General features: G+C 62.0%; 46 protein-coding genes (1 of these 46 cut by a window edge). 27 read left to right on the top strand and 19 right to left on the bottom strand.

Translation table 11 applies throughout. The features are described 5' to 3' along the window. Nucleotides 1–13: 13 nt before the first annotated feature. Nucleotides 14–1,075: a porin gene (locus ACTJKM_RS07470; protein WP_440659799.1), complete on the top strand. Its 1,062-nt coding sequence runs from the start codon at nucleotides 14–16 to the stop codon at nucleotides 1,073–1,075. Nucleotides 1,076–1,246: 171 nt separating this feature from the next. Here ACTJKM_RS07470 and ACTJKM_RS07465 read toward each other — a convergent pair whose 3' ends face one another. From ACTJKM_RS07465 to ACTJKM_RS07455, 3 genes are all read right to left on the bottom strand, one after another. After that, on the bottom strand, nucleotides 1,247–2,146 hold the full coding sequence (locus ACTJKM_RS07465; protein ID WP_440660096.1) for an alpha/beta fold hydrolase: 900 nt from the start codon (nucleotides 2,144–2,146) through the stop codon (nucleotides 1,247–1,249). A gap of 157 nt (nucleotides 2,147–2,303) precedes the next feature. Beyond that, nucleotides 2,304–2,807: a BA14K family protein gene (locus ACTJKM_RS07460; RefSeq protein WP_440660095.1), complete on the bottom strand. Its 504-nt coding sequence runs from the start codon at nucleotides 2,805–2,807 to the stop codon at nucleotides 2,304–2,306. A 115-nt stretch (nucleotides 2,808–2,922) separates the two neighbouring features. Beyond that, nucleotides 2,923–4,989, bottom strand: a complete 2,067-nt coding sequence (locus ACTJKM_RS07455; protein ID WP_440660094.1) for a lytic transglycosylase domain-containing protein — start codon at nucleotides 4,987–4,989, stop codon at nucleotides 2,923–2,925. A gap of 291 nt (nucleotides 4,990–5,280) precedes the next feature. Between ACTJKM_RS07455 and dapA the strand changes: the two genes are divergently transcribed. Further along, a complete protein-coding gene (gene dapA, locus ACTJKM_RS07450; protein WP_440660093.1) occupies nucleotides 5,281–6,165 on the top strand; it encodes a 4-hydroxy-tetrahydrodipicolinate synthase in 885 nt (294 codons plus the stop codon). Further along, nucleotides 6,165–6,644, top strand: coding sequence for an SsrA-binding protein SmpB (gene smpB / locus ACTJKM_RS07445; protein WP_057252818.1), 480 nt, complete (start codon nucleotides 6,165–6,167; stop codon nucleotides 6,642–6,644). Before dapA ends, smpB begins: the two co-directional genes overlap by 1 nt. A gap of 130 nt (nucleotides 6,645–6,774) precedes the next feature. Here smpB and ACTJKM_RS07440 read toward each other — a convergent pair whose 3' ends face one another. Next, complete coding sequence (locus ACTJKM_RS07440; protein ID WP_057252816.1) at nucleotides 6,775–7,356, bottom strand: LabA-like NYN domain-containing protein; 582 nt, start codon at nucleotides 7,354–7,356, stop codon at nucleotides 6,775–6,777. A gap of 467 nt (nucleotides 7,357–7,823) precedes the next feature. Here ACTJKM_RS07440 and rpoZ point away from each other — a divergent pair, with 467 nt between their 5' ends. The 8 genes from rpoZ to era all read left to right on the top strand — a co-directional run bounded on the left by rpoZ (nucleotide 7,824) and on the right by era (nucleotide 14,734). Beyond that, nucleotides 7,824–8,231 carry a DNA-directed RNA polymerase subunit omega gene (rpoZ, locus tag ACTJKM_RS07435; protein ID WP_057252814.1) on the top strand — a complete coding sequence of 136 codons (408 nt, stop codon included), beginning with the start codon at nucleotides 7,824–7,826 and terminating at the stop codon, nucleotides 8,229–8,231. Between the two features lie 214 nt (nucleotides 8,232–8,445). Beyond that, nucleotides 8,446–10,671 (top strand): RelA/SpoT family protein, encoded by a 2,226-nt coding sequence (locus tag ACTJKM_RS07430; protein ID WP_057252812.1) that lies wholly within the window; start codon nucleotides 8,446–8,448, stop codon nucleotides 10,669–10,671. A gap of 194 nt (nucleotides 10,672–10,865) precedes the next feature. Beyond that, on the top strand, nucleotides 10,866–11,015 hold the full coding sequence (locus ACTJKM_RS07425) for a DUF3563 family protein (RefSeq protein WP_065377015.1): 150 nt from the start codon (nucleotides 10,866–10,868) through the stop codon (nucleotides 11,013–11,015). 288 nt (nucleotides 11,016–11,303) lie between these two features. Further along, complete coding sequence (locus ACTJKM_RS07420; protein WP_245296263.1) at nucleotides 11,304–11,759, top strand: DUF2062 domain-containing protein; 456 nt, start codon at nucleotides 11,304–11,306, stop codon at nucleotides 11,757–11,759. Further along, nucleotides 11,756–12,175, top strand: a complete 420-nt coding sequence (acpS, locus tag ACTJKM_RS07415) for a holo-ACP synthase (protein ID WP_058320270.1) — start codon at nucleotides 11,756–11,758, stop codon at nucleotides 12,173–12,175. Before ACTJKM_RS07420 ends, acpS begins: the two co-directional genes overlap by 4 nt. 161 nt (nucleotides 12,176–12,336) lie before the next feature. Beyond that, complete coding sequence (lepB, locus tag ACTJKM_RS07410) at nucleotides 12,337–13,080, top strand: signal peptidase I (protein WP_058320269.1); 744 nt, start codon at nucleotides 12,337–12,339, stop codon at nucleotides 13,078–13,080. After that, nucleotides 13,080–13,796, top strand: a complete 717-nt coding sequence (rnc, locus tag ACTJKM_RS07405; protein WP_113513882.1) for a ribonuclease III — start codon at nucleotides 13,080–13,082, stop codon at nucleotides 13,794–13,796. Before lepB ends, rnc begins: the two co-directional genes overlap by 1 nt. An 8-nt stretch (nucleotides 13,797–13,804) precedes the next feature. Beyond that, nucleotides 13,805–14,734 carry a GTPase Era gene (gene era / locus ACTJKM_RS07400; protein ID WP_057252807.1) on the top strand — a complete coding sequence of 310 codons (930 nt, stop codon included), beginning with the start codon at nucleotides 13,805–13,807 and terminating at the stop codon, nucleotides 14,732–14,734. 52 nt (nucleotides 14,735–14,786) lie between these two features. Here era and ACTJKM_RS07395 read toward each other — a convergent pair whose 3' ends face one another. After that, entirely contained in the window at nucleotides 14,787–15,776 is a 990-nt protein-coding gene (locus tag ACTJKM_RS07395; RefSeq protein ID WP_058329456.1) for a glycerophosphodiester phosphodiesterase family protein, read from the bottom strand. A 174-nt stretch (nucleotides 15,777–15,950) separates the two neighbouring features. Here ACTJKM_RS07395 and ACTJKM_RS07390 point away from each other — a divergent pair, with 174 nt between their 5' ends. The 4 genes from ACTJKM_RS07390 (at nucleotide 15,951) to ACTJKM_RS07375 (ending at nucleotide 21,646) form a co-directional block, all read left to right on the top strand. Then, nucleotides 15,951–16,949, top strand: a complete 999-nt coding sequence (locus tag ACTJKM_RS07390) for a glutathione S-transferase family protein (protein WP_058329455.1) — start codon at nucleotides 15,951–15,953, stop codon at nucleotides 16,947–16,949. Between the two features lie 335 nt (nucleotides 16,950–17,284). Continuing rightward, a complete protein-coding gene (locus ACTJKM_RS07385; protein ID WP_058329454.1) occupies nucleotides 17,285–18,592 on the top strand; it encodes an SAM-dependent methyltransferase in 1,308 nt (435 codons plus the stop codon). Nucleotides 18,593–18,806: 214 nt separating this feature from the next. Next, on the top strand, nucleotides 18,807–21,113 hold the full coding sequence (locus ACTJKM_RS07380; RefSeq protein WP_440660091.1) for a Tex family protein: 2,307 nt from the start codon (nucleotides 18,807–18,809) through the stop codon (nucleotides 21,111–21,113). A gap of 215 nt (nucleotides 21,114–21,328) precedes the next feature. Beyond that, a complete protein-coding gene (locus ACTJKM_RS07375) occupies nucleotides 21,329–21,646 on the top strand; it encodes a hypothetical protein (protein ID WP_058329453.1) in 318 nt (105 codons plus the stop codon). A 25-nt stretch (nucleotides 21,647–21,671) separates the two neighbouring features. On the opposite strand, the gene rkpK is transcribed toward ACTJKM_RS07375, so the two are convergent. The 3 genes from rkpK to ACTJKM_RS07360 all read right to left on the bottom strand — a co-directional run bounded on the left by rkpK (nucleotide 21,672) and on the right by ACTJKM_RS07360 (nucleotide 24,501). Beyond that, entirely contained in the window at nucleotides 21,672–22,985 is a 1,314-nt protein-coding gene (rkpK, locus tag ACTJKM_RS07370; RefSeq protein ID WP_058329452.1) for a UDP-glucose 6-dehydrogenase, read from the bottom strand. Nucleotides 22,986–23,054: 69 nt separating this feature from the next. Beyond that, nucleotides 23,055–24,098 carry an NAD-dependent epimerase gene (locus tag ACTJKM_RS07365; protein ID WP_058329477.1) on the bottom strand — a complete coding sequence of 348 codons (1,044 nt, stop codon included), beginning with the start codon at nucleotides 24,096–24,098 and terminating at the stop codon, nucleotides 23,055–23,057. 70 nt (nucleotides 24,099–24,168) lie between these two features. Next, a complete protein-coding gene (locus ACTJKM_RS07360) occupies nucleotides 24,169–24,501 on the bottom strand; it encodes an ArsR/SmtB family transcription factor (protein WP_058329451.1) in 333 nt (110 codons plus the stop codon). A 50-nt stretch (nucleotides 24,502–24,551) separates the two neighbouring features. Here ACTJKM_RS07360 and ACTJKM_RS07355 point away from each other — a divergent pair, with 50 nt between their 5' ends. Both ACTJKM_RS07355 and ACTJKM_RS07350 read left to right on the top strand, forming a co-directional pair. Beyond that, nucleotides 24,552–25,034: an SRPBCC domain-containing protein gene (locus tag ACTJKM_RS07355; protein WP_058329450.1), complete on the top strand. Its 483-nt coding sequence runs from the start codon at nucleotides 24,552–24,554 to the stop codon at nucleotides 25,032–25,034. Between the two features lie 112 nt (nucleotides 25,035–25,146). Beyond that, on the top strand, nucleotides 25,147–25,506 hold the full coding sequence (locus ACTJKM_RS07350) for a hypothetical protein (RefSeq protein WP_057252792.1): 360 nt from the start codon (nucleotides 25,147–25,149) through the stop codon (nucleotides 25,504–25,506). A 22-nt stretch (nucleotides 25,507–25,528) separates the two neighbouring features. On the opposite strand, the gene ACTJKM_RS07345 is transcribed toward ACTJKM_RS07350, so the two are convergent. Further along, nucleotides 25,529–26,272 carry a L,D-transpeptidase gene (locus ACTJKM_RS07345; protein WP_058329449.1) on the bottom strand — a complete coding sequence of 248 codons (744 nt, stop codon included), beginning with the start codon at nucleotides 26,270–26,272 and terminating at the stop codon, nucleotides 25,529–25,531. A 215-nt stretch (nucleotides 26,273–26,487) separates the two neighbouring features. Between ACTJKM_RS07345 and recO the strand changes: the two genes are divergently transcribed. Continuing rightward, complete coding sequence (gene recO, locus ACTJKM_RS07340) at nucleotides 26,488–27,234, top strand: DNA repair protein RecO (RefSeq protein WP_058329448.1); 747 nt, start codon at nucleotides 26,488–26,490, stop codon at nucleotides 27,232–27,234. A 16-nt stretch (nucleotides 27,235–27,250) separates the two neighbouring features. Further along, entirely contained in the window at nucleotides 27,251–27,760 is a 510-nt protein-coding gene (locus tag ACTJKM_RS07335; protein ID WP_058320258.1) for a PaaI family thioesterase, read from the top strand. Between the two features lie 174 nt (nucleotides 27,761–27,934). On the opposite strand, the gene ACTJKM_RS07330 is transcribed toward ACTJKM_RS07335, so the two are convergent. Next, nucleotides 27,935–29,947 (bottom strand): PhoX family protein, encoded by a 2,013-nt coding sequence (locus tag ACTJKM_RS07330; protein ID WP_058329447.1) that lies wholly within the window; start codon nucleotides 29,945–29,947, stop codon nucleotides 27,935–27,937. Between the two features lie 296 nt (nucleotides 29,948–30,243). Between ACTJKM_RS07330 and ACTJKM_RS07325 the strand changes: the two genes are divergently transcribed. From ACTJKM_RS07325 to ACTJKM_RS07315, 3 genes are all read left to right on the top strand, one after another. Continuing rightward, nucleotides 30,244–33,063 (top strand): DUF2339 domain-containing protein, encoded by a 2,820-nt coding sequence (locus ACTJKM_RS07325; protein ID WP_058329446.1) that lies wholly within the window; start codon nucleotides 30,244–30,246, stop codon nucleotides 33,061–33,063. A gap of 6 nt (nucleotides 33,064–33,069) precedes the next feature. After that, nucleotides 33,070–33,726, top strand: a complete 657-nt coding sequence (locus tag ACTJKM_RS07320) for an HD domain-containing protein (RefSeq protein ID WP_057252781.1) — start codon at nucleotides 33,070–33,072, stop codon at nucleotides 33,724–33,726. Between the two features lie 80 nt (nucleotides 33,727–33,806). Beyond that, nucleotides 33,807–34,658, top strand: coding sequence for an MOSC domain-containing protein (locus ACTJKM_RS07315; protein WP_058329445.1), 852 nt, complete (start codon nucleotides 33,807–33,809; stop codon nucleotides 34,656–34,658). Nucleotides 34,659–34,720: 62 nt separating this feature from the next. Here the strand turns inward: ACTJKM_RS07315 and ACTJKM_RS07310 are convergent, their stop codons facing one another. Beyond that, nucleotides 34,721–35,653, bottom strand: a complete 933-nt coding sequence (locus ACTJKM_RS07310) for a phytanoyl-CoA dioxygenase family protein (protein WP_058329444.1) — start codon at nucleotides 35,651–35,653, stop codon at nucleotides 34,721–34,723. Nucleotides 35,654–35,780: 127 nt separating this feature from the next. On the opposite strand from ACTJKM_RS07310, the gene ACTJKM_RS07305 reads away from it, so the two are divergent. From ACTJKM_RS07305 to nadC, 5 genes are all read left to right on the top strand, one after another. Beyond that, the gene (locus tag ACTJKM_RS07305) at nucleotides 35,781–36,647 is read left to right on the top strand and encodes a helix-turn-helix domain-containing protein (protein WP_440635490.1); all 867 of its coding nucleotides are present in this window, start codon (nucleotides 35,781–35,783) and stop codon (nucleotides 36,645–36,647) included. A gap of 109 nt (nucleotides 36,648–36,756) precedes the next feature. Next, nucleotides 36,757–37,995, top strand: coding sequence for an MFS transporter (locus tag ACTJKM_RS07300; protein WP_058329442.1), 1,239 nt, complete (start codon nucleotides 36,757–36,759; stop codon nucleotides 37,993–37,995). A gap of 171 nt (nucleotides 37,996–38,166) precedes the next feature. Beyond that, nucleotides 38,167–39,246 carry a quinolinate synthase NadA gene (gene nadA / locus ACTJKM_RS07295; RefSeq protein WP_058329441.1) on the top strand — a complete coding sequence of 360 codons (1,080 nt, stop codon included), beginning with the start codon at nucleotides 38,167–38,169 and terminating at the stop codon, nucleotides 39,244–39,246. A gap of 110 nt (nucleotides 39,247–39,356) precedes the next feature. Continuing rightward, a complete protein-coding gene (locus tag ACTJKM_RS07290) occupies nucleotides 39,357–40,955 on the top strand; it encodes an L-aspartate oxidase (RefSeq protein ID WP_058329440.1) in 1,599 nt (532 codons plus the stop codon). Between the two features lie 53 nt (nucleotides 40,956–41,008). Beyond that, the gene (nadC, locus tag ACTJKM_RS07285) at nucleotides 41,009–41,914 is read left to right on the top strand and encodes a carboxylating nicotinate-nucleotide diphosphorylase (protein WP_440660101.1); all 906 of its coding nucleotides are present in this window, start codon (nucleotides 41,009–41,011) and stop codon (nucleotides 41,912–41,914) included. A gap of 18 nt (nucleotides 41,915–41,932) precedes the next feature. Here the strand turns inward: nadC and ACTJKM_RS07280 are convergent, their stop codons facing one another. From ACTJKM_RS07280 to ACTJKM_RS07245, 8 genes are all read right to left on the bottom strand, one after another. Further along, complete coding sequence (locus ACTJKM_RS07280) at nucleotides 41,933–42,178, bottom strand: hypothetical protein (RefSeq protein ID WP_058320251.1); 246 nt, start codon at nucleotides 42,176–42,178, stop codon at nucleotides 41,933–41,935. Nucleotides 42,179–42,328: 150 nt separating this feature from the next. Beyond that, entirely contained in the window at nucleotides 42,329–43,309 is a 981-nt protein-coding gene (locus ACTJKM_RS07275) for an NUDIX hydrolase (protein ID WP_058329439.1), read from the bottom strand. Further along, the gene (locus tag ACTJKM_RS07270; protein WP_057252763.1) at nucleotides 43,299–43,838 is read right to left on the bottom strand and encodes a tyrosine phosphatase family protein; all 540 of its coding nucleotides are present in this window, start codon (nucleotides 43,836–43,838) and stop codon (nucleotides 43,299–43,301) included. Before ACTJKM_RS07270 ends, ACTJKM_RS07275 begins: the two co-directional genes overlap by 11 nt. 1 nt (nucleotide 43,839) lies before the next feature. Continuing rightward, nucleotides 43,840–44,448 carry a YfbR-like 5'-deoxynucleotidase gene (locus tag ACTJKM_RS07265; protein ID WP_057252762.1) on the bottom strand — a complete coding sequence of 203 codons (609 nt, stop codon included), beginning with the start codon at nucleotides 44,446–44,448 and terminating at the stop codon, nucleotides 43,840–43,842. Then, entirely contained in the window at nucleotides 44,445–45,293 is an 849-nt protein-coding gene (gene ygfZ / locus ACTJKM_RS07260) for a CAF17-like 4Fe-4S cluster assembly/insertion protein YgfZ (RefSeq protein ID WP_058329438.1), read from the bottom strand. Before ygfZ ends, ACTJKM_RS07265 begins: the two co-directional genes overlap by 4 nt. 202 nt (nucleotides 45,294–45,495) lie before the next feature. Beyond that, entirely contained in the window at nucleotides 45,496–46,287 is a 792-nt protein-coding gene (locus tag ACTJKM_RS07255) for a hypothetical protein (RefSeq protein WP_058329437.1), read from the bottom strand. A gap of 15 nt (nucleotides 46,288–46,302) precedes the next feature. Then, entirely contained in the window at nucleotides 46,303–46,572 is a 270-nt protein-coding gene (locus tag ACTJKM_RS07250; RefSeq protein ID WP_093232155.1) for a hypothetical protein, read from the bottom strand. Nucleotides 46,573–46,730: 158 nt separating this feature from the next. Then, nucleotides 46,731–46,939: the 3' end of a TIGR02301 family protein gene (locus ACTJKM_RS07245; protein ID WP_058329436.1), read on the bottom strand. Its footprint extends 238 nt past the window's final position; only the last 209 of its 447 coding nucleotides appear in the window; its start codon lies beyond the right edge, outside the window — the gene reads right to left on this strand; its stop codon occupies nucleotides 46,731–46,733.

Here is a 46,939-nt window from a genome sequence, read left to right as displayed (position 1 = left end):
CTGGAGGTCAGAAATGAACATCAAGAGCCTTCTTCTCGGCTCCGCTGCTGCTCTCGCAGCAGTATCCGGCGCACAGGCAGCCGACGCAATCGTCGCAGCCGAGCCGGAGCCCATGGAATACGTTCGCGTTTGCGACGCTTTCGGCACTGGCTACTTCTACATCCCGGGCACCGAAACCTGCCTCAAGATTGGCGGCTTCATCCGTTTCCAGACCTCGTTTGGTGACGACGCTTCGACCAGCCGTTATGACCAGCGTGACCACGACTTCGACGGCAACGGTGTACTCGATCAGTCCACGTCTGACTGGGATGCCTTCTCGCGCGCTTACATCTCGTTCGACGCCAAAAGCGACACCGAGTACGGCACGCTCACCGGCTTCTTCGCCGCTGAGTTCAACGCCGACAACGACACCGACTCTGGCGATAGCGACTTCATCGACGTTGATGAAGCCTACATCCAGCTCGGTGGCCTCAAGGCTGGTTTCTTCTACAACTGGTGGGATAAGGGCCTGAACGGCGAAACCGACACGCTCGGCAACGTCACCGAGTTCAACTCGATCGCCTACCTCTACGACGGTGGTTCGTTCCAGGCTGGTATCTCGGTTGACGAGCTCGAAGGCTGGTCCACCAAGGCTAACGGCATCGGCATCTCCGGTATCGTTTCGGCTTCGGTCGGCGGCGTTTCCTTCGACTTGCTCGGCGGCTACGACACCGAATGGGAAGAAGGCGCGATCCGCGGCTTGCTCTCGGCTGACCTCGGTCCGGGCGTCTTCCAGCTTGCTGGTATCTGGGCTTCCAACCCGAACACCTACTGGAACGCTTCCGAGTGGTCCGTTGCAGCTTCGTACCGCTGGAACGCCACCGACAAGCTCGCCGTCACCCCCGGCGTTCAGTACTTCGGCAGCCTGCAGGACTCGGTCACCGACTTTGGCAGCGACGATATGTGGCGCGCTGGCGTAACGTTGGACTACAAGATCACCGAAGGCCTCGCGACCCGCGTTTCGGTTCAGTATGAAGATGCTGACAACAGCGACGACCAGGTATTCGGCTTCGTCCGTCTGCAGCGCGACTTCTAATATCGTCTGACTTCGGTCAGGAGAGAGAAACCCGGCTTTCGAGCCGGGTTTTTTCGTTTCTGAATTGTGCAACGCTCAGCCACGCGCCGGCGACGCGACCCGGTTAAGCCGGGTGCATGCGCCCGTCGAGGTCAATGGTCCAGATGGCCCTCTGAGTGCAGCCGATCGGTGCTAGCTTGGCGCCGCAGCTGTGATGGCGGTGACAAAGGCGCTCACTGCCTGGCGAGGGCCGTCGAGGTGCAGAAGCGGTGCATGGCCTTGACCTCGTGCGGTGAATGCTACCGCCCCGGAATGCCGCTTGTACATCTCTCTTGCCGTCCCTTCCGAGAGAAGCCGGGAGTGCTCACCTCTGATAACCAAAAGCGGCATCCGGGAAAGGGCCTCATACTGCGGCCAGAGATCTGGCAACGCTGTCTCAGCGGTCAGGCCAAGCAGTTGCTGCGCGATGGCTACATCAAAATCTGGCACCGGTGTGCCGTCCTCGTCGCGGTAGACCGCCTTTGCCATTTGTAGCCAATCGCGTTCGCCAAGGATCGGGAAATCGGCTCCGTGGAGTTCTTTCAGATAGCCAGGCGCCATGGACCAGCTTGTCGGCTCGCCTGGCTCCTTGTTGAGATAGTCCCGGATGGCCAGCAGGCCCTCGATTTCGATGGCGGGCCCAATGTCATTGAGCACCGCGCCTGCAATGAGGCCGGGTGCAACCCCGATGAGGTGGTGCAGGATCAGCCCCCCGCGGGAAGTGCCGATAAAAACTGCGCGATCAACCCCCAGATGCGTGCAGGCCGTAATGACGTCGGTTGTTTCGATTGCGATTGAGTAGTGGCTCTTGTCGTCGTCACGCTGCGAATTGCCTCGGCCGCGATAATCGAGTGAGAAGACGGTGTGTCCGCCACCGGACGGTGACGAAAGAAAGATTGCGAGCTCGTGAAAATCGCGGCTGTTGCGGGTGAGGCCCGGCAGGCAGATGATCGGAACTGCAGGTGCGGGGAGTACAGGGCAGTAGCTTCGCGCGTAGAGTTGCAAATCATCAGCCGCGAGGAACCGATGTTCCCGAAACCCGCCTTGATTCATCGTCTGCCTGCCTCCAACCGCTAACGCAGGATCGTAGCGGCTCGAGGTGAAAGAGCAAGGCGTGCGCATAGCGCGCATTCGCTGCGAATGGCTCGCTAGCAGCGCGCCACTTCAAGCGGCGAAGTTGGCATCACTGTGAACGTGGTCATCTGCCTTGTCAGTAGGGCGAATTGCATTGTCGCCGTGGACCGCCATAGGGCTGATACGAGTTGTCCCAGGCGCGATAGGACCGATAGCGGGCGTAGCACCAGCGCGTATGCCCATTGCCGCTGACTGCGCGCGGCCCATTGTATCGCGGCTGGCTCAACAAACCACCGACGATTGCGCCTGCCGCAAGCCCACCAATGAAAGCGCCGACATCATTGTCGTTGTGGTAGTGGCGGCGATAACGGTCGCGATAGTAGCCATCCCGGTAATAGCCGTCCCGATAGTATCCGCGTCTATCGCCATCCCGGTAATAGCCGCGCCGGCCGCCGCGCTCGCAATAAGGAACGACACAACTGGGGCGGTTCTTTCGGGCTTCGCCGCGCTCGTATGGGAACTGAGCCTTTTGAATGTCAGTCGTTCGAGATACCTGCGGAGCGATCGGGAATGCATTGGCAGGCGGAACACTGCTCATTGCCGTCGCCAGAGACAGGGCGATAATGGATAAGGTCTTCATTGTGTTCACCATTTCCTTCAGGAAAGATCGAACCTTCAGAAGGGAAATGGCTTAAGCCGCCTTTTGTGCCGCCGGCGATCATCACGATTACTTGAACGGCGGGTGGCGCGTTCGGTTATTGCCGCCCCACCCTCAGATCTTCGACGATGTCGGCGTTCTGCCCGAGCCTCGACTTGTAAACCTGATAGTTTTCCATGACCCGCTGTACATAATTGCGGGTCTCCTGGAATGGAATGCGCTCGATCCAGTCGACGACTTCGTCGATCGGCTTGCCGCGCGGATCGCCATAGCGGCCAAGCCATTCCGGAACACGGCGCGGTCCGGCGTTGTAGGCAATGAAGGTCAGGATATAGGACCCGCCAAAACTGCTGATCTGTTCGCCGAGATAGTGAGCGCCAAGCGTGGCGTTGTAGCCGGCATCGCTGGTCAGCCGGTCCTGCGAATAGGCAAGGCCATAGCGGCTGGCGACGCCCTTGGCGGTACCCGGCATCAGTTGCAGCAGGCCGCGGGCATTGGCGGTGGAGATGGCTGCGGGATTGAAGGCACTCTCCTGCCGCGCGATCGCATACGCGAGCGCCTTGCCGGAACCGTCGATATTGGCGCTCGAAGGAATCACGCCGACGGGGAAGGCGAGGGCCGCGACATCGATGCCGCGTCCGAATGCAATCTTGCCGATCTGGAGCGAAAGCTGGTGGTTTCCGGCCTTCTCGGCGCGCGCCGAAAGCAGGGCGAGTTCGCCGGGACTGTTCAGTTCTTCGGCAAGCGCACGGTAGATACTGTCGGCGCGCCAGGCATGGCCGGCGCTTTCAAGGCGGGAGATCGCCCGCACCGCCTCGCGATTTTCGAATTGTGTCCGATCGCCCGCCGACGGGGCAGGGTAGGCGACATTTAGCGCCTTGCGGCCGAGCCGGGCGGCTGCGAGTTGCCCATAGAAGGTGCCGGGGTAGCGCGCCGCATTGGCGAAATACTCGCTGGCATTGCCCGGTCCGCCGGCCTCGACCGACCGGCCCAGCCAGTACCAGGCGCGGGAGGCGGAAAGCGGGCGGTTTGACGCATCGAGGATGCGGCGGAAATGGCGAGCTGCGATCGCCGGATCTTCCATGCCGCGTAGTGCATACCAGCCGGCGTGGAATTCGGCATCGACGATATCGGTCGCCTCCGTGGCCATATGACCGGCGGCGATCCGGTAGGCGCCCTTGAAGTCGCCGGCGTCGAGCAGGCCTCGGCTGACAACGCGTTGCTCGACCCACCACTCGCCAGGATTGACGAGCACCCCTCTGTCCTTTGGCATACGGGCAAGCAACTTGGCCGCTTCCTCGTACTTCTTCTGTTTGCGCAAGGACTCGATCTGAATGAAGAGATAGGCGGGATCCTTGCGCCAGGAAGGATCGACCGCCGCGATCAGCGCATCTGCCTTGTCGTTGCCGCGGCTGACTGCTGCCCAGGCACGATAGAGCGACTGCGCCTTGCCGAGATCGCCAAAGCGTTCGGCCTGTTCGACGCGATTGCGGTAGAGGAGCATGGCCATGCGCCGCTGCTGATCGACGGGTGTTAGTAGACTGGAGAACTCCGCGAGAATCCGGGTCTCGATATCCTTGTCGAGCGCGTCCCGTTGCCAAATTCCGCGCAACCGTTTCGCCGCTGCTTCCGTTTGTCCCTGGGCGACAAGGGCACGAGCCAGGATCAGGGTTCCCTCGGTTGTCTCGGGCTGCGTGTTGCCAAAGGCGGCAAGGACGTCAGGCGCCGGCGGGTTTTCGCGATAGAGCGCCCGCTCCGAATTGGCGCGCAGGGATTTCAGGCCGGGCCATCCCTGAAGTTCGCGCTGGGCATCGGCGATCTCAAAGGAAGGAATGCCGCGCTGGCCGGAAACGGCAATCGCCCAGGTCAGGATGTGACGGTCGAGTGCATCGCGGCTCATGGCATTGCGCACGGAAATCGCGGTCGCCGGCTCCCGGCTGGAGAGGGCGTCAAGCCCTGTCTTCAGATCGCTGTTGACCGGGGTGACGATCGCCGGAATGGCATTGGTGGTTTCGTCGGCGGCAACCTGCGCAGCCTTGTTCGATATGTCGGGTTTATGCGCCGGAACCGGTATCCGCTCCGGCGTTTCGGAACTGAAGGCCGGCGATGTGAGCAACGCAGCGCCGACGATGGCGGCGACAGGCAGAAAATTTGATCCGCGCATCAAGAGGCCGTGTTCCCCGTGTCTCACATTCAGCTGCCGCCGGATTGTCTGAGGCAAGACTAGCGGCCAATATTGATCATGGCAATCGCACCATGCCGCCCCAGGCCTATGGCGGAGCGGGACCATTATGCGGGCCGAACGTCAAGCTTTTGCATGAAAACCGGCGTGAAATGCCGTGTCACGACGCTTGCCGCAGCCCCCTCACATGATTATGGTGCGGCAGTTTTTTAACCGTCGATTACGGCCAAAGCATGAGTGCATTTTGCGTCTTTGCGCCGTCAGGAGTTGTGCATGTTCAAGGGTTCCATTCCCGCTCTCGTAACACCGTTCACCGCCACCGGCGCGGTGGATGCGGATGGTTTCGTCGCGCATGTGGAATGGCAGATAAAAGAAGGCAGCCATGGTCTCGTGCCGGTCGGCACCACCGGCGAGTCTCCGACCCTTTCCCATGACGAGCACAAGAAAGTCGTCGAGCTCTGCATCGAGGCGGCGGCCAAGCGGGTGCCGGTGATCGCCGGCGCCGGCTCCAACAACACGACGGAAGCAGTCGAGCTCGCGCAGCATGCCGAAAAGGCTGGTGCCGATGCGATCCTCGTTGTCACGCCCTATTACAACAAGCCGACGCAGAAGGGCCTCTTCGCGCATTATGCCGCGATCGCCGAAAGCGTGAAGCTGCCGATCGTCATCTACAACATCCCCGGCCGCTCGGTCGTGGATATGAGTGTCGAGACCATGGCGGCGCTTAGCAAGGCCTATGCGAATATCATCGGCGTCAAGGATGCGACCGGCAAGATCGAGCGCGTTTCCGAACAGCGCATGGCCTGCGGTCTGGATTTCGTTCAGCTTTCCGGTGAGGACGCAACCGCGCTCGGTTTCAACGCCCATGGTGGCGTCGGCTGCATTTCCGTCACGGCCAATGTCGCTCCGCGCCTCTGCGCCGAGTTCCAGGAGGCGACGCTTGCCGGTGAATTCGCCAAGGCGCTCGCCTATCAAGACAAGCTGATGCCGCTGCACAAGGCGATCTTCATGGAGCCCGGCCTTTGCGGCGCGAAATATGCGCTGAACCGCCTCGGCCGGATGAGCCGCACCGTGCGCTCGCCGCTGCTGTCGACGCTGGAGCCGGCAACCGAGGTGGCGATCGACGCGGCGCTGAGGCATGCAGGATTGATGAACTGATGGCACCCAAAGGAAGCCAGCGCACGGTCAACAAGGTTGTGGCGGAAAACCGAAAGGCCCGCTTCAACTACGAGATCGTCGACACCTACGAGGCCGGTCTGGTTCTGACCGGCACCGAGGTCAAGTCGTTGCGCGAAGGCAAGGCCAACATTGCTGAATCCTATGCGACGGACGAAGGTGGAGAGATCTGGCTGATCAACTCCTATCTGCCGGAATATCTGCAGGCGAACCGCTTCAACCATGAAACCCGGCGGCGGCGGAAGCTGCTTCTGTCGAAGCGCGAGGTCAATCGTCTGCAGGGCGCGGTCAATCGCGAAGGAATGTCGCTGATCCCGCTGCGCATCTACTTCAACGAGCGCGGTCGGGCCAAGCTCGAACTGGCGCTCGGCAAGGGCAAGAAGCTCCACGACAAGCGCGAGACCTCGAAAGAGCGCGATTGGAACCGGCAGAAAAACCGCCTGCTGAAGGATCGTGGCTAGAGCAATTCCAGGAAAAGTGCTAAACGGTTTTCCGTCCGGGATTGCGTAATTTCAAAGACTTAGATCACTTCAGTGTTTCGATGAGACAATGAAATGATCTAAGCGATCCTTGGTCCGCTAGATCGCCGCTTTAGATTTCGACGGGGTCCGCCACCGGTTCGGCCGTATGCCGTGGCGTGCGTTCGGAAGGCTCGCGGCCGATTTCGGCCCGCAGCGTTGCGAGGTCGATGAAGTGATCGGCCTGGCGACGAAGGTCGTCGGCAATCATCGGTGGCTGGGTGGACATTGTCGACACGACCGAGACCTTGCGGCCCTTGCGCTGCAGCGCTTCGACGAGTGTGGTGAAGTCGCCGTCACCGGAGAAGATGACGAGGTGATCGACGGTCTCGGACTGTTCCATCGCATCGATCGCCAGTTCGATGTCCATGTTGCCCTTGATCTTGCGGCGGCCAAGTGAGTCGGTGAATTCTTTGGCCGGCTTCGTCACGACCTTGTAACCATTGTAGTCTAGCCAGTCGATCAGCGGGCGGATCGAAGAATATTCCTGATCTTCAATGAGGGCGGTGTAGTAGTAGGCGCGCAGCAGGTAACCGCGTTTTTGAAAGGCTTTCAGGAGTTTGCGATAGTCAATGTCAAAGCCGAGGCTCTTCGATGCCGCGTAGAGATTGGCGCCGTCGATAAAAAGTGCGATCTTTTCGCGGGGATCAAACATCGTCTTTCCTTTTCAATGCCGGCGCATCAAATGCCCGCTGCCGGCCGATACGCAAAAATAAGTCGGTTACATTAATAATTGCTGATATTGCAAATAATGTAGGCTAGGCATTGCATTATTCCAGCAGGGCGCTCGCGAATATAGCTAGTTTTAGCAGTTGCTATAGATAGTCCACATCCCTGGAGTGCCTTTTCTACCAGGCGTTTTGGCGTCGAGGCCAATGATGCAACCAGATGTTTGCGGCTAAGGTTTTCCAGCCCATTATGATCGCATTTTATCACGAAGTGTGACGTTACGTGAGCGGCACTTGCAGGAAAAACTTGAACTTGTCTTGTTTTGATTGTATCCGGGCGGCTAATTCCAGAAATCGGAGCCGACGAGGCCGTCGCTAGACGGCCGTTCCGGTTTCGTGTCGTCAATCCGTGCAGCGGCGATGCCGCCGCGCTTCGAGCCCAAAAGGACAGGCAATGGCCCGCGTCACCGTCGAAGATTGCATCGACAAGGTCGATAACCGTTTCGAACTCGTTCTGCTTGCCAGCCACCGCGCGCGCCTGATTTCCCAGGGTGCCGCCATCACCATCGACCGCGACAACGACAAGAACCCGGTCGTTGCGCTGCGCGAGATCGCCGATGAGACGCTTTCTCCCGGCGACCTCAAGGAAGATCTGATCCATTCGCTGCAGAAGCATGTTGAAGTGGACGAGCCCGAGCCCGATCCGGCTTCGCTGCTTCAATCGGAAGCGGAAACCACCTTCACCGAAGTTGCCGAAGACGAAGATCAGCCGGAAGCGATCACGTTCGACCGCATGTCGGAAGAAGAACTGTTGGCCGGCATCGAAGGTCTTGTGCCGCCGGAAAAGAGCGACGACTACTGAGATCCTTCGCGGAACGACCGTTCCTGCGTGTTTTCAAAGCAGTGCGCCACTCGTATGATTGGCGCACTTTTTTATTGATTTCTTCTGGAGCGGGATGAGGAAAAGTGGATGCGGTTGTCCGCCCGCATCCCGCTCTACCTTATGAGAAACGATTACGTTTATGATTTAGGTCGTTTCGACCTAAAATCACCCTGATCCAGAGGACCGCTAGCGAATGATGCGCCAATACGAGCTCGTTGAGCGCGTGCAAAAATACAAGCCCGACGTCAATGAAGCCTTGCTGAACAAGGCCTACGTCTATGCGATGCAGAAGCATGGCCAGCAGAAGCGGGCAAGCGGCGATCCCTATATCTCTCATCCCCTGGAAGTGGCTGCGATCCTGACGGAAATGCGGCTCGACGAGTCGACCATTGCGGTCGCGCTGCTGCACGACACGATCGAAGACACGACCGCGACCCGCCAGGAGATTGATGATCTCTTCGGCGAAGACATCGGTGCGCTCGTCGAGGGGCTGACGAAGATCAAGAAGCTCGATCTCGTCACCAAGAAGGCCAAGCAGGCTGAGAACCTGCGCAAACTGCTGCTGGCGATCTCGGACGACGTGCGTGTGCTTTTGGTCAAGCTTGCCGACCGGCTGCACAACATGCGCACGCTCGACCACATGTCGGCGGAAAAGCGGGCCCGCATCTCCGAAGAAACGATGGATATCTATGCGCCGCTCGCCGGCCGCATGGGTATGCAGGATATGCGCGAAGAGCTCGAAAATCTCTCGTTCCGCCACATCAACCCGGAAGCTTTCGAGACGGTCACTAGGCGACTGGAAGAGCTTTCCCAGCGCAACGAAGGTCTGATCAAGAAGATCGAGGACGAGTTGCGCGAACTGCTTCAGGCCGAAGGCCTGAAGGCTGCGCAGGTCAAGGGCCGCCAGAAGAAGCCCTATTCGGTCTTCCGCAAGATGCAGTCGAAGTCGCTGTCCTTCGAACAGCTTTCCGACGTCTGGGGTTTCCGCATCATCGTCGATGACATCCCGTCCTGCTACCGGGCGCTCGGCATCGTGCACACCCGCTGGCGCGTTGTTCCAGGTCGCTTCAAGGACTACATCTCGACGCCGAAGCAGAACGACTATCAGTCGATCCACACCACGATCGTCGGCCCTTCGCGCCAGCGCATCGAGCTGCAGATCCGCACGCGGCGCATGAACGATATCGCCGAATACGGTATCGCGGCCCACTCGCTCTACAAGGACGGGGAGGGGAACTCGGCGGATCAGGCCCTTTCGCCGACGTCGAACGCCTATTCCTGGCTCAGGCGCACGATCGAATCCCTCGCGGAGGGCGACAACCCCGAAGAATTCCTCGAGCACACCAAGCTCGAGCTGTTCCAGGATCAGGTGTTCTGCTTCACGCCCAAGGGGCAGCTCATCGCGCTGCCGCGTGGCGCGACGCCGATCGACTTCGCCTACGCCGTACACACCAACATCGGCGACACCTGCGTCGGCGCCAAGATCAACGGCCGCATCATGCCGCTGGTCACACGCCTCAACAATGGTGACGAGGTGGAGATCATTCGCTCGGGCATTCAGGTGCCGCCGCCGGCCTGGGAAGAGATCGTCGTCACCGGCAAGGCGCGCTCGGCGATCCGCCGCGCGACGCGCGCCGCGGTTCGCAAGCAATATGCCGGCCTCGGCTATCGCATTCTGGAGCGCACCTTCGAGCGCGCCAGCAAGACGTTTTCGCGCGAGGCGCTGAAGCCGGCGCTGCATCGTCTCGGTCAGAAGGAAGTCGAAGACGCGATCGCTGCGGTCGGTCGCGGCGAGCTCTCTTCGCTCGATGTCCTGCGCGCGGTCTTCCCGGATCACCAGGATGAGCGCGTGACGGTGAAGCCGAGCGCCGACGATGGCTGGTTCAACATGCGCAGCGCCGCCGGCATGGTGTTCAAACTGCCGGGGCTTGGTAAGGATGCGAACGGCGCAGTACAGGTCGAAGGGCCGGAAGCGCTTCCAATCCGCGGTCTCTCCGGCAATGCCGAGGTGCATTTCAGCCCCGCCGGTGCCATTCCCGGCGATCGTATCGTCGGCATCATGGAAAAGGACAAGGGCATCACCATCTATCCGATCCAGTCGCCCATCCTGCAGAAATTCGACGACGAACCGGAGCGCTGGATCGATGTGCGCTGGGATCTGGACGAAGCCAACAGCAGCCGCTTCATGGCTCGGATTGCAATCAGCGCCCTGAATGAGCCGGGAACGCTGGCCGAAGTGGCTCAGGCGATCGCGACCAGCGACGTCAATATCCGCTCACTCTCGATGGGCCGCGTGGCGGCGGACTTCAGCGAGCTGCAGTTCGATCTTGAAGTCTGGGATCTGCGCCAGCTCAACCATCTGATCACGCAGCTCAAGGAGCTTCCGAGCGTGTCCACGGTGAAGCGCCTCTTTGAATGAGCCAACCGGCGCGGCGCCTGCAGGGCCGCCGTGGCCGTTGGTTCTACATGTCGCTGCCTCAAAAACAGGCACGAGGTGCATGGCAAAGCGGCAAGGCATGCTGTGACTGCATGGCTGCCGCCTTTTCCTGGAACTGGTGGAAAAGGGACTTCTAAACTATCTTCAGTATCGGGAGGTAAACAAAGAGGTTTGCCATGTTCAATCAGTTGAAGAAGATCACCCGCGCACTGCGCGTCCCCACTCAGGAAGAGCGCGAGCTCGCCTATCTCAATAGTTCGGTCGATCGCATCGATCTCGAGTACCGTCAGCGCCAGATCGATCGCGGCCTGTTCCGCAACTACTAAGTCGATCGCGTCCCGTCTGGTGGCGGGATGCTGAAGCCATGCGTTCCGTGAATGGCTTGCCTGCGACATATGCGCGGCGCGCCGGCGGGTTGCAAGCCGCAGCCATGACGCCTATCTTGCGGCCAGCAAACAGGCGGACGCGCCGTCTTGTGCCGGTCGACGGCTCCAAGATGCGGTCATGACGGCAGAATGTTATTTAGACGCAGAAACCCGGTCACGATTTCCGAAAGGCTCCGCGCACTCCTTTGGCCGCGCAAGGGCTTTCGGCGTGGTCCGCGCTACATTACCTTGCGGATCCTGCGCCTCTCCTCGACGCCGCACTCGATTGCTGTCGGGGTGGCTGCGGGCGTAGCGTCGTCGTTTACGCCGTTCTTCGGCCTGCACATCGTCATAGCCGTCGCCCTGGCCTTCGTGTTCTCCGGCAATCTGGTTGCCGCCGCGATCACCACCGCGCTTGCCAATCCGGTGACGATCCCGATGATCCTGACCGCGTCCTATGAGTTGGGCATCGCCATCTTGGGTGTGGAAAGCGCGCACGCCGCCAGCAGCGCCGACGTGATGCGCATGGTCGAGCACCTTGACCTCTCTGCCCTTTGGGGACCGGTCTTCAAGCCGATGCTCATCGGTTCCCTGCCGCTGGCCGCCGCCGGCGCGCTGATTTCCTATCTTGCGGCCTACCACGCTGCTCGCATCTTTCAAAAGCGACGCCGGGCGCGCACCAAAGACTTCGGATCTTCCTCATGATCATTGGCATAGGCAGCGACCTGATCGATATCAGGCGGATCGAAAACTCGCTTTCTCGCTTCGGCGAGCGCTTCGTGCAGCGCTGTTTCACGGAAATCGAGATCGCCAAGTCCGAAGGCCGGAAGAATAGGGCTGCGTCCTACGCCAAGCGCTTCGCCGCCAAGGAAGCCTGTTCGAAGGCGCTGGGGACGGGTCTTGCGCAGGGCGTCTTCTGGAAGGACATGGGCGTTATCAATTTGCCCGGCGGCAAACCGACAATGAACCTCACCGGCGGTGCGGCGGAGCGTCTGGCGCAGATGCTGCCGCCCCATCACCGGGCGGCCATTCACCTAACGATCACCGACGATTTTCCTCTGGCGCAGGCCTTCGTGATTATCGAAGCGCTGCCCGTTGCCCCGGTTGAGGGAACGGTTTAGAGCATTCCGCTGGAAAACCCGGTCCGAGGCGATTGAAGGGCAGGCAGTCTGCAGCATATGAGACCGGATTGTACGCAGTTTGAAGGTGGGATCAGAACTGCGGAAGAAAGTTAAGAGCAAGCCCCGGTGAGGGCGTTGCCATGATAAAGGAAGACACTAGCGTGGCAGAAAAGACAGAAGCGAAGCAGAGCGGTCTCTGGGAAAACGTGAAGGTCGTTATCCAGGCGCTCCTCCTGGCCGTAGTCATCCGTACCGTTCTCTTTCAGCCCTTCACCATTCCCTCGGGCTCGATGATGCCGACGCTGCTCGTCGGCGACTACATCTTCGTCAACAAGTTCGCCTACGGTTTTTCCAAGTATTCGCTGCCGCTTTCTCCCGATCTGTTCTCCGGCCGCATTTTCGCCAGCGAGCCGAAGCGTGGCGATATCGTCGTCTTCCGCTTCCCGCCGAACCCCGATATCGACTATATCAAGCGCCTCGTCGGCCTGCCGGGGGATCGCGTCCAGGTTCGCAACAGCATCCTCTACATCAACGACAAGCCGGTCGACCGCGTGCCGGACGGTGCTTTCCGCGCCGACGATCAGTACGACACCGGCGGAGACGTCCCGGTCTATCGTGAGACGATGGACAACGGCGTGTCCTACGACACGCTCGACCAGTTCCCGGATTCGCGCGGCGACAACACCCGCGAATTCATCGTGCCCGAAGGTCACTACTTCATGATGGGCGACAACCGCGACAACTCGGCCGACAGCCGCTTCGACGTCGGCTTCGTCCCGGCCGAGAACCTGGTTGGCCGCGCCAGCATGATCTTCTTCTCGCTCGGCAACGACACCTCGTTCCGCGAAGTCTGGAAGTGGCCGGCGAACCTGCGTTACGATCGTCTGTTCAAGGCGGTCGAATAATGAAGTCGCGGTCGCTGAGCGCGGAGGATCGGGCAAAACTCGAGACCGTGATTGGCTATCAGTTTGCTGAGAAGGAGCGCCTGGATCGGGCGCTCACCCATTCCAGCGCTCGTAGCGCCAAAGGCTCCAATTATCAGCGCCTGGAGTTCCTGGGCGACCGGGTACTTGGGCTCTGTATTGCCGAACTTCTGTTCCAGACGTTTCGCGATGCAAATGAAGGCGAGCTGTCGGTACGGCTGAACCAGCTCGTCAGCGCCGAAAGCTGCGCCATGGTCGCCGACGATCTCGAACTGCACCAGTTCATCCGCACCGGTTCCGACGTCAAGAAGATTACCGGCAAGGCGATGATGAATGTGCGCGCCGATGTGGTAGAGTCGCTCATTGCCGCCATCTATCTCGATGGGGGCCTTGAGGCCGCCCGCGGCTTCGTGCTGCGCCATTGGAAGGATCGGGCGGTCCGCGCCGACGGTGCCCGCCGCGATGCGAAGACCGAATTGCAGGAATGGGCGCATGCCAAGTTTGGCATCGCGCCGACTTACAGGACGGACGATCGTTCCGGCCCGGATCATGATCCCCGCTTCACGGTAACCGTGGAGATCGAGGGGGTCGCGCCGGAGACCGGGATCGACAGGTCCAAGCGTGGCGCCGAACAGGTCGCCGCAATGAAATTGCTGGAACGCGAAGGCGTGTGGCGGAAAAACTCCGCCGGAAATTGACGGAAAAAATGACGGACATGGAAAAAGATACGGCCGCTGAAGGCGCGCCGACCCACTCGGGTTTCGTGGCGCTGATCGGCGCGACCAACGCAGGCAAGTCGACTTTGGTCAACCGCCTCGTCGGCGCCAAGGTTTCGATCGTCAGCCACAAGGTGCAGACGACGCGCGCGATCGTGCGTGGCATCGCCATCCACGACAACGCTCAGATCGTCTTCATGGACACGCCCGGCATCTTCAAGCCGCGGCGGCGGCTCGACCGCGCCATGGTCACGACCGCCTGGGGCGGCGCCAAGGACGCCGACGTGATCATGCTCCTGATCGATAGCGAGCGTGGCCTGAAGGGCGATGCGGAAGCGATCCTCGAGGGGCTGAAAGAAGTGCACCAGCCGAAGATTCTTGTGTTGAACAAGATCGACCAGGTGCGGCCGGAGGATCTTTTGAAGCTCGCGGCTGCGGCCAACGAGACGATCAAGTTCGAACGCACCTTCATGATTTCGGCGCTGAACGGTTCGGGCTGCAAGGACCTCATGGACTATCTCGCCGAGACGTTGCCGGAAGGTCCCTGGTACTATCCGGAGGATCAGATTTCCGATTTGCCGATGCGCCAGCTCGCGGCCGAAATCACCCGCGAGAAGTTGTTTCTGCGCCTGCATCAAGAGCTTCCCTATGCCTCGCATGTCGAAACCGAGAAGTGGGAAGAGCGCAAGGACGGATCGGTCCGCATCGAACAGGTGATCTACGTCGAGCGCGAAAGCCAGAAGAAGATCGCGCTCGGCAAGAACGGCGACGCGATCAAGGCGATTTCGACGGCGTCGCGCAAGGAGATCTCCGAGATCCTCGAGCAGCCGGTGCATCTCTTCCTGTTCGTCAAGGTGCGCGAAAATTGGGGCGACGACCCCGAGCGCTTCCGCGAAATGGGCCTCGAATTCCCGCGATAGGCTTGGGCACATAGGATGCCGGCAAGGGGCAAGCCGTGCGGTGGATGCCGCCTCAGTTTGCCCTGGCCTCAGCGATCTGCCGCTTTCCCAGGGCCGGGCCGATCATCTCGATACGGTTGGTCCAGATGTAGCCGGAAAACCCCGGCGGGACCAATTCCAGATCCTGCATCGTATCGATCCCGGTGGTGAAGTCGCCGCCGTGATAAGGGCCGAGCAGGATGATATCGCTTCCGGCCGCTTTCATGCGGGCGGAGAAACGGTCGGGCCAACCCCAGAGAAAATGCGCGTAATTGCCGGGCACGATGACGAGAGTGTTCCGGCAAGCCTCCGGCATCAGACCGGTCCAGCCATAGCCGAGATAGCGCGTTAGGCACGCCATCGTCGACGTCCGGTCATAGCCGCGCATCCCTTCCACGCGCTTCAGAGTCTCGCGAGTCGGTTCCTCGCCGCCATAGACCCCGAACATAGCCTGCCGCCATTGCGGCCGCGCTTCGATCAGCGTTGCGAGTGCCGCGCCCTCCTCGGCGCGCCGGCTCTTGAAGTTGACGAGAAACCTGCGGTCGGGCAGGGCAGCCAGCACCTCATCCAGCGTCGGCATCTGGCCGACGCCCTTTCCGCGGAAGGGGAAGGTCTTGCCGCCATCGGCGGTGTAGCCATAGCCGATGTCGAGAGACTTCAGCGTCGCCATCGGCGTTTCTTCGGTAACGCCCTTGCCTTCGGTCCGGCAGTCGAGCGTCCAGTCGTGAAAGACGGCGAACTGTTTGTCTGGCGTGAGATGCACGTCGAGTTCGACGACATCGGCGCCCGCATCAAAGGCAGCCCCCATCGAGGCGATCGTATTTTCGAGATAGGGATGCTGTGGCGGATCGATGATCGTTGCAGTGCAAGTGTCGTTGCCGACATTGGCCTTTGGATAGGTCTGGTGGACGCCTCGGTGCGCGAGCAGCTTCGCCGAGCCTGCCGGTGGCGTGACGAACAGCGACGTGTTCATCAGCCAGACGACGGCGGCAAACAGAACAATGGCAGCAACGAACTTCTTCATCCTGATTCTCCTCGTCGAATCCGGATTGCTCGACATTGTGGCGCCAGGATGTTGATACACGTCTCACGTGCGTGTCGCGGATTGCGAACGATGTGTCACCCGCGCGCGCAATTGACCCTCAGCCGCGCCTCATGAGACGTAGCAGTCGCTGACTTTGTGATCCGGAGAAAAGAGATGCCGCAGCTTGTCGAGGGAAAATGGGTCAAGGGCGACGTTGCGGCCAGCGAGATGAAAGGCGGTGCATTCCACCGGGAGCCGACGCGCTTTCATCGCTGGATCACGCCGGACGGGAGCCCAGGGCCGGATGGCCAGCCGGCTCTGCCGGCCGAGGCCGGGCGCTACCGCCTGTTCGTTTCCTATCTCTGCCCCTGGGCCTCGCGCACGATTGCCTTCCGCAACCTCAAGGGATTGCAGGAGATCATCGGACTTACGGTGGCCAACCCGGTGCTCGGTGAGGATGGCTGGACCTATGACGAGCCGGTCGATGCCGGCGAGCGCGTCGGCAAGATCCGTTTTCATCATGAACTCTATGTGGCGAGCGACCCGACCTATACCGGCAAGGTCTCGGTACCGGTTCTCTGGGACATGCGCGAAGGGCGGATCGTCAACAACGAGTCCGCCGACATCATCCGCATCCTGAATTCGGCCTTTGATCACTTGACCGGCAACCGGCTTGATTTCTATCCGGAGGCGCTGCGGGGAGACATCGATCGCTGGAATGGCCCGATCTACGAGCGGGTCAACAACGGCGTCTATCGATCCGGCTTTGCAAAGACGCAGGAAGCCTATGATGAGGCGGTGTCGAGCCTGTTCGGCATGCTCGACGAAGTCGAGGCACACCTCGCGGTCAACCGTTATCTCGCAGGCGAGTACCTGACCGAGGCGGACATCCGCTTGTTCGTCACCCTGATTCGTTTCGATGCGGCCTATCATGGCGCCTTCAAATGCAACATCCGCCGGATCGAGGACTACCCGGCGTTGTCGAACTATCTGCGCGAAATCTATCAATGGCCGGGTATCCGCGAGAGCGTGCGCATCGATCATATCAAACGCGGCTACTACGGCATTGCCCACATCAATCCGACCCGCATCGTTCCTGCCGGCCCGATGCTGGATTTCGATCGCCCGCATGATCGTGCTCGCTTGCGAGGGCGCGGAGTCGTTGGCGCATAGCCGCGTTCCTCATTTGCTAAGGAAACAAATCTATGAGGGGCCATAGAGAACCCATTGCCAATCGATGGAAGCTTCCTAAATTAATGGAAGTTCTGATGGATAGGAGCCCGATGGCGGCTGGCCTGACGAATTTCCGGCGGGGCAAGCACAAGGAGCCTGACGCGCCCGCTGGATGCCCGTGACGCCACGCCCGAGCCGGTTCTCGCCGCTTCCGGACTCGCTCGCGTTTGCTCCCAAGGCGCGCTCGCGCAAACCCTCCGGAAGCCCCGAACGAGCCGACCCTTCGCATCTCTCATGCACCAGGACACCGTGGGTAGGTCTGGTAGGGGTGAGATATGAATGCAGCATTGTTGACTTTACTTCGCCGTCTGGTGCGCAACGGCAATCTGACGGTGACTTTTTCTTCCGGCGAACAGGTCGTTCTGGGTGACGGCACCGGAAAACCGGCATCAATCCGCATCGTCGACGCGGAGGCGGAGAATGCGATCGTCCGGGACCCGGGCCTTCGCTTTGGTGAAATGTACATGGATGGGCGGGTCGTCATCGAAAGAGGTGACATTTTCGACGTGCTTTCGATCGTGAAGGCGAACGGCATCGAGAATGCGGCAAATGCCACCAACACGATCACAGGCCTGTGGCATGTGCTGCGCCAGCAGTTGGTGAGCCGCATGCCGGTCAATCGCAACCGGAACAACGTCGCCCATCACTACGATCTCGATCGCAATCTCTTCAACCTGTTCCTCGACGAGGACTGGCAATATTCCTGCGCCTATTTCCAGCCGCGGGGAATATCGCTCGACGCAGCACAGCTCGCCAAGAAGCGGCACATCGCCGCGAAGCTTCTGCTGGAGCCGGGGCAGAAGGTGCTGGAGGTCGGTTCCGGCTGGGGCGGGATGGCTATGTATCTGGCCGAATCCTCCGGAGTCGAAGTCACGGGCATCACGCTCAGCGAGGAGCAGCTGAAGGTTTCCCGTGATCGTGCCGCCAGGCGCGGGCTTTCCGATCGTGTCCGCTTCGAACTGCAGGACTACCGCACCCTTGAGGGCCGGCAGTTCGACCGCATCGTCTCCGTCGGCATGTTCGAGCATGTCGGCATCGGCAATTACGGAAATTTCTTCAACAAGATGAAGGAGTTGCTGACGCCGGAAGGCGTCATGCTGCTGCATTCGATCGGCCAGGTCTACAAGCCCTGGGCGACCAACCCGTGGATCGAAAAGTACATCTTCCCCGGCGGTTATATTCCCGCTCTCTCCGAGGTTCTGCCGTCGGTCGAGCGTATGCGGCTGCTGGTGAAGGATGTCGAGATCCTGCCGATGCACTATGCCTGGACCTTGCGGGCCTGGCGGGAGCGTTTCGTCGCGCGCCGCGAAGAGGCGGTAAGGCTCTACGACGAACGCTTCTTCCGCATGTGGGAGTTCTACCTGGCGGCTTCCGAAACGGCCTTCCTCTACGACAAACACTTCATCTTCCAGCTTCAGCTCTCGCCTTCTCTCGATGCCGTGCCGGTCTCGCGCGGCTACATCGAGGAGCGGGAGCGGCAATTGATCGAGTTCGAGAAGCGTCGGCCGCCGCTCGAACCGGTCAACAATTGGGACGAGGCGCCGGCGGAAGAACACATCGAACCGGCTGCAATGGCGGTCTGATGCAAGGGCCATCCCTGTCGCTATAGGTCGACACGGGATGGCCATCCCCCATCTTCTGTGGAGTTCGGAATTTCCTCCGAAGGCCTTCACTTGGCCTCGAAGCCCTGCGCCTTTATGGTCGCCGACCAAACGACTGCCTGTTTCCGCGGATCATCTCCGATCCAAGGACAAAACGTGCAGTGCTTCCAAGCGCTGCAGGAAAGACGGAATTCCCATGGCCAACCCCGCTAAATCCATCGCCGCCATTATTGCCAGCGAAATCAAGGCAGCACCTTCGCAGGTTAAAGCCGCTGTCGAGCTGTTGGACGAGGGGGCAACGGTGCCGTTCATCGCGCGCTACCGCAAGGAAGTGACCGGCGGCCTAGACGATACGCAATTGCGTATGCTGTCGGAGCGGCTGACTTACTTGCGCGAACTCGAGGCGCGTCGGGCATCGATCCTCGAGTCGATCCGCGGGCAGGACAAGCTGACCGACGAACTGGAAGCCAAGATCGCCGCCGTCGAAACCAAGGCGGAACTCGAAGACATCTATCTGCCCTACAAGCCGAAGCGCCGCACCAAGGCTGAGATCGCCCGCGAGCGTGGCCTCGGGCCGCTGGCCGAAGCGATCCTTGCCGATCGCTCCATCGCGCCGGCCGATCGCGCAACGGCCTTCCTGACCGCCGAAGTGATTGATGTGAAGGCGGCGCTTGACGGCGCGCGCGACATCATCGCCGAAGGCATGACCGAAAACGCCGATCTGCTTGGCCGCCTTCGCAACCACATGAAAGGTGCCGCGTTCCTGCGTGCCAAGGTCGTCGACGGCAAGCAGGAGGCGGGCGCCAAGTTCTCCGACTATTTCGACCATTCCGAGCGCTGGGCGACGACGCCCGGTCACCGGGCGCTGGCGATGCTGCGCGGTTGGAACGAAGAGGTTCTGTCCGTTGATATCGTCGTCGATCAGGACGACACGTCGCCGGTAAAGCCGGTCGAGCGCATGATCGCCGCCGCCTACAATGTCGGCGCCCATCTGCCGGGTGACAAATGGCTGGCCGAGATGATCGGCTGGACCTGGCGCGTGAAGCTCTCCATGTCGCTGTCGCTCGACCTGATGCGTGAACTGCGCGAGCGTGCCGAAGAGGAGGCGATCCACGTCTTCGCCCGCAACCTCAAGGACCTGCTGCTTGCCGCGCCTGCGGGATCGCGGGCCACGATGGGCCTCGATCCGGGCATCCGCACCGGCGTCAAGGTGGCAGTGGTCGACGGCACGGGCAAGCTGCTCGAAACCACGACCGTCTATCCGTTCCCGCCGAAGAACGACATCCGCGGCACGCAGGCCGAACTCGCTTCGCTCGTCCGCAAGCACAAGGTGGAACTGATCGCGATCGGCAACGGAACCGGCAGCCGTGAGACCGAAAAGCTCGTTGCCGACATGCTCCAGCAACTGCCGGCGCCGAAGCCGACCAAGGTCATCGTTTCCGAAGCCGGCGCCTCGGTTTACTCGGCATCTGAAACGGCCGCCCTGGAGTTCCCCGGCCTCGACGTTTCGCTGCGCGGTGCGGTCTCGATCGCCCGCCGCTTGCAGGACCCGCTGGCCGAGCTTGTGAAGATCGAGCCGAAGTCGATCGGCGTTGGCCAGTACCAGCACGACGTCGATCAGTCGAAGCTCAGCCGCTCGCTCGATGCGGTGGTGGAAGACGCGGTGAACGCCGTCGGCGTCGACGTCAACACGGCGTCGGCACCGCTGCTTGCCCGGGTGTCCGGCCTCGGCAAATCCTCGGCCGAGGCGATCGTCGCGCATCGTGACGCGACCGGGCCGTTTGGAAGCCGCAAGGAACTGTTGAAAGTGCCGCGCCTCGGCGCGCGCACGTTCGAACAGTGCGCAGGCTTCCTGCGCATCCCGAACGGCAAGGAGCCGCTCGATGCCTCCTCCGTCCATCCGGAAGCCTATGGCGTCGCCAAGAAGATCGTCGCCGCCTGCGGCCGCGACGTGCGCGCTCTGATGGGCGATAGTGCCGCCCTGAAGCAACTCGACCCACGGACCTTCGTGGACGAACGGTTTGGCTTGCCAACCGTCAAGGACATTCTCGCCGAACTCGAAAAGCCGGGCCGTGACCCGCGCCCGAGCTTCAAGACCGCGACCTTTGCCGAGGGCATCGACGACATCAAGGACCTGAAGGTCGGCATGCAGCTGGAGGGCACCGTCACCAACGTCGCGGCTTTTGGTGCCTTCGTCGACGTCGGCGTCCACCAGGATGGCCTCGTCCACCTGTCCCAACTCGCGGACCGTTTCATCAAGGACCCGCATGAAGTGGTGAAGGCCGGGGATGTCGTGACCGTTCGCGTCACCGAGGTGGATGTCGCCCGCAAGCGCATCGGCCTGACGATGCGGAAGGATGGTGGCGCTGAGTCAGGTCGCGAGGCCCGTGGCAGCGCACCGAACGGCGGCAACCGCGGCGCGCCCACGCGCCAGCAGAAGCCGCAAGCGCCGTCGCAGGGCGCCTTTGGTGCGGCCCTGATGGAGGCGATGAAGCGCAAATAGCCGCTTCGGCATCGGCTCTGCAGCGTCGNCGACGCCTCCGGTGGATGGTCTATAAATTAGATAATTGTAATAATCGCGGCTTTCCGCCATACTCTCTTCATCGTGGCACCTGTGCTGTTGTGTAAGCAGTGTGCCAATGGAGCAGCCGGATCTACGGCGGAAAAGGTTAGCGGAAACTCCTCCTCCGCCGGGCATCCGGTGAAAGGAGTTGCGTGATGGTACGCAAGGCGATCCGCGGCTTGGCGCTGGCCGCCCTTCTGGCAGCCGGGGTGACGGCGCGCCCGGTCCCCGCAGTTTCGCAGGCCCCGATAAATTGCGCGAACCGATCCGAGGTGATCGAGTTTCTGGCGCGGCAGTATCGGGAAAAGCCAGCCGCGACGGCGCTCATCAATCCTCAGGCGATCCTGGAAGTCTATGCGGCCGACAACGGCAGCTGGACATTGATCGTCACGGACGTCAACGGCCGTAGCTGCGTCATCCTTGCCGGCAAGAGTTGGGAAGCTCTGCCGCCGCTGCCAGTTCCAAAAGCATAGTCGGCCCTCCCGCCAGCCGAAGCCCTCAGAGGGGCCGGCCGATGCTGGAATAGGCAAAGCCGTGCTTGGCAACCTCGTCCTGGCGGTAGATGTTCCTGAGGTCGACGAGAATAGGCGTCTTCATCGCGGATTTCAGGCGGCGGAAGTCAAGCGCGCGGAACTCGTTCCATTCCGTTACGATCACTAGCGCATCCGCTTCGTTGGCCGCCTCATAGGGATCGCTGGCATAGTCGATGCCGTCGATGATCTTCTTGGCGTTCTCCATGCCTTCCGGGTCGTAGCCGATAATGTGGGCGCCGGCATCCCGCAGCGTCTGCACGATGGCGATCGCCGGACTGTCGCGCATGTCGTCGGTGTTCGGCTTGAAGGTGAGGCCGAGGATCGCGATCTTGTGCCCGCGCACGTCGCCGCCGGCAGCCGCAATCACCTTGCGGCCCATTGCCCGCTTGCGGTTGTCGTTGATCGCAACCGTGGTCTCGACGAGCCGGACGGGCGCGTCATGGTCCTGCGCGGTCTTGACCAGTGCCAGCGTGTCCTTCGGGAAGCACGAGCCGCCATAGCCGGGGCCCGCATGCAGGAACTTCGAGCCGATGCGGCCATCGAGGCCGATGCCGCGGGCGACGTCCTGGACATTGGCGCCGACCTTTTCGCAGAGGTCGGCCATCTCGTTGATGAAGGTGATCTTCATCGCCAGGAAGGCATTGCCGGCATACTTGATCAGTTCGGAGGTGCGGCGTGACGTGAACACGAGCGGCGATTGGTTGAGATAGAGCGGCCGGTAAACCTCGGTCATGACGTCACGCGCCCGCGCATCATCGTCGACAACACCGATGACGATCCGGTCCGGCCGCTTGAAGTCCTCGATCGCCGCACCCTCGCGCAGGAATTCCGGATTGGAGACGACGGCGAAATCGGCGTCAGGATTGGTTTCGCGAATGATGCGCTCGACCTCATCGCCCGTGCCGACCGGAACGGTGGATTTGGTAACGATGACGGTGAACCCCCTGAGGTTCTCGGCGATCTCGCGGGCCGCTGCATACACGTAGGAGAGGTCGGCATGACCATCGCCGCGGCGGGAAGGGGTGCCGACCGCGATGAAAATGACGTCGCTGTCGGCGACGGCGGAAACGAGATCGGTCGTGAACGACAGTCGACCCGAGGCGACGTTGCTGGCCACCAGATGGTCGAGGCCGGGTTCGAAGATCGGAATACGGCCCTGCATCAGCGCGTCGATCTTGCTCTCATCCTTGTCGAGACAGACGACGTCGTGACCGAAATCCGCAAAACACACACCGGAAACGAGGCCTACATAACCGGCGCCGATCATTGTGATTTTCATAGGCTCTTTCCTTTGTTGTCTGGCGAGCTCTTGTCCGCGAACGCGGAAACCATGCTGGTTTGCACGTATCTATGCCTGCGAGGCCGAGGATCCGGCTTTCCCGCCAACATTGTAGTATTCCTCATACCAGGCGGCAAAGCGCGCCACGCCTTCTTCCACCGGGATTGAGGGTCTGAAATCTGTCAATGCCTCCAGAAGATCAGGGGAGGCATAGGTGCGCGGCACGTCGCCCTGCTGCATCGGCAGCATGTTGCGCAGTGCCGGCTTGCCGACGGCCTTCTCGACCGTTTCGACGAACGTCATCAGTTCGACCGGCTGGCCGCCGCCGACGTTGACGACACGGAACGGTCCTTGGCGCGAAAGCGTGTCCTCGGCCTTCTCGGATGGCACGCGGTTCTCTTCTGCCGGTGCCACGTGCGAGAGCCTGAGGATGCCTTCGACGAGGTCGTCGATATAGGTGAAGTCGCGGCTCATGCGGCCTTCGCCATAGATGTCGATCGGCTGTCCCTTGTGGATGGCGTCGACGAACTTGAACAGCGCCATATCGGGCCGCCCCCAGGGGCCATAGACCGTGAAGAAGCGGAAGGCGGTGGTTGGAACCTTGTAGAGATGGGCATAGCTATGCGCCATCAGTTCCATCGATTTCTTGGTGGCGGCATAGAGCGTCATCGGCTCATCGGCGCGATCGGTCTCCGCAAACGGGATCTTCTCGTTGGCGCCGTAGATCGAGGACGTCGAAGCGAGCATCAGATGCTTGGGGCCGAGTTCCCGCGCCAGCTCCAGGATGTTCCACGAGCCGATGAGGTTGGAATCGACATAGGCCTTGGGATTTTCAAGGCTGTATCGGACGCCGGCCTGGGCCGCGAGGTGGATGATGACCTCGGGCTCGGCAATTTCCGCCGCATGGTTGAGCGCCGCCCGATCCTCAAGCATGCCGACGACAGCCTTGAAGCCGTTCGAACGCGCCAGGATCTCATGCCGGCGCTGCTTCAGCGTCACGTCGTAATAGGGCGTCAGGCCGTCGAAGCCGACCACGAAATGTCCTTCGTCGATCAATCGCTTGGCGAGATGAAAGCCGATGAAGCCCGCGGTGCCGGTGATGAGGTAGCGCACGACCATGTCCCCAGATTGTGTTGTCAGGGCGTTCTTACGAAGAAAGCCGGGCAATGGAAAGTCGAAACCATCACTCCGACGGTTGGTCCAGCCCCTGCTGCAGGGCGGAGAGGACCGACATCGCGTGCCCCGCATATTGGCTGATCCAGCGGTCGTGAATGGCTTGGATCGGCAAAGCGTTCAGGTGGTTCCAGCGCTCGCGGCCCTCGCGGCGAACGAGCACGAGTTCGGCCTCTTCCAGCACCTTCAGATGCTGCATGACGGTGCAGCGATCGAGATTGTCGAATTGTTCGCAGAGCATGCCCGTCGTCTGCGGCGCGTGTTTCATGGCGTCGAGCATCTGGCGGCGCAGGCCGTTGGCCAAAGCTTTGAAAACGATGTCGTCTTTCGATACGGTTGACATGTTATGTTTTTATAACATATTCTGTTTGAGCTCAATAGGAGGAACATCAGATGCCCTTCGAATTCCGTGTGAATGGACGGATCGATCGCCCGGTCGCCCAGGTCTTCGATGCCGTCGTCAATCCGGATCAGCTCAGTCGCTATTTCGTCACCCTTGGCGGCATCAGCGGGCCGTTGGTCACCGGCGCTACGGTCAAATGGTGGGGGGAAGTGCCGGTCCAGGTCGAGGCGGTTGAGCAGAACGAGAGGATCGTTTTTCGCTGGGACGCCATGGTCGCCAAGGGCGAGGAGCCCTACCAGACCCGCGTGGAGATGCGTTTCCAGTCGCTGGATGACGGCGCCACTATGGTGACGATCGCCGAAAAGGGATGGCGCGAGAACGAGCAGGGGCAGAAGGGGTCTTATGTCAACTGCGAAGGCTGGTCGCAGATGCTTGCCTGCATGAAGGCCTGGCTCGAATACGGCATCAACCTGCGCCAGGGCTATTACCTCAGCGAACTCTCAGGCAAGCCGGCACTCGAGCCGCAAGCCTGAGCCAGCCGGCGCCCGGCATCCCGCTCCGAATGCGGGCGCGAAATTATCGGCAATCGAAACACAAACAATGAGCCGCGTCGGCAGGCGCCGGGCGGCAATAGGAGATTGCGTCATGACGAAAATTACAGGCGGCATCAATATCGCGGTGAAGGTTCCCTCGCATCAATACGAGGCAGTCGTCGCCTTCTATCGCGACACGGTCGGCCTCGAACCCATCGAAGAAAAGCTGCCGGCCATCGGCTTCAAGCTTGGGCCCAACCAACTCTGGATCGACGAGGCGCCGAACTACAGCCAGGCCGAGGTCTGGCTCGAACTCTTTACCGATGACCATGTGGGCGCGCTTGATCATCTCGCTGCCAGGGGCGTTGTGCGCTGTGATGCGGTGGAAGATCTCGGGGAAGGATTTCGCGGCGGCTGGATCATGAACCCGGCCAATATCGTGCACATGGTGCGGACACCGGACGCCTGGTAGGCGGCCGGCAGCCCGGGTAACGTCAATAGGCCGGGGGAAGGCCGCCATTGGCGACCGATGCCATTGGCACGCCCGCAGCCGGCTCGGTCATCGGCGGTTCCGCCTGCAGCACGACGACGCGCGAATCGAGCGGCACACGGCTGTAGAGATCGATGATATCTGGGTTGAAGAGACGGATGCAGCCGCTCGAGACGGCTTTGCCGACCGACCAGGCCTCGGTCGTGCCGTGGATGCGGAACAGCGTGTCGCGGCTGCCCTGGAAGAGATAGAGCGCGCGCGGCCCGAGCGGGTTGCGCACGCCCGGCTCCATGCCGCCGGCAAGCGGGCCGTAGCGCTCCGGCTCACGTTCGACCATGCTTTGTGTCGGCGTCCAGCGCGGCCATTCGGCTTTGCGCGCAATGCGGGCCTCACCCTCGAATTCCAGGCCGGCCTTGCCGACGCCGATGCCGTAGCGCATCGCCATGCCGCCATCCTGGACGAGGTAGAGGAAGCGGTTCTGGGTATCGATCACGATCGTGCCCGGCGGCTCGTGCGTCTGGTAGGCGACCTGCTGGCGGAGATAACGCTTGTCGACCTTGCTGATGTCGATCGCATCCAGCGGGAACTTTTCGTTGGGCAGCGGCCCGTACATCGCCACATAGTATGGATCCGGTCCCTTCGGTTTGGCCGGCCCCGACGTGGTGACGCAACTGGCGAGCGTCGAGGTGGCGAGAAGAAGGGCGAAGAGCTGCGCCAGGCGACCGGCGCTGTTCCGGGACACACACATAATGAAATTTATTATCCTGCTGATTGTCATTTTGGGCGGGAGGCACGGCTTTTGCCGCTCTTCCGTTCTAATGTCAAAGACGGCGTCGGGGCGGCGACAGCATGTCGCAAATGAGGCAACCAGTGAGTGTGGCCGAAAGGCGACAATCGGCCGTGTCACGCTGGCTATCGCAACTTCGCTTGATCCGCTTTCGACCGCGGGTGTATGCCATATCCATGCAATGGAGCGATCAGGCCATTATTCTCGGCATACGACGGCACGGCGAAAGCTCTGCCATCGTGGAGGTCATGAGCGCCACCCACGGCCGGCATCTCGGCATGGTGCGCTCGGGCCGCTCGCGCATCATGCAGCCGGTGTTGCAGCCGGGCAATTCGGTGGAAGTCACCTGGCGCGCGCGGCTTGACGAGCATATGGGCGAATTCCGCATCGAGCCGGTGGAGCTGCGGGCCGCGCGGCTGATGGAAACGGCAACCTCGGTCTATGGCATTCAGGCGCTCGGAGCACTCCTGCGGCTGCTGCCTGAGCGTGACCCGCATCCGCATCTCTACGAGGCGCTCACCGTCATCGTCGATCATCTCGCCGATCCGGCCGATGCCGGAGAATTGTTCGTGCGCTTCGAGCTCGCGGTTCTCAACGATCTCGGCTTCGGGCTCGATCTGACGGAATGTGTGGCAACCGGCGCCCGCACCGAGCTTGTCTATGTGTCGCCGAAATCGGGCAGGGCGGTTTGCCGCTCGGCCGGGGAGCGTTATGCGGACCGCATGCTGGCGCTGCCGGATTTCCTTTCCGCCGAAGCGCGCCGAGCTGCCGATCACGACAGCCTTGCCGCCGCTTTCCGCCTGACCGCCTTCTTCCTCCACCGCCATGTCTATGAGCCGCGCGGCCTCGACGTTTCTTCCGCGCGCGACGGCTTCGTCCATGCGGCACTCAAAGCGCTGAAAGCGCAATCCTCAGTCGCCTGATCCCCAGGAGTTATCAATGTATCAAGAACTTTATCCCGGCATGTCCGTATCCGGTATCGGCGTGCTGTCGCTCGACCGCGTCGCCCGCGACGGCGGTCTCAAGGCGATGCAGGACTTGCTGAGCGGCGAGCTGCCGGCGCCGCCGATGTCGAAGACACTGAAGTTCGGACTGAGCGAAGTCGAAGACGGCCGGGTGGTCTTCAAGGGATTTCCGACCGAGGAACATCTCAATCCGCTCGGCACGGTGCATGGCGGATGGACGGCGACGATCATGGACTCGGCGCTCGGCTGCGCGGTTTTCACCACGGTGAAACCCGGCGAGGCCTATACGACTGTCGAATTCAAGGTCAACCTCGTCCGGCCGTTGCTGCCGGGCATGGGCGAGGTTTTCTGCGAGGGGCGCATCGTGCATCGCGGCCGAACGATTGCGACTTCGGAAGCCTGGCTTCGCGATGGAAACGGCAAGCTGCTGGCCCACGGCACCGAAACCTGCGCGATCTTCCCGATCGACAATCTGCGGCGTTAAAAGCAATTTCAGGAAAAGTGCGAAGCGGTTTTCCGTCCGGAATTGCGTCGCTTCAAATACAATTTCAGGAAAAGTGCGAAGCGGTTTCCGTCCGGAATTGCGGCGTGAAAACAACTCCAGAAACAAACGCCGCGCGACAGTGCGCGGCGTTCTTCTTTGCGATCGCAGCTCTTGTCAGCCGATACGGCCGCCGCCCTGCTTGGTCACCGCAACGACGGCCGGGCGCACCGGCATATCGTCCTTGAAATCAGGCCAGCGGGTCGCCGGCGTCTCGTAGGTGGCAAGACCGGCGTCGCCCGGATGCTGGACGGCCAGGAAGAAGGTGTCCGACGTCGGGTTGAAGCACGGGCCGCACATTTCCGCGCCAACCGGCACGCGGAAGAAGAGCTTCGACGTGCCGCGGGCACTGCCGTCCGTGTCGATCGCCCAGATGCCGTCGGTCCGGCCGGTTTCCTTCTGGTTGTTGCCGTCGGTCGAAACCCAGAGGCGGCCGTCGGTGTCGATGGCGCAGTTGTCGGGCATGCCAAACCAGCCGTTCTTGGTGGTCGCCGTCGAGAACGAAGCGCCGACCTCGGCAACAGCAGGATCGCCGCACTTCAGCAGCACGTCCCAGCGGCTCTTGAGCGACGCGAAGTCGCCGTCGGTTTCGGTGATCTCGACGATGTGGCCAAAAGCGTTCTTGGCGCGCGGGTTGGCGGCGTCGACTTCTTCTGCCTTGCGCTTGGTGTTGTTGGTCAGCATCACGTAGACCTTGCCCGTCCTAGGGTTCGGCTGAACGTCCTCCGGGCGATCCATCTTGGTGGCACCGAGCGCGTCGGCGGCGAAGCGGGTGTTGATCAGCACGTCCGCCTGCGAGGCGAAGCCGTTGGCTTCGGTCAGCGGGCCTTCGCCGTGGGTAAGCGGCATCCAGGTGACGGTGCCGTCCTCGTCGAACTTGGCGACATAGAGCGTGCCTTCGTCGAAGAGGTCCATGTTGGCGGCGCGATCATCAGGGTTGAAGGTGCCCTTGGTCACGAACTTGTAGACGTAGTCGTAACGTTCGTCGTCGCCGGAATAGAGCACGACGCGCCCGTCCTTGTTGACAATCGATTCACAGCCTTCGTGCTTGTAGCGGCCGAGTGCGGTGCGCTTCTTCGGTACCGAGGTCGGATCCAGCGCGTCGACCTCGACGATCCAGCCGAAGCGATTGGCTTCGTTCGGTTCCTTGGAGACGTCGAAACGGTCGTAGAAGGAGGCCCATTCGTACTGGCCGCCCGGTGCGCCCAGGCGCTTGAGCTGCTTGTACTCCGGGTGGTCTTCGGCGAGCTCGCCGCCGAAATAGCCGTTGAAGTTTTCTTCGGCCATCATGTAGGTGCCCCAGGCGGTGACCCCGCCGGCGCAATTGTTGATCGTGCCGAACACCTTCTTTCCCGTCGGGTCGGACGGCGTCTTCAGGCGGTCATGACCGGCGGCCGGCCCGGTGATCTGCATCTCGGTGTTGACCGTGATGCGGCGATTGTTCTTGCCGTCGAGAACCGGCTGCCACTTGCCGTCGACCTTGCGGATCTCGATGATCGTGCCGCCATGGGCGGCCATTTCGATGTCGACCAGTTTCTTGGTGTACTCACCGAGAACGACCTTCTCTTCCTCGACTTCCTTGCCGTCCTTCGTCACCTTTTCCTTCACGACGCTGGCGAAGGCCGGGAACATCAGCTCGGCATTGGTATATTCGTGGTTGACGACCAGGAGGCCATGGTCGGCGCTGCCCTCAAGCGGAATGAAGCCGACATAGTCGTTGTTGTAGCCGAACAGCTTTTCCTGGGCGGCGGCCGTCTGGTTCTTCGGGTCGAACTCCGGGCTATCCGCGAAGATCTTGTCGCCCCAGCGCAGCAGGATGTCGGCATCATAACCTTCGGCGACATGGTGCTTCTCGTCGACGCCGGCTTCGATCTCGGTGAAGTCGAAGCGCGAACCTTCCTCGGCGCGTGCTTCTTCTGCAGTCAGGAGAGCCAGTGGGCTGACCGTCGTCGAAATCGCGGCAACGGCGAGCGAGCCGCCGATGAACGAGCGGCGCGAGAAACGGCGATGGATGATGTCGCCCATCGTCGGGTTGGTGGAACAGTTGTGGCCAATGTCTTCCAGCTCTTCCCTGCGTTCCGTCAGCGTCTTGAATTCGGTCTCTTCCGTCTGGCCGAGATGCTTGTCCATGATCGGGTCTCCTGGTTGAACGATGGAAACCACCGCGCCGAGACAGCGGTGTTCATCCGCCTGTATCAGTTGCTCGGTGACAGTTCTGCGACAATTCCGTGAAGAGATTACAGTGCTCGGCCGTCTATTGCATGTTTCCTTGAATCGTCACCGATTTAAGGAAACATGCCGCAATGCTGAGTGCTACAGCGACCTTTGTGCGTCTGATAAGACGCGCGGCGCTGTAGAGATTTGGCGAGCGTACAAAAGTTTGTATGGTTGCGCCGAGCACGCCGGTGCGACCGTCAGGGGAATACATGTTCGAACTCTTTGCTTTTCTTGCCTTTATCCTCGCTCTTTCCGCCTTTGCCGGCGGTCGCAAGACGGCCGAGCGGCTGGGGGCCGAAATCGCCGCGCTGAAGGCGGAGGTCGCGAGGCTGAAGACCTCGTCGGGCGAAGGCGTTCAGGCCGAAGCGACGACCGAAGACCTCGCCGCCGCGCCCGAATTGCCGGTGGAACCGGACACGGTCGAGGAGGCTGCGATCGGCTTGACCGCCGGCGCGCGCGAGGGTGCCCGGATCTTCGGCGACGCGGAGAACGCGGCGGAAGACATCGAGGGTGGCGAGACCATTGCCGCCAGCACCGAAACGCCACAGCCGGTTCCGGCTGCGGCCCGTCAGACCGAAAGCCTGGAAAGCCGCCTCGGCGCGCGTTGGGCGGTCTGGGTCGGTGGCATTGCGCTCGCGCTCGGCGGCGTCTTCATGGTCAAGTATTCGATTGATGCCGGCCTCCTGAGCCCGGCGGTTCGCCTGACGCTTGCCGCCCTGTTCGGTCTCTTGCTGATGGCAGCAGGGGAGGTCATTCGCAGGCGCGCGGTGCCTGTCATCGCCAATGAGTTCCAAAATGCGATGATCCCCGGCATCCTGACGGCGGCCGGCGCCGTCACCCTGTTCGGTGTCGCCTATGCCGCCTATGGCATCTACGGCTATATCGGCACGGGCGCGGCATTCGTTCTGCTGGCCGCGATCTCGCTGGCGACCGTTGGTCTGTCGCTGCTGCATGGGCAGGCGCTCGCCGGCCTCGGCCTGCTTGCCTCGCTCGCAACCCCGGCACTCGTCTCGAGCGACGAACCGCGCCCCTGGGTCCTCTTCGGTTTCCTCTCGGTAGTCTGGCTTGCGACTTTGCTCGCGTCGCGGCTGCGGACTTGGACGGTAGTGCCGACCCTTGCCAACGTCGGCATCGGGCTTTGGGGGCTTGCCTATATCACTGCGGCCTCGCCATTCGAACCGCTGCCGGTCGCCTTTGCGCTGTTGGTGATGATCGTCGGCATCGGCCTCGTCTGGCCAGGTGCTACGGAAGCTGCACCCGCGCCCGAAGTCCCTGAGGGTGCGCAGCGACGCGGTGCCATTGCCGGACCATGGGAAAGGCTGTTTATCCCGCCGCATGCGGCAATCTCCATTTCCGCGGCCATCGCCGCCACGGTGCTTGCGCTCCTTCTGATCAGCCCGGCGGTTTCCGCGGCGACGTATCCGGTGACGGAGTTTGCCGTTGTCATTGCTGTCCTCGCTGCCTTGGGAGCCTGGCGAGCGACGGCGGTCTATCCCGCCGTACTTTCCGCCGTCGGCGCAGTCGCCGGCGTCTGGAGCCTGACGGCGCTGAGTGGCGTGCTCGCCTATCTCGATCCCTCGCTTGCCGACGCTCTGCCGACGATCGTGCTGCCTGGCCGCACCGCCATGATCACGGCAATGCTGCTTGCGGCGCTGTTCGTGTTGCTCGGCGGCTTCGTGCTATCGCGCCGCCTCGTCACCCATCCGCATTATTCGACCCTTTGGGCCGGCATCGCCGCGGTTGTCCCGATCGCCCTGACGGCGATGTCGTTCCTGATGACCGGCAACTATGCCTTCGATCTGCCGCACGGCCTGTTCTCGCTCTTCGCCGGAGCCGCGCTGCTCGCGTTAGTGGACTGGCTTTACCGCCGCGGCGGCGAGGCGGAGGCGCGCGATATCACGGCTGGATTACTGGTCGCCGGTTCGTTCGCGTTCTTTGTCCTTGCCCTTCATGCCTGGACCGATGGGCTCGTCACCACACTTGCGATTGCCGTGCTCGGAACAGCCTATGCGCTCGCGACACGCATCCGCACCTGGCCGATCCTGCCCTGGATGACCGGTGCTGCGGCTGTGGTCGTTCTCGGGCGCATCGCCTGGGAGCCGACGATCGTCGGTGCTGGCAATCTCGGCACCACGCCTGTCTTCAACGCGCTCCTGCCGGGCTACGGCATTCCCGCCGCGCTCCTCGCCGGCTCCGCCTATTTCCTGAGATCCTGGTCGAACACACGGGTACGCAACCTCCTGCAGGCGCTCGCCAGTCTCTTCGTGCTCTTGACGCTCGCGATCCTCGTGCGTCACGCGATGAACGGCGGCGTGCTCGACAGCGCTGTGCCGACGCTCGGCGAGCAGTCGATCTACACGCTGCTGGCGATCGGCGCCTCGGCGATCTTCATGAGCCTCGACATGAAGTCGCCGAGCCCGGTCTTCCGCTATGGCGGCATGGGCCTCGGCGTACTTTCGATGTTGTCGGTGCTTTCGGCGCATCTCCTCGGCCTCAACCCTTACTTCAGCGGCGAGCTTCTCGGTCATATCCCGTTCTTCGATCTCCTGCTGATCGGCTATCTGCTACCGGGGCTCGGCTATGCGGGGCTGGCCTGGTATGCGCGTGACAAGCGGCCGTTGCCCTATGTCATGGCGCTTGCGGTCAGCGGCGCTGTGCTGGCCTTCGCCTGGGCGAGCCTCACGGTCCGCCGTGCATGGCAGGGGGAAAACATCGCGGATTGGAAGGGTTTCCTGCAGGGGGAGACCTACACCTATTCGGTTGTCTGGCTGCTGCTGGGCGTGTTGCTGCTCGTGCTCGGTTCGCGTTTCCATGCCAAGAGCATTCGCATCGCTTCGGCCGTTCTCGTCTTCGTCGCTGTCCTGAAGGTGTTCCTGATCGACATGTCCAACCTCGAAGGTTTCCTGCGGGCCCTGTCCTTCATCGGCCTTGGCGGGGTATTGATCGGGATAGGGCTCTTCTATCAGAAGATCCTGTCCGGTGTCGGCGTCGCATCGACGGCGCCGACAGATCCTGCCGAACAGCAATAGGACGTCATGACACATATTTCGAAACTGGCGGCAGCCTTCGCGCCGCATGAGGATCTCGCCGCGGTGCTGCTGCCGCATGCCTTTGCCGCCGATGACGGCTCGCATGATGCCGCGCATCTGATCCGCGTCTGGAAGAATGCTGCGCGCATCCACGCGGAGGAGGGCGGCGATACGCGTTCGCTCGCCGCCGCCGTCCTGCTCCATGATTGCGTCTCGGTCGAGAAGAACTCGCCCTTGCGCACCCAGGCATCACGTCTGGCGGCGGAGAAGGCGACCGGCATTCTGCAGGAACTCGGCTGGGGTACGGGAGAGACCGGCGCCGTGGCGCACGCCATCCTGACCCACAGCTTCTCCGCCAACATTGCACCGGAGACGCTGGAGGCGAGGATTCTTCAGGATGCCGACCGGCTGGATGCGATCGGTATGGTCGGCGCCGCCCGCTGCTTCTATATCGCCGGGCGCATGGGCAGCGGTCTCTATGACCCGCTCGATCCGCTGGCGGAGGCAAGGGAACTCGATGACAAGGCGTTCGCCATCGATCATTTCGAGACCAAGCTGTTCCGGTTGGCCGATGGCTTCAAGACCGAAGCTGGCCGCCGATTGGCGGCGGAGCGCGAGGAGCGCCTGCGCGACGTGCTTGCCATGATGCTCGATGAAATCTAATTCTTTCAAGATATTGCCGCTATCCCGTGAATCGGATCGTCAGGCGCTTGAATCTATTTTTGAACATGAAGGAATTGTCCATGAAGGTGACCGGCCTCAACATTCATCCGCTGAAAAGCGGCCGCGCCATCGCCCGTGAGACGGTCACCATCAATCTCGATGGCGTCGAGGGCGACCGGCGCTTCATGCTGATCGAGCCCGACGGACGCTTCATCACCCAGCGCGAATTGCAGGCGCTGGCGAAGGTCGAAGCCAGCCACATCGATGGCGGCGTGCATCTTAGGATGGGCGACAGGGAAACTTCGGTACGCTTTGATCCGGATCGCCGACTGAACGTCCAGGTCTGGGGCAGCGAAGTCGATGCCGCCGTTTCCGACGATGCGGCGGATGAGACGCTGTCGGCATGGTTCGGCCGCCCGGTCAAGCTTGCCCACATGGACGCCTCGGCCGAGCGCTTGGTCGGTGCCGATTGGGCCGGCACCGCAGCGCCTGTCGGCTTTGCCGATGGGTTCCCGATCCTGATCACGACGACCGGCTCGCTCGCCGATCTCAACCGGAGCCTCGCCGAAAAGGGCCAGGAACCCGTCGGCATGGACCGCTTCCGCACCAACATCCTCGTCGATTGCGACGACGCCTGGGATGAGGACTTCTGGGAAAGCGTCGAAATCGGCGGCATCCGGTTCGATCTCGTCAAGCCCTGCGCCCGCTGCATCATGACGACGCAGGATCAGATCACCGGCGAGCGCATCGGCGGCAATCCGATCCAGGGGCTGGCCGAGAAACGTATGTCGTCTGATCGGCGCGTGCCCGGCGTGCTCTTCGGCTGGAACGCGGTGCCGCGCAGCGAAGGCACCCTGAAGCTTGGCGATGAGGTCAAGGTCACCAGCCGGCGCGGTGAACGCTGGCCGATGAAGGTGCGTGCTTCGGCTTAAGTCGGACGCAACTCCGGACGGAAAGTCGTTTCACATTCTTCTCGGAATTGCTCCGGGCGGTATCACGTCCAGGGCGTGATGCCGAGAAGCTTGGCGCCGAGATCCGAGAGGCTGGCGGGGGAGGCATTGTGCTTTTCCCATTGGCGCGGGTCGCCGGGAAAGGCGTCACGCTTGGGGTGGTCGAGTTCCCGCCACAGCCGCACCCGCTCCTCGCGCTCGGCGACATTGTCCCATTCGGCCGGATGCATCGAGATATATTGCGCCATCCGCACACGGTCGTCGGAGTGGTTGGGGCGCACACCATGGGCGAGCAGGCTGTTGAAAATCATCAGGTCACCCGCCGCCATCTCGATGTTGACGGTCGAGAGGCCTGTCATGTCGGGGTGCATCGGGTCGCGGTCGGCCGGCTGGGTCCTCTCCCAGCTTTCGAAATTTTCGAAGAGTGCCGGCACGCATTGGAAGCCGCCGACGTCGCCATCCTGCTTCTTCAGGCTCAGCACGCCCTGAACGCCGATCGGCAGCGGCCGGACCGAGGTGTCGACATCCCAATGGATGAATCCGTCAGGATTGCCCTTCACCTTCTTCGGCGGATTGAGGTTGGCGCGGTCGATCGTCACCCACAGATCCTCTCGATCCCAGATGTCGACGAAGGCGCCGTAGATGCGCGGCTCCTGCCGGTTGTCCCAGAGATACTGGTGATTGTAGATCTCCAGCATGCCGGTGTTGTTGAGTTCCTTCATCTTGTGCTCGCGCCGCTGCGGCGCATACCAGGTCGAAGGATCGCTCGGATCCTTCTCGTCGAAGCGCCAGAGCAGATCGACGAGGCGCTCGACATTGGCCGGCGGCACCGCCTGTCTCACGATGACGTAGCCCTTGCTGACCCAATGCTGCCAGTCCGTTTCCGAAAGCACGCGCAGCGGCAGCCGCTTCTTGATGTCCTTCAGTTGTACCTCGAGGTTGGCAGCCGTGGGGTGGCTGTCTCTGAGCGCCTGCATGAATGTCTCCTCGCCTTGAATGTTCGATTGGTCGATGGAGAAAGCCTAGCCTTCCGGTCGAGGCCATGTTGCACGAAGCATGCCAAGATTGATACTATTCTGGCATCGTGAGCCGAAGGCATGCAACATGAAGGCTGTTTTGCAGAAAATACCGCGGGCGACCAATGCTTCGTCGATCCTGCTCGACCGCCGCCTCGACGTCGCCATTCCGTTCCAATGGCACCATCATCCGGAGTTCGAACTGACGCTGACGCTCAACTCGCGCGGCCAGCGCTTCATCGGCGACCATATCGGCGCCTATGACGACGGCGATCTCGTGCTCGTCGGTTCCAACCTGCCGCACACCTGGCATTCCTCCGGCAAGATTGACGATGCCGAACCGCACGTGGCGCTGGTGCTCTGGTTTCATCCGGAATGGGTGGAGCGTCTGGAAGAGGGCTTCGTCGAGCTCACCGGCGTCAAGGCGATGTTCGAGCGATCCGCCCCAGGCTTGCAGTTCACTCCGGAAGTTGCCGCCCGCGTGCGTCCGCTATTCGAAGGGTTGCGCCGGCTGGCGCCGGAGGAACGGCTGCCGGATGTCCTGTCGCTGCTGACGATCCTGGCGCGCGAGCAACAGGTGGCACCGCTGTCGAGCCGTGTCGTCACGCCATCGGGCCGATCGGTCGATCGTGGACGCCTCGACCGTGTGCTCGACCATATCCATCTGCACTACGCCGAGAACCCATCGATGGAGGAACTCGCTGACCTTGCCGCCCTCAGCCTTTCCGGTTTGCATCGCCTGTTCCTGCGCCACCTCAACATGCCGGTCTCGGAGTATCTGATGCGGTTGAGGATTGGCGAAGCCTGCGCGCTGCTCAGCGGCTCTGGACGATCGATCGCCCATATCGCCGAAGCAGTGGGCTATCGCTCGATCGCCAACTTCAATCGGCAGTTCAAGGCGGCGAAGGCCATGACGCCCAGGGAGTTTCGCAACCGGTTCCGCAGCGCCGCTTGAAAGAGGAGTCTTGGCGGCATCAATTTCGGTGATCGCGGCGTCAATATAATTGGCTTTTATCTGTTTTAGCCGCCGCCTAGGATGCCGCTCCATCAATCGGAGATATTTCATGTCCGCTGTTTCCGGAGCATCCGCACCGTCCCATGCTCGTCAGGAGATGCCCTGGCTGATCATTGCGGCCGGCTCGATCGTTGCGATGCTCACCTTCGGCCCACGCTCGGCGATGGGCTTCTTCCAGTTGCCGATGCTCGCCGATACCGGCTGGGATCGGACGACTTTCGGCCTCGCCATGGCCTTGCAAAACCTCTGCTGGGGCTTGAGCCAGCCGTTCTTCGGCGCGATCGCCGACCGGTTCGGCACTTGGCGGGTGCTTGCCATGTCTGGCCTTCTCTATGCTGCGGGCCTCATCATCATGGCCTTTGCCAATGCGCCGATCTGGCTGCATATCGGTGGCGGCGTGCTCGTCGGCATGGCGGTCGGCTCCGGCTCCTTCGGCATTCTCCTGTCGGCCTTTGCCCGCAACGTCACGCCGCATCAGCGGTCGCTCGCCTTCGGCATCTGCACGGCGGCGGGCTCTGCCGGTATGTTCCTGTTCGCGCCGTTGAGCCAGGGGCTGATCTCCGCCTATGGCTGGTCGGACAGCCTCGTCTATCTCGGCGTCCTCATGCTGCTGGTGCCGTTCTTCGCGATTCCACTGCGTGGCAATGCCTCCTCCGGTCGCCAGAGCGAGGCGCAATACAAGCAGTCGATCGGCGAGGCGCTGAAGGAGGCGCTTGGCCACAAGAGCTACTTGCTTCTCGTCTCCGGTTTCTTCGTCTGTGGCTATCAGGTCGCCTTCATCACTGCGCATTTTCCGGCCTATATCGGCGATATCGGCATCGACGCGCGCTATGCGGTGATCGCGCTGGCGCTGATCGGCTTCTTCAACATCATCGGCTCGCTGTCTGCGGGTTTCATCGCCCAGCACTACTCGAAGCCCTACTTTCTGGCGCTGATCTATATCGCCCGCTCGGTGGCGGTGACCGCCTTCCTGCTGCTGCCGCAGACGCCGGTCTCCGTCGTCATCTTCGCGATCGTCATGGGCCTGCTCTGGCTTTCGACCGTGCCGCCGACCAACGCGCTGGTCGCGATCATGTTCGGCACGCGGCATCTGGGTCTGCTCGGCGGCATCGTTTTCCTCTCGCACCAGGTGGGTTCGTTCCTGGGTGTATGGATGGGCGGTTACCTCTACGACCACTTCGGTTCCTACGATCCGGTGTGGTGGCTCGGAGTGGTGCTCGGTATCTTCGCGGCGATCGTCCATTGGCCGATCGAGGAGAAGAGCGTGGTGCGGCCGGCGATGGCCTGACCGCATGTGCAAACTGGGGCGCTGCGAAAAACAGCGCTCCATTCTTGAATTCTGTCACAAAACTTTCTAAATCAACCCATGCGGCTTTGCCGCTTTTGTTTTGGTTCAATTATGCTCAGATTGAGCATAATTGAAAAAGCTGCCCGGGAAGAGGGCGGAGAGGAGATCTCGATGACGCGCGTTGTTTCCCGCAAAGAGGCGGTGGCGAACCCGGTTCTTGTCAGCGCTGCCCAGCGCTTTGGTGTCATCGAAAGACCCGAACTTGCCTTCACGCCAGCGGTCGCACGCGAGACGGAACATCTCTACGAGAAGGTGAAGGACTTTATCCCGGCGATCGAGTGGCCGGTCTATGCGCCCTATGTGCACGCCATCAACCGGCTGAAGAAGGAGCGCAATGCCGTCATCCTCGCGCATAACTATCAGACGCCCGACATCTTCCACTGCGTCGCCGATATCGTCGGCGACTCGCTGCAGCTTGCCCGTGACGCCAGCAAAGTCGATGCCGAGATCATCATCCAGTGCGGCGTGCACTTCATGGCCGAAACGTCGAAGCTGTTGAGCCCGGAAAAGACGGTTCTGATCCCGGACGGTAAAGCCGGCTGCTCCTTGTCGGAATCGATCACCGGCGCCGATGTGCGCCTTCTGAAGCAGCGTTACCCCGGCGTTCCTGTCGTCACCTACGTCAACACCTCCGCCGACGTGAAGGCCGAGACCGATATCTGCTGCACCTCGTCCAACGTGCTTGACGTCGTCGAGAGCCTGGAATCCGACACGGTGCTCTGCATCCCCGACGAATATCTGGCGATGAATGTCGCGCGCCAGACCAACAAGAAGATCGTGACCTGGAAGGGCCACTGCGAAGTGCATGAGCGCTTCACCGCTGCCGAGCTGCTCGCTTACAAGGAAGCCAATCCGGGCATCGAGATCATCGGCCATCCGGAATGCCACCCGGATGTGATCGCCGTTTGCGATTTCGCCGGTTCGACGTCGGGCATGATCAACTATGTCAAGGACAACCGCCCGTCGAAGGTGCTGCTCGTCACCGAATGCTCGATGGCATCGAACATCCAGGCCGAGATCGAGGGCGTCGAGTTCGTCAAGCCCTGCAACCTCTGTCCGCACATGAAGCGCATCACGCTGCCGAAGATCCTCGACAGCCTGCTCAACATGACGGAGGAGGTTCTCGTCGATCCGGCGATCGCCGCCCGCGCCCGCCTTGCGGTCGAACGCATGGTGAACCTCAAGCAGTAGCAATTCCGCCTGGCGGTTCGCCCGGCCTACAGCGCCGCGCGCCTTATCAGGCGCGCAAAGGTCGCTGTAGAATATAGAAACTCTGCATGCGCATTGGAGGAGAATGAAACATGCTGACCGACCACTTCCGCCCGCAATCCTTCAACGGGATTGACGACATCGTCATCGTCGGCGGCGGCCTGGCCGGCCTTTTCTGCGCGCTGAAGCTGAGCCCGAGGCCGGTGACGATCCTGGCTGCCGCGCCCATCGGCCACGGCGCCTCGTCGGCCTGGGCTCAAGGGGGCATCGCCGCGGCCATGAGCCCGGGCGATACCTTCGAGAAACACGTTGCCGACACGCTCGCCGCCGGCGCCGGCATCGTCGACGAGAAGATGACGCGCATGATGGTCGCCGAAGGCCCGGCGCGCATTCACGATCTTCTGGAATATGGCGTGCCCTTCGATCGCGACCTCGAAGGCAAGCTGCTGTTGTCGCGCGAGGCGGCGCATTCCGAGCGGCGCATTGTCCGGGTCAAGGGTGACATGGCCGGCAAGGCGATCATGGAAGCGTTGATTGCCGCGGTGCGCAAGACGCCGTCGATCCGCGTGATCGAGGGTTACGTCGTGGAGGAACTGGTTCGCGAGGGCCGGTTCATCTCCGGCGTCATCGCGCGGCCGGATGCCGGCCAATCGAAGAAGCGCGTCTCGTTTCCGGCGCGTGCCGTCGTACTCTGCTCCGGCGGCGTCGGTCATCTCTATGCGGTCACCACCAACCCTTGGGAAGCCTGCGGGCAGGGAGTCGGCATGGCAGCGCGCGCCGGCGCGATCATCGCCGATCCGGAGTTCGTGCAGTTCCATCCGACCGCGATCAATATCGGCAAGGATCCGGCGCCGCTGGCGACCGAGGCGCTGCGCGGCGACGGTGCCCATCTCCTGAATGCGGCCGGCCATCGCTTCATGCTCGACATTCATCCGGACGGCGAGCTTGCGCCGCGCGACATCGTTTCGCGCGGGGTGTTTGCCGAAGTCCAGGCGGGGCGCGGTGCCTTCCTCGATTGCACCAAGGCGGTGGGCAAGCACTTCCCCGACATGTTCCCGACGGTCTATGCCTCGTGCACCGCGGCCGGCATCGATCCGGTGACCCAGCCGATCCCTGTCGTGCCCGCAGTCCACTACCATATGGGCGGCGTGCTGACGGACGCGGAAGGCCGCACGTCGATCGATGGCCTCTGGGCCGCCGGCGAAGTCACATCGACCGGCGTGCATGGCGCCAACCGCCTTGCCTCCAATTCGCTGCTCGAAGCGGTCGTCTTTGCGGCCCGCATTGCCGAAAACATCAAGGGCACGCTGCCGACGCCGCAGCTCACCGAGTGGGGCGACAATGCCGGCGAGAATGACGATCCGGTGACCGTCGAGGACAGCCCGCAGCTCAAGGTTCTGCGCCAGGTGATGAGCGATTGCGTCGGTGTGATCCGCACCCGCGAGAGCCTGCTGAAGGCAATCCGAGAGATCGAGCGGCTCGAGCGCGAAAATTCGCGCATGCGCTTCACCAACATCATCACGACAGCCAAGCTGATAACCGTCGGTGCGCTACGCCGCACGGAAAGCCGCGGCGGCCACTTCCGCGCCGATTGCCCGGCGGAGCGTCCGGAATGGCGCCGACGCACCTACCTGACGCTCGCCGAAGCCAATCGCCTTTCAAAGGAATTGGCTGAAACGGAACCGGCGTGATCCGGCACTCCGCCACTCGCATGTGACTGAAGCTCAAGGACCGCCAGCAAATGATCGCAGCCCTCCGCCCCGAACTGCCCGCACTGATGATCGAGGACCAGGTGCGCGCCGCACTGCTTGAGGATCTCGGCCGCGCCGGCGACATTACCACGCTGTCGACGATCGGACCGGAGCTGACGGCAACGGCCGGCATGAACGTCCGCGACGCGGGCGTCGTTGCCGGGCTTGATCTGGCCCGCGCCGCCTTCCGTCTGGTCGACCCGTCGATCGGTTTCGAGGCGTTGGTGGCGGATGGGGACCGGGTGGCGCCGGGCACGGCGATCGCCCGCATCTCCGGCCGTGCCCGCGGGTTGCTGTCCGCCGAGCGGGTGGGCCTGAATTTCCTTATGCATCTCTCGGGTATTGCCACCTATACGGCGAAATTCGCCGGCGAGATCGCCCATACGCGTGCGAAGGTTTGCTGTACCCGCAAGACCATCCCGGGGCTGCGCGCACTCGAGAAATTTGCCGTGCGTCTCGGCGGTGGCTCCAACCACCGCTACGGGCTCGACGACGCGGTGTTGATCAAGGATAACCACATTGCCGTTTCCGGCGGTGTCGCCAGCGCCATCCACGCGGCGCGGGCCTATTGCGGCCATCTCGTCAAGATCGAGGTCGAGGTCGATGGTCTCGATCAGATGCGCGAGGCGCTGACCGCCCAGCCCGACGTCATCCTGCTCGACAATATGGGGCCGGAGCTGCTGCGCGAAGCCGTCGCCGTCAACCAGGCATTCTGGCAGCTCTCCACCGACGCCTACGCGCTCGACGCCCGCCGCACCCGGCTCGAGGCCTCCGGCAACGTCAAGATCGATACTGTGCGCGCGATTGCCGAAAGCGGCATCGACTACATCTCGACTTCAAAGATCACCATGGCCGCTCCAACGCTCGACATTGGCCTCGATGTGGTGATCAACCGGTAACGAGCAGTTCAACCAGCGTTATCGCTGCATGATGAACGGGCAGGCGAAGCGCTCGCCGACGGTGATCTGCGTGCCGCAATCGTAGCGGCAGGTCTTGAACTGCCCGTTCGAATCCTGGCTGTTGAGATTGCAGATCGTGGTCTGAGGCTGCATGCCGCCGCCCTGCTGGTTCTTGAAGTAGTCGGGCATCTTCGGCTTCTCGTCGATACCCGACTGGGGCGAGGTTCCGAGCAGCGACGTCAGCAGGGTCAGTGCGAGCAGCATGGGCTTACCTCGGTCTTAAACGTCAGGTGGCGGGCATAGGAGAGTTCCGTCTCCACCCGCTGCACCAATCATATCATGATCCAGCAATGTAGGTGGCGTCTCGGGATGTTTTTAGACGCAGGTCCGCTTTTCAGGGATTATTGACTGCGATCATCGCCCGCCGACCTTGAGGCCCGGGGCAGGGCGCTCATCGAGGATCTGGCGGCGGAAGCGGAAGAGGGCGGCCGGGCGCCCACCGGTCGAAGACAGTGTCATGCCTGTCGGTTCCACCAGCTCCGCGCCCTCGACGAGGCGGCGGAAATTCTGCTTGTGCAGGTGGCGGCCGGAGATTGCTTCGACGGTCGCCTGCAGGTCGGTCAGCGTGAACTCCGGCGGCATCAGTTCGAAGACGACAGGGCGATATTTGAGCTTGCCGCGCAACCTCGCGATCGCTGTCGCGACGATGCGGCGATGGTCATGGCGCATCGCCTGCCCGACGGTCAGAACGTCGTGGCCGTTGCCGTGGCCGTCGAGCACAGCTTCGGGCACGAGCCCGGCCTCGTAGAGCAGCTCGTAACGCTCCAGCACACGCTCCTCGTCCCAGGGAAAATCGTCGAGACCAAATGCCAGGCGAATGCGCGCCCGGCGGCGGGCGATCCGGGCGGCCTGTTCTTCGCCGGTGGCGCCAGTCTCCCAGCGGGCAAGCCCCGGCAGGATCGCCTGATCGAGGACCGGTGGGCGGCCCTGCCGCCAGTCTTCCCAAGGCAGGTAGCCGTACCAGTCGCGCCAGTGCGCGCCGGCTTCGGCGAGCCGCTCGGTGTTTTCGGCGTCGGTCCTGGTTAGCGCCAGATAGCCGACCGAGACCATGTGTTTGCCTTCTTCGCCCGGAAGCCGCTGCCGGCCGCGATCACCGAAGGTGTAGAGCTGTTCGATATAGCCGAGTTTCAGCGCCGTGCGCTTTTCGACGCGATCGCGCAGGCTCGTCTCAAAGGTCCGATGCAGCGCCGGATCAAAGGGGCCGAAGGGCAGGCTGTCTCGCGCGTCGCCGTCGGTTTCGCTGACGGCAAGGATCCGAGGACTGCGCTGGACGACGGCGACGATCGCCGCATTGAGGCCGATTTCGACCGTCGTCGGCTGCGTTTCAGTCGGCAACGGCTGCCCCCTCGGCAAGAAGCGGCAGGACAAAGGGTGCGTTACCGTCGGTGTCCGCACCTCGGCCGATCCCGCGCACGGCGGCCATGAGCCGCCCGTTACGCTGGAGCACCGTATCACCGATCTCGATAAGCCGGCTGTTTGGCGTTGCGAAGGGCGAGGCGCGCCGCAGGCGCTGAACCAATTCTGCGTCATCCTGGTCCGGCTCGGCGGCAAGGGCCGCGATAAGCGCCGCTGCCGGCGAACGCGAAACGCCCATCCAGCAATGGACGAGCAACGGCCGCGCGCGATCCCATTCGCGCGCAAAGGCGACGATCTGCCGGACATGCTCTTCCTGCGGCGCGATGAGGTCACCGGTGCCGGCAAAGGTGATGTCGTTCATGCCGAGCGTCAGGTGCCGCGCCTTGGCGATGACCCCGGGGCGATGAAAGTCCTGGCCCTTGGCGACAAGGCTGATCATCTCGGTGCAGCCATGGCGAACGGCCATTTCGGCGATGCGGGCGAGTGGCGAAACGACGATCTCCGGCATGTCAGATTTCCGCGCGCGCCGGCAGGCGCTCTGCTTCCAGAACCTGGAACCGTTCCGTGAACAGCCGCTGCGCTTCGACGGCCGGCAAAGGATCGATCAGCAGCGTTTCGCGGGTAATGCCGCGTGGCTGGCCGAAGAACTTGCGCGCCTCTTCGACCGAGAAGCCGGCAAGCACGGTCGCTTCGAAATAGGCGGCGACGTGGTCGGCCTTCTTGATCCGATCCTTCAATTCCTTGGAGCATTGCGCCGGCAGGCCGAAGCGCAGGTGAATGGCGCTTTCCAGCCGCTTTTCCACCGACTTGTAGCCGCCGCCGACCACGGCCTTGAACGGCGAGATCATGTCACCGATCACATATTCCGGCGCATCATGCAGCAGAGCCAGCAGGCAGTCGTCGGTGCTGCATTTGTTGCTCCGGCGAAAGATGTCCTCGACCATCAGGCTGTGCTGCGCCACCGAGAAGGCGTGGTCGCCGGCCGTCTGGCCGTTCCAGCGGGCAACGCGCGCGAGCCCATGGGCGATGTCCCCGATTTCGACGTCGAGCGGCGACGGATCGAGCAGGTCCAGCCGGCGGCCGGAGAGCATGCGTTGCCAGGCGCGGGTCGACGTCACGCGCTTGCCTCGTCGGCGCTCGTCGGGAAGGTGAGCCCGGTCCATTCGGGCAGGACCATGGTCACCGGTACGTCACCGGCAAGCAACTGAACATCGTTCGCCATGGCTTCTCCCGCCTTGTCGATGCGCACGATCGCGAGTGCCGACTTGCCTTGAACCGTACCCAGCGTGCCGATGGACTTATCGTTCGCAGTAATCGTCGTTCCCGTCGGGGGAAGCGCGGTCTGCGCAGAGACGATCACGACCCGGCGGCGCGGCATGCCGCGGTGCTGCATCCGCGACACCACTTCCTGGCCGACGTAGCATCCCTTCTTGAAGGAAAGGCCGCCGTTCTTGTCGAGGAGAACATCATGCGGAAAAGCATCCTGCGCCACATAATCAGTGCCGGCACTCGCGACGCCCGCTGAGATGCGAATCCGCTCGAGTTCGTCGACGCCGGCCGTGTCGCCGGCTGCTTCGCCATAGGCGCGGAAGAGTGCGACGCCGGCTTTCTCGAAGCGGTGATCCCGGTAGGCCCCTTCAGGCGCGGCCTCGTCAAATATCACGGTGACGGCGGCGGACGCATCGATCGAAAGGTCGACCGCCGAGCGAAGCTTGTACATCGTCAGCCGCTTCAGCAGTGCTTCCGCTTGGTCGCGCGCGGTCTCCAGCCTAAGGCCGTCGCCGGCACGGGAGATCATGAAGTCGAACAGGATCTTGCCCTGCGGCGTCAGCAAGGCGCCGGGACGCGATTCATCGGGCGCCAGCGCATCGAGGTCGGTGGTGATCAATCCCTGGAGGAGATCTTCGGCGTCCTTGCCGGAGACGGCGACAATCGCGCGGTCGTCGAGGCGAACTCTGGGCATCGTTCGAATCCTGCTCGGCGGGTGGGAACCCGCTCAACCTAGAGCATTTCCAGCAAAAGTACGTAACGGTTTTGTGCCCGGAAATGCGTACAACAAACACCGATCACGTCGCGATCCGGGTCGACTCGACCTGGTACCATCGTGATCTCTTGGCGAAGAGGTAGGATGTTCGGAGAGGATCGGCAAGCTCGGTCGCCGGCGGTCAGTCGCCGGCGATGAAGAATTTCCACTTTCCGTCCGGCATGATGCCGACGCGGTAGAAGTTGTAGCTGCCGAACTCTTCCATGTCTGCAAAGTCCCCTGCGGTGACCAGGCGGAACAGATCGACCTTTTCCGGTGCCGTGAGCGTCGAGAGCTTCTTTTCCGCGAAGTAGGGCCAGACATAGGCCTCCTGCGGCGTGCCCTTGTCCACCAGCACGAAACCTGTCGACAGCACGTCGAGCAGGATCGCCAGGATTTCGACACCCTCTTGATCGCCCGAAAGTCCCTTGAGAATCGCGACCGGGTCCTCGTCGCCGGTGACGCCGGTGACCTGGGTTTGGGTCGGGCCCTTGCCGAGCAACGGGCGCAGGCGCTCGATATCGCCGGAAGCAGCCGCTTCGACGATCAGTTCACGCATCCGGGCAACAGGCGCCGGAATCTTGGAAACGTCTGTCAGAACCTCGACAGGCCCGGCCGTCTCAGGCTCTTCGGCCGCGGGGGCCTCGTCCTTGGTGGCCGTCGCTGACTTGTTGATCAGCGGATCGGGCATCGGGATTTCGAGCGGAAGCTTCTCTTCTTCGTCCGGCTCCTCCGCGACAGGTTCGGCCACAGGCGGCGCCGCCTTCTGGTCGCCGGTAGCGGGCTGTTCGGTGGGAACGGGTTGCGGCGCGCCCTGCAATTCGCTGAGAGCAAAGGCGGGGGAAAACGCTGCCGGGGTGCTCACGGCGACACCGGCCAAAAGCAGCGTGGCGAGGCGAACCGGAAGGGTCCGGTTTGCAAGATTCCGAATCATCGGGCAGTCCTGATATTACTGAAGCGTGCGCTGGGGCGAGAACTCGCCGGCGAGGACGCGTTCGCGAAGCGAATTGAGCATCGCTTCCGCACCGTCTTCGCCATGAAGCCGAACGGTTTCCCGCATGGCGAGCGCGATGGCCGCATCGGCGATGATTTCCGGCTCGATACCATCAGCCATGCCGTCCGCCCAGGCCTCGCTCTGGTGTTCCAGCGCAGCCTGCATTTTCTCGTGGACGATCATGTCATCGATGTCGGTCAGGCTTGGTTCCATCATTCGTTCCATGCGACTTCCATTGTGCAAGCGGTTCATTCTTTGGCCGTCCGGCTGAACTCCAACTGAACGGCTGTGACGGACTCGCCACTTCTTACCACTCTCTTAACGAACTTAGCAGCCTTTTCCCGAAACGACACGGGGTCGTGAGAAAAGAGGTTAATTTATTGCTAATTTCCAAAGCGGGCGACGATTTCTGACGCAAGTGTTGCGCCTTCGGCACGGTATCGCTGCTCGGCGACGATCGCCGGTCCCGTGCAGGTCGTATAAACAGAGGCAAAGGTGCGATACCCACGGTTGAAGGCGGCGGTCATCCTTTCGCGTCGTTTGATCTCGTCGGCCGTTTCCTTGTCGATCAATTCCTGCATCGAACGACGCC

It is taken from the genome of Ensifer sp. 22460, from assembly GCF_052044935.1.
Taxonomy (GTDB): domain Bacteria; phylum Pseudomonadota; class Alphaproteobacteria; order Rhizobiales; family Rhizobiaceae; genus Ensifer.
Note: the sequence above shows the minus strand (reverse complement) of the source record. Positions and strands in the feature narration are given on the sequence as shown.

Coding starts and splice junctions, on each gene's coding strand:
- ACTJKM_RS07310 (WP_058329444.1), bottom strand. CDS start 35,653: ATGCAGGCGCTCAGAGACAGCCACCCCACGGCTGCCAACCTCGAGGTA.
- rkpK (WP_058329452.1), bottom strand. CDS start 22,985: ATGAAAATCACAATGATCGGCGCCGGTTATGTAGGCCTCGTTTCCGGT.
- ACTJKM_RS07345 (WP_058329449.1), bottom strand. CDS start 26,272: ATGTGTGTGTCCCGGAACAGCGCCGGTCGCCTGGCGCAGCTCTTCGCC.
- rpoZ (WP_057252814.1), top strand. CDS start 7,824: ATGGCCCGCGTCACCGTCGAAGATTGCATCGACAAGGTCGATAACCGT.
- ACTJKM_RS07440 (WP_057252816.1), bottom strand. CDS start 7,356: ATGTTTGATCCCCGCGAAAAGATCGCACTTTTTATCGACGGCGCCAAT.
- smpB (WP_057252818.1), top strand. CDS start 6,165: ATGGCACCCAAAGGAAGCCAGCGCACGGTCAACAAGGTTGTGGCGGAA.
- ACTJKM_RS07465 (WP_440660096.1), bottom strand. CDS start 2,146: ATGAATCAAGGCGGGTTTCGGGAACATCGGTTCCTCGCGGCTGATGAT.
- ACTJKM_RS07375 (WP_058329453.1), top strand. CDS start 21,329: ATGGTACGCAAGGCGATCCGCGGCTTGGCGCTGGCCGCCCTTCTGGCA.
- era (WP_057252807.1), top strand. CDS start 13,805: ATGACGGACATGGAAAAAGATACGGCCGCTGAAGGCGCGCCGACCCAC.
- dapA (WP_440660093.1), top strand. CDS start 5,281: ATGTTCAAGGGTTCCATTCCCGCTCTCGTAACACCGTTCACCGCCACC.
- ACTJKM_RS07380 (WP_440660091.1), top strand. CDS start 18,807: ATGGCCAACCCCGCTAAATCCATCGCCGCCATTATTGCCAGCGAAATC.
- ACTJKM_RS07280 (WP_058320251.1), bottom strand. CDS start 42,178: ATGCTGCTCGCACTGACCCTGCTGACGTCGCTGCTCGGAACCTCGCCC.
- ACTJKM_RS07255 (WP_058329437.1), bottom strand. CDS start 46,287: ATGATTCGGAATCTTGCAAACCGGACCCTTCCGGTTCGCCTCGCCACG.
- ACTJKM_RS07270 (WP_057252763.1), bottom strand. CDS start 43,838: ATGCCGGAGATCGTCGTTTCGCCACTCGCCCGCATCGCCGAAATGGCC.
- ACTJKM_RS07460 (WP_440660095.1), bottom strand. CDS start 2,807: ATGAAGACCTTATCCATTATCGCCCTGTCTCTGGCGACGGCAATGAGC.
- ACTJKM_RS07320 (WP_057252781.1), top strand. CDS start 33,070: ATGACACATATTTCGAAACTGGCGGCAGCCTTCGCGCCGCATGAGGAT.
- ACTJKM_RS07305 (WP_440635490.1), top strand. CDS start 35,781: ATGAAGGCTGTTTTGCAGAAAATACCGCGGGCGACCAATGCTTCGTCG.
- ACTJKM_RS07315 (WP_058329445.1), top strand. CDS start 33,807: ATGAAGGTGACCGGCCTCAACATTCATCCGCTGAAAAGCGGCCGCGCC.
- ACTJKM_RS07350 (WP_057252792.1), top strand. CDS start 25,147: ATGACGAAAATTACAGGCGGCATCAATATCGCGGTGAAGGTTCCCTCG.
- ygfZ (WP_058329438.1), bottom strand. CDS start 45,293: ATGCCCAGAGTTCGCCTCGACGACCGCGCGATTGTCGCCGTCTCCGGC.
- ACTJKM_RS07250 (WP_093232155.1), bottom strand. CDS start 46,572: ATGGAACGAATGATGGAACCAAGCCTGACCGACATCGATGACATGATC.
- ACTJKM_RS07430 (WP_057252812.1), top strand. CDS start 8,446: ATGATGCGCCAATACGAGCTCGTTGAGCGCGTGCAAAAATACAAGCCC.
- nadA (WP_058329441.1), top strand. CDS start 38,167: ATGACGCGCGTTGTTTCCCGCAAAGAGGCGGTGGCGAACCCGGTTCTT.
- ACTJKM_RS07290 (WP_058329440.1), top strand. CDS start 39,357: ATGCTGACCGACCACTTCCGCCCGCAATCCTTCAACGGGATTGACGAC.
- ACTJKM_RS07355 (WP_058329450.1), top strand. CDS start 24,552: ATGCCCTTCGAATTCCGTGTGAATGGACGGATCGATCGCCCGGTCGCC.
- ACTJKM_RS07425 (WP_065377015.1), top strand. CDS start 10,866: ATGTTCAATCAGTTGAAGAAGATCACCCGCGCACTGCGCGTCCCCACT.
- ACTJKM_RS07325 (WP_058329446.1), top strand. CDS start 30,244: ATGTTCGAACTCTTTGCTTTTCTTGCCTTTATCCTCGCTCTTTCCGCC.
- ACTJKM_RS07395 (WP_058329456.1), bottom strand. CDS start 15,776: ATGAAGAAGTTCGTTGCTGCCATTGTTCTGTTTGCCGCCGTCGTCTGG.
- ACTJKM_RS07390 (WP_058329455.1), top strand. CDS start 15,951: ATGCCGCAGCTTGTCGAGGGAAAATGGGTCAAGGGCGACGTTGCGGCC.
- ACTJKM_RS07470 (WP_440659799.1), top strand. CDS start 14: ATGAACATCAAGAGCCTTCTTCTCGGCTCCGCTGCTGCTCTCGCAGCA.
- acpS (WP_058320270.1), top strand. CDS start 11,756: ATGATCATTGGCATAGGCAGCGACCTGATCGATATCAGGCGGATCGAA.
- ACTJKM_RS07300 (WP_058329442.1), top strand. CDS start 36,757: ATGTCCGCTGTTTCCGGAGCATCCGCACCGTCCCATGCTCGTCAGGAG.
- ACTJKM_RS07330 (WP_058329447.1), bottom strand. CDS start 29,947: ATGGACAAGCATCTCGGCCAGACGGAAGAGACCGAATTCAAGACGCTG.
- ACTJKM_RS07360 (WP_058329451.1), bottom strand. CDS start 24,501: ATGTCAACCGTATCGAAAGACGACATCGTTTTCAAAGCTTTGGCCAAC.
- ACTJKM_RS07455 (WP_440660094.1), bottom strand. CDS start 4,989: ATGCGCGGATCAAATTTTCTGCCTGTCGCCGCCATCGTCGGCGCTGCG.
- ACTJKM_RS07335 (WP_058320258.1), top strand. CDS start 27,251: ATGTATCAAGAACTTTATCCCGGCATGTCCGTATCCGGTATCGGCGTG.
- recO (WP_058329448.1), top strand. CDS start 26,488: ATGCAATGGAGCGATCAGGCCATTATTCTCGGCATACGACGGCACGGC.
- rnc (WP_113513882.1), top strand. CDS start 13,080: ATGAAGTCGCGGTCGCTGAGCGCGGAGGATCGGGCAAAACTCGAGACC.
- ACTJKM_RS07385 (WP_058329454.1), top strand. CDS start 17,285: ATGAATGCAGCATTGTTGACTTTACTTCGCCGTCTGGTGCGCAACGGC.